The sequence below is a fragment of the Nostoc sp. 'Peltigera membranacea cyanobiont' 232 genome, from assembly GCF_002245985.1.
Taxonomy (GTDB): Bacteria; Cyanobacteriota; Cyanobacteriia; order Cyanobacteriales; family Nostocaceae; genus Nostoc.
In genome coordinates this window covers 1-48,893 of sequence record NZ_NOLK01000060.1, presented here as the reverse complement: position 1 = coordinate 48,893, position 48,893 = coordinate 1, and the positions used below count along the sequence as shown (strand labels likewise).

At 41.2% G+C, this 48,893-nt stretch carries 44 protein-coding genes, 1 tRNA gene and 2 pseudogenes; 30 read left to right on the top strand and 17 right to left on the bottom strand.

The features are described 5' to 3' along the window. Window positions 1-1,851: hybrid sensor histidine kinase/response regulator (locus tag CDG79_RS20230; RefSeq protein ID WP_223278224.1), on the top strand; the 1,851-nt coding region annotated here is incomplete at its 5' end. A gap of 331 nt (window positions 1,852-2,182) precedes the next feature. On the opposite strand, the gene ctpA is transcribed toward CDG79_RS20230, so the two are convergent. Further along, a complete protein-coding gene (ctpA, locus tag CDG79_RS20225) occupies window positions 2,183-3,427 on the bottom strand; it encodes a carboxyl-terminal processing protease CtpA (RefSeq protein WP_094343713.1) in 1,245 nt (414 codons plus the stop codon). Window positions 3,428-3,932: 505 nt separating this feature from the next. On the opposite strand from ctpA, the gene petB reads away from it, so the two are divergent. From petB to CDG79_RS20210, 3 genes are all read left to right on the top strand, one after another. After that, window positions 3,933-4,580 (top strand): cytochrome b6, encoded by a 648-nt coding sequence (gene petB / locus CDG79_RS20220; RefSeq protein ID WP_094332660.1) that lies wholly within the window; start codon window positions 3,933-3,935, stop codon window positions 4,578-4,580. Window positions 4,581-4,839: 259 nt separating this feature from the next. Further along, window positions 4,840-5,322, top strand: a complete 483-nt coding sequence (gene petD / locus CDG79_RS20215) for a cytochrome b6-f complex subunit IV (RefSeq protein ID WP_094343712.1) — start codon at window positions 4,840-4,842, stop codon at window positions 5,320-5,322. Between the two features lie 477 nt (window positions 5,323-5,799). Continuing rightward, window positions 5,800-6,243 carry an ATP-binding protein gene (locus CDG79_RS20210; RefSeq protein WP_094343718.1) on the top strand — a complete coding sequence of 148 codons (444 nt, stop codon included), beginning with the start codon at window positions 5,800-5,802 and terminating at the stop codon, window positions 6,241-6,243. Window positions 6,244-6,381: 138 nt separating this feature from the next. Here the strand turns inward: CDG79_RS20210 and CDG79_RS20205 are convergent. Further along, window positions 6,382-6,708, bottom strand: a pseudogene (locus tag CDG79_RS20205) (RNA-guided endonuclease TnpB family protein); the annotation flags it as partial. Between the two features lie 274 nt (window positions 6,709-6,982). Here CDG79_RS20205 and CDG79_RS20200 point away from each other — a divergent pair. The 3 genes from CDG79_RS20200 to CDG79_RS20190 all read left to right on the top strand — a co-directional run bounded on the left by CDG79_RS20200 (window position 6,983) and on the right by CDG79_RS20190 (window position 9,618). After that, window positions 6,983-7,972, top strand: coding sequence for a GDP-mannose 4,6-dehydratase (locus CDG79_RS20200; RefSeq protein WP_094332657.1), 990 nt, complete (start codon window positions 6,983-6,985; stop codon window positions 7,970-7,972). A gap of 13 nt (window positions 7,973-7,985) precedes the next feature. Continuing rightward, window positions 7,986-9,167: a glycosyltransferase gene (locus tag CDG79_RS20195; RefSeq protein ID WP_094343711.1), complete on the top strand. Its 1,182-nt coding sequence runs from the start codon at window positions 7,986-7,988 to the stop codon at window positions 9,165-9,167. 79 nt (window positions 9,168-9,246) lie between these two features. Next, complete coding sequence (locus CDG79_RS20190; protein WP_094343710.1) at window positions 9,247-9,618, top strand: hypothetical protein; 372 nt, start codon at window positions 9,247-9,249, stop codon at window positions 9,616-9,618. A 143-nt stretch (window positions 9,619-9,761) separates the two neighbouring features. On the opposite strand, the gene CDG79_RS20185 is transcribed toward CDG79_RS20190, so the two are convergent. Continuing rightward, window positions 9,762-10,193, bottom strand: a complete 432-nt coding sequence (locus CDG79_RS20185; RefSeq protein ID WP_094332654.1) for a hypothetical protein — start codon at window positions 10,191-10,193, stop codon at window positions 9,762-9,764. 465 nt (window positions 10,194-10,658) lie between these two features. Between CDG79_RS20185 and CDG79_RS20180 the strand changes: the two genes are divergently transcribed. From CDG79_RS20180 to CDG79_RS20150, 7 genes are all read left to right on the top strand, one after another. Continuing rightward, window positions 10,659-11,003, top strand: a complete 345-nt coding sequence (locus CDG79_RS20180; RefSeq protein WP_094343709.1) for a hypothetical protein — start codon at window positions 10,659-10,661, stop codon at window positions 11,001-11,003. 182 nt (window positions 11,004-11,185) lie between these two features. After that, window positions 11,186-13,345: a pentapeptide repeat-containing protein gene (locus tag CDG79_RS20175; protein ID WP_094343708.1), complete on the top strand. Its 2,160-nt coding sequence runs from the start codon at window positions 11,186-11,188 to the stop codon at window positions 13,343-13,345. A 128-nt stretch (window positions 13,346-13,473) separates the two neighbouring features. Beyond that, complete coding sequence (locus CDG79_RS20170; protein ID WP_094343707.1) at window positions 13,474-13,965, top strand: hypothetical protein; 492 nt, start codon at window positions 13,474-13,476, stop codon at window positions 13,963-13,965. A gap of 144 nt (window positions 13,966-14,109) precedes the next feature. Next, entirely contained in the window at window positions 14,110-14,316 is a 207-nt protein-coding gene (locus tag CDG79_RS20165) for a hypothetical protein (RefSeq protein WP_094333455.1), read from the top strand. A gap of 223 nt (window positions 14,317-14,539) precedes the next feature. Then, window positions 14,540-15,778, top strand: coding sequence for a GNAT family N-acetyltransferase (locus CDG79_RS20160; RefSeq protein WP_189525056.1), 1,239 nt, complete (start codon window positions 14,540-14,542; stop codon window positions 15,776-15,778). Next, entirely contained in the window at window positions 15,778-16,254 is a 477-nt protein-coding gene (gene ruvX, locus CDG79_RS20155; protein WP_094343705.1) for a Holliday junction resolvase RuvX, read from the top strand. The genes CDG79_RS20160 and ruvX overlap by 1 nt, the downstream gene beginning before the upstream one ends. Before the next feature lie 142 nt (window positions 16,255-16,396). Then, the gene (locus tag CDG79_RS20150) at window positions 16,397-16,969 is read left to right on the top strand and encodes a DUF3727 domain-containing protein (protein ID WP_094343704.1); all 573 of its coding nucleotides are present in this window, start codon (window positions 16,397-16,399) and stop codon (window positions 16,967-16,969) included. A 228-nt stretch (window positions 16,970-17,197) separates the two neighbouring features. On the opposite strand, the gene CDG79_RS20145 is transcribed toward CDG79_RS20150, so the two are convergent. Beyond that, window positions 17,198-17,998, bottom strand: coding sequence for an RMD1 family protein (locus CDG79_RS20145; protein WP_094343703.1), 801 nt, complete (start codon window positions 17,996-17,998; stop codon window positions 17,198-17,200). A 672-nt stretch (window positions 17,999-18,670) separates the two neighbouring features. On the opposite strand from CDG79_RS20145, the gene CDG79_RS20140 reads away from it, so the two are divergent. From CDG79_RS20140 to mazF, 6 genes are all read left to right on the top strand, one after another. After that, entirely contained in the window at window positions 18,671-19,210 is a 540-nt protein-coding gene (locus tag CDG79_RS20140) for a YqeG family HAD IIIA-type phosphatase (RefSeq protein ID WP_094343702.1), read from the top strand. A 464-nt stretch (window positions 19,211-19,674) separates the two neighbouring features. Continuing rightward, on the top strand, window positions 19,675-20,784 hold the full coding sequence (gene proB, locus CDG79_RS20135) for a glutamate 5-kinase (protein WP_094343701.1): 1,110 nt from the start codon (window positions 19,675-19,677) through the stop codon (window positions 20,782-20,784). Window positions 20,785-20,836: 52 nt separating this feature from the next. After that, on the top strand, window positions 20,837-21,073 hold the full coding sequence (locus tag CDG79_RS43855; protein ID WP_223278223.1) for a hypothetical protein: 237 nt from the start codon (window positions 20,837-20,839) through the stop codon (window positions 21,071-21,073). Beyond that, entirely contained in the window at window positions 21,054-21,425 is a 372-nt protein-coding gene (locus tag CDG79_RS43850; protein ID WP_223278222.1) for a Uma2 family endonuclease, read from the top strand. The genes CDG79_RS43855 and CDG79_RS43850 overlap by 20 nt, the downstream gene beginning before the upstream one ends. A gap of 102 nt (window positions 21,426-21,527) precedes the next feature. Beyond that, window positions 21,528-21,764 carry an AbrB/MazE/SpoVT family DNA-binding domain-containing protein gene (locus tag CDG79_RS20125; RefSeq protein WP_143855524.1) on the top strand — a complete coding sequence of 79 codons (237 nt, stop codon included), beginning with the start codon at window positions 21,528-21,530 and terminating at the stop codon, window positions 21,762-21,764. Then, entirely contained in the window at window positions 21,751-22,107 is a 357-nt protein-coding gene (gene mazF, locus CDG79_RS20120) for an endoribonuclease MazF (RefSeq protein ID WP_094343699.1), read from the top strand. Before CDG79_RS20125 ends, mazF begins: the two co-directional genes overlap by 14 nt. Window positions 22,108-22,151: 44 nt before the next feature. Here the strand turns inward: mazF and CDG79_RS20115 are convergent, their stop codons facing one another. Both CDG79_RS20115 and CDG79_RS20110 read right to left on the bottom strand, forming a co-directional pair. Continuing rightward, a complete protein-coding gene (locus tag CDG79_RS20115) occupies window positions 22,152-23,144 on the bottom strand; it encodes an ROK family protein (protein ID WP_094343698.1) in 993 nt (330 codons plus the stop codon). Further along, entirely contained in the window at window positions 23,145-23,894 is a 750-nt protein-coding gene (locus CDG79_RS20110) for a Mut7-C RNAse domain-containing protein (RefSeq protein ID WP_094343697.1), read from the bottom strand. It abuts the gene before it with no gap. 1,061 nt (window positions 23,895-24,955) lie between these two features. Here CDG79_RS20110 and CDG79_RS20100 point away from each other — a divergent pair. Then, a complete protein-coding gene (locus tag CDG79_RS20100; protein ID WP_094343695.1) occupies window positions 24,956-25,933 on the top strand; it encodes a sucrase ferredoxin in 978 nt (325 codons plus the stop codon). A gap of 244 nt (window positions 25,934-26,177) precedes the next feature. Here the strand turns inward: CDG79_RS20100 and CDG79_RS20095 are convergent, their stop codons facing one another. Continuing rightward, entirely contained in the window at window positions 26,178-27,446 is a 1,269-nt protein-coding gene (locus CDG79_RS20095; protein ID WP_094343717.1) for an aliphatic sulfonate ABC transporter substrate-binding protein, read from the bottom strand. A gap of 408 nt (window positions 27,447-27,854) precedes the next feature. Between CDG79_RS20095 and CDG79_RS20085 the strand changes: the two genes are divergently transcribed. Continuing rightward, window positions 27,855-28,523 (top strand): cadmium resistance transporter, encoded by a 669-nt coding sequence (locus CDG79_RS20085; RefSeq protein WP_094343716.1) that lies wholly within the window; start codon window positions 27,855-27,857, stop codon window positions 28,521-28,523. A 59-nt stretch (window positions 28,524-28,582) separates the two neighbouring features. Then, a pseudogene (locus CDG79_RS20080) lies at window positions 28,583-28,984 on the top strand (ADP-ribosylglycohydrolase family protein); the annotation flags it as partial. Window positions 28,985-29,058: 74 nt separating this feature from the next. Here CDG79_RS20080 and CDG79_RS42495 read toward each other — a convergent pair. The 3 genes from CDG79_RS42495 to CDG79_RS20065 form a co-directional block, all read right to left on the bottom strand. After that, on the bottom strand, window positions 29,059-30,060 hold the full coding sequence (locus CDG79_RS42495) for a transposase (RefSeq protein ID WP_094343693.1): 1,002 nt from the start codon (window positions 30,058-30,060) through the stop codon (window positions 29,059-29,061). A gap of 21 nt (window positions 30,061-30,081) precedes the next feature. Then, the gene (locus tag CDG79_RS20070) at window positions 30,082-30,933 is read right to left on the bottom strand and encodes a hypothetical protein (RefSeq protein ID WP_094343692.1); all 852 of its coding nucleotides are present in this window, start codon (window positions 30,931-30,933) and stop codon (window positions 30,082-30,084) included. 141 nt (window positions 30,934-31,074) lie between these two features. Further along, complete coding sequence (locus CDG79_RS20065) at window positions 31,075-31,734, bottom strand: Npun_F0813 family protein (RefSeq protein ID WP_094343691.1); 660 nt, start codon at window positions 31,732-31,734, stop codon at window positions 31,075-31,077. A 357-nt stretch (window positions 31,735-32,091) separates the two neighbouring features. On the opposite strand from CDG79_RS20065, the gene CDG79_RS20060 reads away from it, so the two are divergent. Next, a tRNA-Arg gene (locus tag CDG79_RS20060) sits at window positions 32,092-32,164 on the top strand. Window positions 32,165-32,299: 135 nt separating this feature from the next. Here the strand turns inward: CDG79_RS20060 and CDG79_RS20055 are convergent. After that, a complete protein-coding gene (locus CDG79_RS20055; RefSeq protein WP_094343690.1) occupies window positions 32,300-32,869 on the bottom strand; it encodes a DUF2854 domain-containing protein in 570 nt (189 codons plus the stop codon). A 493-nt stretch (window positions 32,870-33,362) separates the two neighbouring features. Between CDG79_RS20055 and CDG79_RS42490 the strand changes: the two genes are divergently transcribed. Further along, on the top strand, window positions 33,363-33,536 hold the full coding sequence (locus CDG79_RS42490) for a hypothetical protein (RefSeq protein ID WP_094329394.1): 174 nt from the start codon (window positions 33,363-33,365) through the stop codon (window positions 33,534-33,536). A gap of 134 nt (window positions 33,537-33,670) precedes the next feature. Here CDG79_RS42490 and CDG79_RS20045 read toward each other — a convergent pair whose 3' ends face one another. Beyond that, the gene (locus CDG79_RS20045) at window positions 33,671-34,087 is read right to left on the bottom strand and encodes a response regulator (RefSeq protein WP_094343689.1); all 417 of its coding nucleotides are present in this window, start codon (window positions 34,085-34,087) and stop codon (window positions 33,671-33,673) included. A 191-nt stretch (window positions 34,088-34,278) separates the two neighbouring features. After that, complete coding sequence (ppk1, locus tag CDG79_RS20040; RefSeq protein WP_094343688.1) at window positions 34,279-36,459, bottom strand: polyphosphate kinase 1; 2,181 nt, start codon at window positions 36,457-36,459, stop codon at window positions 34,279-34,281. Between the two features lie 705 nt (window positions 36,460-37,164). On the opposite strand from ppk1, the gene CDG79_RS20035 reads away from it, so the two are divergent. Continuing rightward, window positions 37,165-37,572 carry a hypothetical protein gene (locus tag CDG79_RS20035; protein WP_094343687.1) on the top strand — a complete coding sequence of 136 codons (408 nt, stop codon included), beginning with the start codon at window positions 37,165-37,167 and terminating at the stop codon, window positions 37,570-37,572. A 558-nt stretch (window positions 37,573-38,130) separates the two neighbouring features. Further along, on the top strand, window positions 38,131-38,562 hold the full coding sequence (locus tag CDG79_RS20030; RefSeq protein ID WP_094343686.1) for a hypothetical protein: 432 nt from the start codon (window positions 38,131-38,133) through the stop codon (window positions 38,560-38,562). 69 nt (window positions 38,563-38,631) lie between these two features. Here CDG79_RS20030 and CDG79_RS20025 read toward each other — a convergent pair whose 3' ends face one another. Beyond that, window positions 38,632-42,024 (bottom strand): hypothetical protein, encoded by a 3,393-nt coding sequence (locus CDG79_RS20025; RefSeq protein ID WP_189525055.1) that lies wholly within the window; start codon window positions 42,022-42,024, stop codon window positions 38,632-38,634. A gap of 548 nt (window positions 42,025-42,572) precedes the next feature. Between CDG79_RS20025 and CDG79_RS20020 the strand changes: the two genes are divergently transcribed. Together CDG79_RS20020 and CDG79_RS20015 are read left to right on the top strand one after the other, a co-directional pair. Then, entirely contained in the window at window positions 42,573-44,048 is a 1,476-nt protein-coding gene (locus CDG79_RS20020) for a sensor histidine kinase (RefSeq protein WP_094343685.1), read from the top strand. 321 nt (window positions 44,049-44,369) lie between these two features. Beyond that, entirely contained in the window at window positions 44,370-45,113 is a 744-nt protein-coding gene (locus CDG79_RS20015; protein ID WP_094343684.1) for a hypothetical protein, read from the top strand. A 44-nt stretch (window positions 45,114-45,157) separates the two neighbouring features. Here CDG79_RS20015 and CDG79_RS20010 read toward each other — a convergent pair whose 3' ends face one another. Further along, window positions 45,158-46,231: a tetratricopeptide repeat protein gene (locus CDG79_RS20010; protein ID WP_189525054.1), complete on the bottom strand. Its 1,074-nt coding sequence runs from the start codon at window positions 46,229-46,231 to the stop codon at window positions 45,158-45,160. Window positions 46,232-46,329: 98 nt separating this feature from the next. Beyond that, the gene (locus CDG79_RS20005; protein ID WP_094343683.1) at window positions 46,330-46,959 is read right to left on the bottom strand and encodes an RNA polymerase subunit sigma-70; all 630 of its coding nucleotides are present in this window, start codon (window positions 46,957-46,959) and stop codon (window positions 46,330-46,332) included. 197 nt (window positions 46,960-47,156) lie between these two features. On the opposite strand from CDG79_RS20005, the gene CDG79_RS20000 reads away from it, so the two are divergent. Continuing rightward, window positions 47,157-47,753, top strand: a complete 597-nt coding sequence (locus tag CDG79_RS20000; RefSeq protein ID WP_094343682.1) for a glyoxalase-like domain protein — start codon at window positions 47,157-47,159, stop codon at window positions 47,751-47,753. 87 nt (window positions 47,754-47,840) lie between these two features. Here CDG79_RS20000 and CDG79_RS19995 read toward each other — a convergent pair whose 3' ends face one another. Then, window positions 47,841-48,326: a CRR6 family NdhI maturation factor gene (locus CDG79_RS19995; RefSeq protein ID WP_094329402.1), complete on the bottom strand. Its 486-nt coding sequence runs from the start codon at window positions 48,324-48,326 to the stop codon at window positions 47,841-47,843. Window positions 48,327-48,893 lie beyond the last annotated feature (567 nt).

Genomic DNA, 48,893 nt, shown 5'->3' with positions numbered 1-48,893 from the left:
AATCCCCAATCCCCAATCCCCAATCCCCATTTTGCTATGACAGCATTCTCTACAAATTCCATTACATTGAACAATCCTGTTACAAACCCGTTTGACAATGGCATTATCCTGATTGTCGATGATGTGCCAAATAACTTGAAGGTGCTTTCAGACACCTTAGCAAATGCTGGTTTTGAAGTGGCGATCGCGACCAGTGGAGAAAGCGCTTTACAGCAACTAGAACATACTCCCGTGTCTTTGATTTTACTAGATGTGATGATGCCAGGGATGGATGGCTTTGAAACCTGCCAGCGCATCAAAGCCAATGCAAAAACCCGAAATATTCCGATTATTTTTATAACCGCCCTGTCGGAATCGGTAAATAAAGTCACTGGTTTTGAACTAGGAGCCATTGACTACATCACCAAACCCTTTCAACAGGGTGAAGTTTTAGCACGGGTGCGGACTCATTTAAAGCTTAATCAATTGAGCCAGTCTCTTGAAGCGAGAAATACAGAACTACAACAACTCACCCAGCAACTAGAGCAACGAGTCAGCGAACGAACCCAGGAATTATTTGCATCGATTGAAACCCTCAAACAAACTCAACAATTGATGCGTTTAGTGTTTGATACTATTCCATATTGGGTAGGGTGGAAAGATATCAATTCAGTTTATTTAGGTTGTAATCAAAGTTTGGCTGATATGCTGAAGTTGAGTTCTCCCGATGAGATTGTGGGTAAAACCGATTATGATTTAAACTTCAGCAAAGAAGAATGTGATTGGTTTTTGATGTGCGATCGCCGCGTCATCAAGTCTGAGCAAGCAGAATTTCATATCATAGATCGAGTTCTACGGGCGGATGGTCAGCAAGTTTGGTTGGATACGAGCAAGATGCCTCTACGCGATGTCAACGGTAATGTGTTCGGCATTTTATTCGTGACAAAAGACATTACAGAACGCCAGCAAGCTGAAGAAGAACTCAAACAACAAAAACAAAACCTAGAACAAGCACTCGCAGAACTTCAGCACACCCAAGTGCAATTGGTGCAAAGTGAAAAAATGTCGGCACTGGGAAACCTTGTTGCAGGGGTGGCACATGAAATTAACAACCCCGTTGGCTTTTTGGGTGGCAATATTCAACCCGCTTTGGATTACATCAAAGATATATTTGGGTTGGTGGATTTATATCAGCAGAAATATCCCAATCCTGATGCCGAAATTCAAGATGAGATCGAAGCAATTGACCTCGATTACATCCGTGAAGATTTACCTAAGTTAGTCGGTTCAATGCGAGAAGGTGTGAAGCGAATTCGAGATATTAGCACTTCTTTACGAACCTTCTCTCGTGCTGATAGCGATCGCCCGGTTGCTTGTAACATTCATGATGGCATTGAAAGCACTATTCTGATTCTCAAACATCGCCTGAAAGCTTCAGAATCTCGCCCAGAAATTCAAGTTATCAGAGAATATGGTCAGTTACCATTAGTAGAATGCTTTGCTGGTCAGTTAAATCAGGTATTTATAAACATCTTAGCAAATGCGATTGAGGCACTAGAAGAATCAAATATTGACCGCAGTTTTGAAGAGATCCAAACTAACCCTAATTGGATCGCAATTAGCACCCAAGTTAGTGACTCCAAACAGGTGATTATTAGTATTAAAGATAATGGTTTAGGGATGAGCGAAGAAATAAAACAAAAGGTTTTTGACCACTTATTTACTACGAAATCTGTCGGTAAAGGGACAGGATTAGGATTGGCAATCGCGCGACAAATCATCGTAGAAAAACATGGAGGTTCAATTACTGTAAATTCAACCCTGGGAAAAGGGACTGAGTTTGTATTAGAGTTCCCAATTATCAAAAATTAAACAAAAGTAATCTACTAATTCTACTTGAATATATACCAATCCTATTTGATTTTTGCCAGATAAAGAAAACCGAGTTTTTAATTTTGGATAAAGTTGAGCTAAGAGGTTTGACTACGCAAAACCTTCCCTCTCCGAATCGGAGAGGGATAGGCTTGAACTTTAGTTGAAGGCAGGCAGAGGTTTGTCGAAATTCCTAATATCATGTCCGGTTAATTAGTTATGATTCCCACATCTGTGCAAAAATCGGAAAATCCCCTTTTCCCCTGCCTCCCTGCAAGAACTGCGGTCTTCATAATAAGTCCTTAAACGGACATGATATAACTCCTAACTTTTAAACCTTTCCTGCCACAACCGAGTCTTTCTTCAAAAGTTCCACTGCTGCTTGATATTGCAGATCCGCTTCAGTACCAATCTGTTCGCGGTTAATTGGGTCTTGGGAAATCACTTTATCTGGCTTAATACCTAGTTTGTTAATATCCCGGTGTTGAGGAGTTTCATACTTAGCAATTGTGACTGCCAAGCCTGAACCATCTGATAATTCAAATAAAGATTGAATTAGACCCTTGCCAAAAGTGGTTTCACCTACCAACTGGGCACGACCGTTATCTTGGAGTGCGCCGGCCAGAATTTCACTAGCACTGGCAGTTCCTTGATTCACCAAAATCACCAGAGGATCGTTAGTCAAGGCTGGGCCCAAGGCTTCAAAACTACCTTGAATGCCTTGTCGATTTACTGTGTAGACGATAGTACCAGAGTCTAACCACAAACGAGCGATTTCAATTCCTGATTGCAATAACCCCCCAGGATTATTTCGTAAATCCAGAATGTAGGCAGCAGCACCTTTTTTTTCTAGACTAGAAATAGCGTGTGCCAATTCCGTTGAGGCGTTGGCATTGAATTGGGTGAGGCGTAGGTAGCCAATAGGCGTACCTTCAGTGGAAACACGCAATTTTGAAACCACAGGGTTAAGAGCAATGCGATCGCGTGTTAATCTAATTTCCGTTTCTGCCTCTCCGTCACGTTCAATGAGGAGAGTTACCAGGCTGCCACTAGGGCCCCGCATTTTAGTCGCAGCTTCATCTAGGGTAAGATTTTTTGTAGAAACGCCTTCAATTTTAAGAATGCGATCGCGTGGTCTAATTCCCGCTTTATCTGCTGGTGAACCCGCTATAGGAGCCACTACTTCCAACTTTCCAGTTTCAGGATTCAGGGCAATTTGCAATCCTACCCCAGTCAGTTCCCCAGAAGTATTGACCTGTAAACTGCGGTACTGTTCCGGGTCTAAAAAGCGGGTAAAAGGATCGTCAAGGCTCTTGAGCATCTTCCCAATTGCCGTATAACTGGCATTTGAGTCTGCCAGTGGCTTTTCTAGAACCTTTTGCCGCACATCCGCCCAGTTTTGATGATTAAACGTCTCATCTAGATAAGTGCGATTAACAATTCGCCAAACTTCCGAAACCAGCTTTTGTTGGCTAGTCATTGCCACCGCAGGCTGTGTGAGCGTACCAAACGCCAACCAAAACGCCATTAACAACGAAAATCCAACCCGAAAGACTTGTTTATTCATGAACCCCATTATCAATTCCACCTCAACCCAAATTGCCTAGAAATGCTCAGTTGCCCTGTTGTTGATGAAATCTATCTCTCGATTATGTTACTTTTTTTATAGAAGTGGTGCATTTCTCTCATCAAGTTGTTCAGTCAACTGATGGGTTGTATCCACTCACGAAAGGATAAAATCTACTTTGTGTCCACCATTTTCTATGCAGGGGCGTAAAGAGATCGCAATATATTCCTTCTTTACAGAGTGTAAAGTTTCTGAAGACTCTTAGCACGCCCAAAGCTGACAAGCAAACGAAAAAACTCGCCTTTACTAAAATCCCAAACTTGCTAATTGGGAGAGAAGTCATAAGAGGCGGCTGATGAAAAGTTCATAGACAATTCTGTTGCTACTCTAGTCTGCGGCAACCCCTTGGGTGAATCCGCAGGATGCCGAGGCTTGGAATCATCAGAATTTTAGCCGCCAATTTAGAACTTCGGGATTTATCAACCGCAACCGACTTTTAGGAACTTGAGATTGTATGGCCAACGTTTCCGACTGGTTTGAGGAACGCCTGGAGATTCAGGCACTCGCTGAAGACGTTACTAGCAAGTACGTCCCTCCCCACGTCAACATCTTCTACTGCCTGGGTGGTATTACCCTGGTTTGCTTTCTCATCCAGTTTGCCACTGGATTTGCCATGACGTTCTACTACAGGCCAACAGTCACTGAAGCTTTCTCTTCAGTGGAGTACATCATGAATGAAGTCAACTTCGGTTGGCTAATTCGCTCCATCCATCGCTGGTCTGCCAGCATGATGGTATTGATGATGATTTTGCACACCTTCCGGGTTTATCTGACTGGTGGTTTCAAAAAGCCCCGCGAACTGACCTGGATAAGTGGTGTGATCCTGGCTGTAATTACAGTTTCCTTTGGAGTCACCGGCTATTCCCTACCTTGGGATCAAGTTGGCTACTGGGCTGTGAAAATCGTTAGCGGCGTACCAGAAGCAATTCCCGTAGTTGGCGTTTTGATCTCCGACCTGCTGCGCGGCGGTTCCAGTGTTGGTCAAGCAACACTAACTCGTTACTACAGCGCCCACACCTTTGTGCTGCCTTGGTTGATTGCAGTCTTCATGCTGTTTCACTTCTTGATGATCCGCAAGCAAGGTATTTCCGGGCCTTTGTAATCTCAGTTATTAGTGAAAGGCAAGATTTGTCAGTTTTCAGATCGAGTTGTTTGTTCTAAACTTATGAAACACAATAAATTTAATTGCAGATAAGTTCCAACAAACAAACACTTGTATCTGAAGCCTAAAGCTGTAAACTCCCTCCAGGTGGCTGACGGTAAATCAACAAAATGCTCCTTCCCACCTGCTAGGGTTGCCTAGTAGCTGATAGCTTTCACAAATGCTTTAATTTAACTTAAGCAGGAGAGCATATTTCAAAATGGCAACACACAAAAAACCCGATCTGAGCGATCCTCAGTTAAGAGCAAAACTCGCTAAAGGCATGGGTCACAACTACTATGGTGAACCCGCTTGGCCTAATGACTTACTTTATGTCTTTCCAATCGTGATCATGGGTTCCTTTGCTGCAATTGTGGCTCTAGCTGTGCTAGATCCCGCCATGACCGGCGAACCAGCAAATCCTTTTGCTACACCATTGGAAATTTTGCCAGAGTGGTACTTGTATCCAGTCTTCCAAATTTTGCGATCGCTTCCTAACAAACTTTTAGGAGTGTTAGCAATGGGTTCGGTACCAGTAGGATTAATTCTCATTCCCTTTATTGAGAATGTCAACAAGTTCCAAAACCCTTTCCGCCGTCCAGTCGCAACCACAGTCTTCCTCTTTGGTACTCTTGTCACCCTGTGGCTAGGTATTGGTGCTGCCTTGCCATTGGATAAATCTTTGACCTTGGGACTATTCTAAATTAGTCACCACAAAGTGCTTTGACACCTGTGAGTTTCAAGAGTATATACAGATGTGCTTTTGAAAGAAATCTACAGGTGTCAATTTTAACGATATAGAATTCATTAATCCTAGCCTCTTCTCTACAAGAGGCTGAACCAACGAGTAATCAGCCAAAGGCCATTGGTGTAAACTTCAGGTAAAATGCTTGACTTAAACAAGCTTTTAGAGATTATCTTGTTCCCAGTCTTCGACTGAGAATGCCTAATAGGAAGGCTGCGCCTCAAGACTTGCGCTAAAGTCATCAAATATAAACATTTTTCACTTAATTAACGTAAGTTGCTAGTTACAATCCTCAAAATGCCAAAATCGTCGATATTTTGTATTTTGGTACACAAAATATCTGAATTTAAATTTTTCTATATCGGAGAAATTTGGCGAATAGTGCAAAATTTAATAACTAGCAACTTGGGTTTATTTGTATTTAAGTCACAGTTAATGTTTACTATAGTGCAGCAAGACCATCTGAAGGTTAAGAGCGAACTTAGTCTCCTAAACCAGGTGCAAGAATGGTTCGAGCAATTTTGTCTGCAACATTTGTCTCAACTTGGCTGGTCAAAAACCCAACTAGACCGGCTCAATTTAGCATTAGCAGAAGGCTTTACTAACGCTGTTCGTCACGCTCATCATGCCTTACCCCCAGAAACAACCATTGAGATTAACGTTTATCTATGGATTGACCGACTAGAGATTAGAATTTGGGATTATGGAAAACCTTTCGATCCTGATGCGATCGCAGAGCCAGCCCCAGGTACTCTACAAGTAGGTGGCTATGGATGGTTTCTCCTCCGGCGGTTGGCAGACCGGGTTGTATACGAACGTGGTGCAGATGGTAGAAATTGCCTGCTCATCGTCAAATACTCTGTAGAAACACAAAATTGACATCCTCCCGCCGCTAATCATGAGTCCCTGATATAGCAGGGGATTCCAAAGCTCCCTCTTTGGGCTTCCTCTTTCCACGAGTTGACTTGCTTGAAGGAGTTGCCTCACTCAAGTATTGGTCAGTCTCTCCAGAGGCGGGTCATTAGAAAGTCCCCACCCACTGGTTTTATATTCAACAGAACCATGTGTTTGTTCTTTTTTGAAACGTGGATATCCTTTCTTCCCTGGTTTAGATTTCTTGCAGTTATCAAAGAACCGAGCAATAGCAGACCACGCTCTTTCAGCGCTGGCTTGACGAGCCATCGAGTTGAGCTTTCTTGCCCATTCAAATTTTTGAGCAAGAGTCGCGCAGTAGGCAGAAAGCTCATATCTGCCAATACCTCTGTTATCCATCCAGTATCTGAGGCAAGCATTGCGAACAAAACGTGCAATATCAATCGCTTCATCAAGCAATTGCTCAAATATGTAGTTACTTGATTGATAAAAGTATACTTATTTTCAATGGTCTTTGACTTGGAGTAATATATTTTTTACGTAAAATTGCTTAGTGATGATGATTTTTTTGTAAAATCTCAAAAAATGTTTTTGTATAAAAATAATTAGTGAATACAGTAAACATAGCATTCGAGTTACACTAGATCCCTTGTTAAGATTTGTCAGCAGTGTTGAGAGCCTGAATTTTTGTTCTCCAACAAGTGCCATTAAGTGCTTAAAGAGATAGAGAGAATAGGGGACAAATATGACTAAGACAGCCCTAATTACAGGAATAACTGGTCAAGATGGCTACTATCTCAGCCATTTGCTCCTTAACCGTGGTTATCGAGTTGTAGGATTAGTACCTCCCCATCGACAACCTAATTTGACAAAGCTGGGAACACTGGCAAATCAGGTAGAAATTTTTACGGTTGACTTGAGGGATAATGCAGCGCTGTTGACCGCAGTTGAACAATTGCGTCCCCAAGAAATTTACAATTTGGCGGCTCCTAGTTTTGTCCCAGACTCCTGGAACGACCCATTGGGAACCCTAGATTTGATCACAGGTACGGCTACCAGACTTTTAGAAGCAGTGCGACAGGTAGGTTTATCTACCAGATTTTATCAAGCCAGCAGTTCAGAAATGTTTGGCGATGTATTTATTTCGCCACAAGACGAAGAAACGCCTTTTCGTCCCAAAAATCCCTATGCTGCGGCGAAGATGCACGCCCACTGGACAATGGTGCATCACAGACAGCGCTATGGACTATTTGCCTGTAGTGGGATTTTATATAACCATGAATCTCCTCTACGCGCACCCCAGTTTGTAACCCGAAAAGTTTCTTTGGCAGCCGCATCGATAAAATTGGGTTTAACTAACACCTTAGAAATGGGTAATTTAGATGCCAAACGCGATTGGGGCTTTGCTGGAGATTACGTAGAAGCAATGTGGCTGATGTTGCAAGTGGATGAACCTGAAGAATATGTGATTGGCACTGGAAAACTGCACAGTGTTAGAGATTTAGTTGCCACAGCCTTTGAGTCTGTCGGATTGGATTGGACGCACCATATAGTTTTAAATACCAGCTTATTGCGACAAGACGAGCATTTTCAATTAGTCGCCAACCCCACTAAAGCTAAAATAAACCTTGGCTGGGAACCCCAAGTCAGCTTTGAAGAACTTTTAGAAAAAATGGTAAAAACAGATTTAGAGCGGTTACAAAGCGGTGCGATCGCGCCCTTAACCCAAGTATAAATAACCTAATATTATGCACATCACTAAAGTGACAGAAAATCTAAAGGTAGGTGATAAAGTTAATCAAAGAACTAACCATGTCTTCGTGTTTTTAGAAATTTTTGCCCACGAGGGTGGTATCCAATCATATATAAAAGATATTTTCCGCGCCTATCTGGGATTGAGCCAAGTTTACAAGGCAGAAGTCTTTTTGCTGCGAGATAGCGCTGATAGATTAAATTTGTTTGAAGACGAGAACTTAAAATTTCATTACTTTAAAAATCAGTCTCCTCATTTGGGGAGACTGCAAATGGCAACAGCTTTACTTAAGTGTTTATTGCAAAATCGTCCGCAGCAAGTTTTCTGCGGTCACATTAACTTAGCAGTATTAATCCAAACCCTTTGTCAACCCTTGGGGATTCCTTACACCGTACTAACTTATGGCAAAGAAGTCTGGGAACCTCTGAAAAATCAAGAACGTCGCGCCCTGACATCAGCAGATAGAATTTGGACAATTAGTCGCTACAGCCGCCATCGCGCTTGTCTTGCCAATGGTCTAAACCCCAAAATGGTAGAAATGATGCCTTGTGCAATTGATGGGGATAAATTTACTCCTGGTTCCAAGCAGCCAGAATTAGTTCAGAAATATGGTTTCACTGGTTCTAAGGTGTTAATGACAGTAGCACGCTTATGGTCAGGGGATATTTACAAGGGTGTAGATGTCACGATTCGGGCCCTACCACAAATCGCTCAGGTTTTCCCAGAAGTGAAATATTTAGTAATCGGTCGCGGTGATGACCAACCGCGATTGGCACAGTTAGCTGCATATTTAGGTGTGAGCGATCGCGTCGTATTTGCTGGTTTCGTTGCCACAGAAGAATTAATGGAACATTACCGCCTTGCTGATGCCTATATCATGCCTTCACAAGAAGGCTTTGGCATTGTCTATCTAGAAGCAATGGCTTGTGGAGTGCCGGTGTTATCCGGTGATGACGATGGCTCGGCAGACCCCTTACAAGATGGTAAACTGGGATGGCGAGTACCACACCGCAGTCCTGATGCTGTAGCAGCAGCTTGTATAGAAATGCTTCAAGGGGATGACCAACGATGTAATGGAGAGTGGTTGCGAGAACAAGCGATCGCTCTGTTTGGCATAAATGCCTTCCAACAGCACTTGCAAAAAATGCTTCTATCCTCAGTCACCAAGTCAAAATGACAAATGACAAATGACAAGTGACCAATAACAAATGACTAAAATCGCTATCCTAGAAGGAGAGCAGGACTACATTTAAAAAATGAGCTTTAAGTCATTTCAATTGAATCTTTTAAATCTCCGGCCTTGGCTCACCTTCCTGGCAGTTGGTTGGTTGCTGGCATCACTGGGCTTGGGTTGGTTGGTTAATTCGTTGCTAATTATTGTCGGGTTGCTGTTTTTAGCACCCATTGTGGCTTTTTTTGGCTTTCGTTGGTGGCTGCAACGCAACTTGGTCGCTGACCAGTGTCCCGTCTGTGGATATGAATTTACGGGTTTAAATGACAGTCAGTTACAGTGTCCTAGCTGTGGGGAGTCGCTGTTAGTACAAAATAGTCATTTTCAGCGCTTCACACCAGAAGGCACAATTGATGTCACTGCTATTGAAGTTCCAGCCAAATCACTGGAAGATTAGTCATTTGTCATTTTTCTTTTACACAGTCGGGGCATGGACTGTTAAGTTAGCTCATGTCAGACAAGCTTTGCTTGCAATCACTAATTGAGCTTAGAATCCCCCGAATTTAACGAAGTGGATTCGGGGGAGGATGTCAAAAATGACTACTTATTTCTTTGTGAGATTGAGAGGGTGTAGTTAGACTGCTGCTGGGATAGTTCGCCCACATAGACCGAGTATTTTCCTGTTTTCCAGTAACCAGAAAGTTCTGGCTTGCCTCCAGAGTAGCTATCTGGCATTACACAAAAGCGCCCTCCGGGCCCGTCGATCAACAGCGTTGGCTTCCCTTGACTCTCTGCTGTTAATCGTAAATAAGGTAGTGACTCTGTAACCTGGATAACTTGACTAGGTTCAGTGGTAATATTGCCACAATTACTTTTGACAGTTCCCCCAGACTTTCCGTTTAAAACTAGTGGATCTGGTTGGGAATTCCGATTAATTTGGACTGTTGGTGTCTGTGCCAAATTAGCCTCAGTGAAAACCAAACTCATCGCCAAAGCTGTGGGAACAATTGCAAGTAGCCGAAGCGTTTTCATTTTAATTAATGCTCCAGATTTTTTTAGAGCAATATTGTTATACAGTCTAATTTTATAGACGACAGCAATCCGCCTTGGTTCCAAAAGCTACCGTATAACCTAATACCATTAACTTTAAGATTGTTTGGGAAGATGCAATCTGGAGATGCTGCAAAACAACATCTCCAGATCAGTCATGCAAATTACCTCATCTATAATGATTAGTGGCGATCGCTTGTCCACCAAAATATTTAACCACCAGTATAATAAGCATCATTTAAGAAACCTTTTTTTGACATTTTAAAGACGTAAAAATACTTAAAAAAGTAGATCGATTAGCAGACAACAACAAAAAAACATAATTTTTACCTTTCATAAAGGTATTGCACACACAGACATTAGCTAAAATCACTAAGACAACCACCAAAAATAGAATTTAGTTGGTCTGTTTTCCAATAAGTGTGCTAACTGAGGTAGAAAAGATTGATGAATCCTCAACCAGAAGAAGACTTACAGCGTCGTCTCGATAAGCTAGAGGCAGAGATTAATTCCCCACCTGGGGTTGTATCTCAACCACAAGGACAAAAACAGATGCCTCAGTCTATTTTTGCCAACTTGAACTTGCAACTGGAGCGATTTCAGATTTGGTTCAACGGCTTATCTGGGACAAAAAAGCTGGTAGTTTCGGGTGTGGCGGTGCTAGTAGGCTTGGCGATGCTGCAAGCAGTGTTTAAACTGGTTGCATCTGTAATCACTCTGGCACTTTTGGCAGCGTTAGTGTATGTTGGATACAAATTTTTTGTGTCTAGTAGCTTTCAACGTAAGCAATAAGTTGATATGCATTTACTTGGCAATCTGCCCGGAGTTATAAGAGTCAGGAGCCATAATACAAAAGGCTCCTGACTTATGACTCCTAAATTCTATTTCAATATGCTTTTCTTTTTGCCCATTAGCTGAGTCTATTTTAATTGTGCCGATCGCGGCGTAGAAATAATATCAAAGGGAATTATTCGATGACATCACCAATTGTTAGAAGAAGTAGTAATCAATCTGGTCAGTCCAAAGAACCGGAAAGAGCCAGTTCGCTGTTACTAGCAAGTAGGCGTTTTGCAGCTTGGGCGGCTGAAATCACACTAGTGGTTGCCAGTGGGTTGATTCCCTTCGGCATTGGTGTCTACGCCAATTCTAGAAGCGATCTGAACCGAGTGCCGCTTAACCCCGTGCTGGTAGTTACGGAAAGAGCGATCGCTCGTCCCTTGGCTCTGCCTGTGAGCTATGGCATCCGTAACGTAGCATGGCCAACTAATATTTTGTGGACAATCGCTCTGTTAGCGCCTGTAACTCTCTCATGGTGGCAATTGTATTTACTGGCTAAAACTGGTAATACAATTCCGAAACGTTGGTTCAAAGTGCGGGTTGTCAACGAGCAAGGAAAATCGCCCGGATTGGGGGCAGTTGTCATTAGAGAAGGAGTTGGACGTTGGACTGTACCTATCTCCATCGCCTATCTGCTGTGGCGCTACAGCTTTGCTTTTCCAAATTTAGGATTATTCACATTTTTGTCTTTATTAATGATTGTCGGTGAAGGGATAGGTTTACCGTCACGTCGGGGTCGTCGCGCCCTGCACGATCGACTTGCAGGCACTTATACAATAGATACAACTCGTCCCTTACCATCTTCACTCTTAGCTAGCAAAAGACAAGCCCAGTCTGCTGGCGGTAATGATGAAGCAGAAGAATGGCCAGAGGGAGAAGAATTAGCGGCAGATGAAATCAACCAATCACCTAACCTGTGGCGGCGGATACAGCAAAATCCCAATCTGACTTTGTTTGGGGTAGGGCTGACGAGTATGACTGCTGTGTTGGCAACTTTAATTGGCACTCAAGTTTATATCCAAATTCAACAATCTCAGCGAGCAACTAAGCAAATCAACAGCCAACAGTTCCTCGAACTCGTCAAACAATTGAGTCCCAACTCTGGGGCGACTAATGAGCAACGCCAAAGTGCAATTCTGGCTATGGGTGGTCTTAACGATCCACAATCCATCAAATTTCTCGCGGATTTATTGGTTAGCGAAACCAACCCCAGCCTCCTCGATACAATTCAACAAGCTTTGACAACTGTCGGGCCCCAAGCTATCCCCGAATTAAAAAATAAGAATCAGTTTTTAGTGGGTGAACTGGAATCTGTGGGTAGCACTGCAACCCAAGAACGGGATTTGCGGCAAGGGCGGCTACAAAGAAACCAGAGAACGATCAACAAAATTCTCTCTGTTTATAGCGGGAAAATGGAGGGCGTTGACCTTAGTAGCACCCAATTAGGTCAAAGCGGTACTCCAGGAAGTTCGTTCTTCAACTTGGTATTAGACAACCTTGATTTATCTGGAGTTAAATTTAAATCTGCAAATCTTAACCAAGCCAGCTTTAAGGGTAGCCGCTTTCGGGGTGCGGGTGAAGATGGACGCTGGGATACCTACGATGATGTGATGGCTGATTTAAGCCAAGCTCAGTTGCAGCAAGCCAATCTTACTGATGCTAACCTTAGTCGCGTCTTGATGAACCGGATCGATTTGAGCCGCGCCACTCTCAACAGAGCCAACTTATCCAACGCGCGTCTATATGACGCTAAACTTAACAGCACCCAACTAGTAGGAGCCGATCTGCGAAACGCAGTTTTAGAAAGAGCTAGCTTAACTGGGGCTGATTTAGGCGATGCTAAATTGAACGAAGCCAATCTGTACGCTGCCCGTTTAGGTCGCGTCACTGCTATCGGAACGCAATTATCCTTTGCCAACTTAACTAACACCGATTGGCAAGGGGCAGATTTATCAGGAGCCTATTTGGATCGTGCTAATCTCAGCAATGCTAACCTGAGCGCCACTCGTCTAGCTGGTGCTGTTTTGCGTTCTGCCCAGATGGAAAACGTTAACTTACAAAATGCTGACTTAAGTCTTGCAGATTTACGGGGAGCAAATGTGGCAGGAGCAGATTTTAAGGGGGCAATTCTCGCCCCTAGCAAAGAAGATCCAGCAGATCAATTTGTCAAAACCCCAGATTTAGGCTCAGTATCTGCCGTAGTCCAAGGGGTTGATTTTTCTCAAGCGAAAAATTTAGATGCCAAGCAATTAGCGTACATTTGTACTCAAGGAGGCATTCATCCTCGTTGCCCGTAGAATGGAGGGAAGCAGGGAGCAGGGGGCAGGGAGAGCAGGGGAAGCAGGGGGAGACAAGGGAAGAATAATACCAATGCCCAATGCCCAATGCCCAATGCCCAATAACAAAATGGTGTGAGGAGTCAGTTATGAAGTATATTCCATATTTGGTTTCAGTTTTGGGGGCTGGCTTGGTTTTGAGTCTGGCGACTACGAAACCAGCACAAGCTCAAGTAGCTTATGGCAGTTATATAGGTATAGGCCCCAGTGTTGGTTTTACTGATGGTATCCAATTTGGGGGAGTAATAGCTGGGCGCTACAAGCTTTTGGAAGCACCGCTTTCACTGCGTGCCCAAGTATTAATAGGTAATAATACAGCAGTTGTGCCAACGGTTTCTTACGATATTCCCCTTAACTGGCAAGCCGATGCCTACCTTGGTGCTGGGTTAGTGTTGGCTGGTGGTGGTGGTTCTTCTCCTGTGGGCGACAAAATCAGTTTTGCTTTACAACCGGGCATTGATTATATGATCCCAAATAGCAATACTGTCCTTTTTGGTAATGCCATCATCGCTTTTGATGCCTACCGTGATAGCGGTGGTACAGCTATCTCTGTACAAGGTGGTGTTGGTTTTAGATTTTAATGGGCAAATAAAAACCCTGCTGCGATCGCTATCTCTAAGAAGCGTTAAACTTCATTGCAAATTAAGAAGTTAGTCCAAACAACATGATAATTTTTTGTCATGAAGAGAAATAGCACAGGATTAACACAGGAGAACACAGTGGCAATGGAATCAAATTTATTAACAGATGCGGGCGCAGATGAAGTGAATCAAGATTTCAGTGAATATGTCGCCAATCTGCAACTTCACATGACTCTGCAAGCTCGCAATCTTGTTCCATCCCTGAAGCAAACACTGGTAGATAGTCGTCAGCAATTACTCCATCAAAGCCAAGCCAACTTTGAAAAGCTAGTTTCTCGACAAGGGCTGTAAATATATACAAATTTTAATCAAAATTCCAATAAAATAAAGGCAGATGTTGTTGGGTTAACGTCAATGGTGTTCTCACAAGGTCTGCTTTTTCTGCTTTTTTAAGTATCAAATTACTCAAAATCACACTTTTGACGCACTAGTAAATGGCAGAAAGCAGTTAATATTATTGCAGCAGTTCCTTTGAAGAGCAGTTAGTTAAGGCTAAATAGCGGCTCGAATAAAAATGACTTCATTACTTCCCAGAAACCTCAGCGTTGTTATCCGACCAGTCCAATACCGGGATCTGGACGGGATTGAGCGCATAACTCAAGAGTCATTCGCAGCCCTTACTCCCCAAGGAGCAAGTTTTGCCATCAGCCAGATGCTCATGCTGCGTCGCTGGTATGGATTACTCAAGTTTTTGAGTTGGTTTCCTAACCCGCTTCAGTATCGCCTCTGTGCTTATGTTGCAGAGCAAGGGCGGATGCTTTTAGGAATGATTCAAGTATCACCATTTAACCGGACACGCAGTACTTGGCGCATCGATCGAGTGCTGTTAGAGCGTGGTGTCGATAAACAAGGAATTGGCTCGCAACTTTTGCGTCATTGCTTTGAATCGATTTTGGAAGCTCGCACTTGGCTACTGGAAGTCAACATCAATGACATAGAGGCGCTGGCACTATATCGACAAAATGGATTTCAGCGTCTGGCAGAAATGACATATTGGGAAATTGGGCCAGAATTACTGGCTGAATTGGCACAAGCAGAGCCAGATTTACCCAATCTTTTGCCAGTGAGTAATGCTGATGCCCAGTTGCTATACCAACTAGATACGGCATCTATGCCACCTTTGGTACGCCAGGTTTTTGACCGCAATACCCGCGACTTTAAAACCAGTTTGTTTGGCGCTTTAACTGATGCTGTGAAGCAATGGCTGACCAAAACAGAAGTAGTGAGTGGTTACGTATTTGAACCCCAACGCAAAGCTGCGATCGGCTATTTTCAGGTGCAACTTGACCGGAAGGGGGAAGTTCCCCACTCTGCAACGCTGACAGTTCATCCTGCTTACACCTGGCTCTATCCAGAATTGCTATCTCAACTGGCTCGGATTGCCCAAGATTTTCCTCAGCAAGGGTTACAACTAGCCTCCTCAGACTATCAGGCGGAGCGAGAAGAGTATTTGGAAAGAATTGGCGCAAAGCGCATAAAACATACATTAGTTATGTCTCGCTCGGTGTGGCACAAGCTACGGGAGTCTAAATTCGTCTCCTTAGAAGGAATTCAGTGGACTGATATGCTGCAAGGGTTACAGCCGGCACGTAAACCCATACCCGGTGGGATGTCATGGATACAACCAGGAAAGCTACCATCCTCAGATAAACCACTGCCAATCAAGTCAGAACCAATTAACTTTTCGGTAAAAAACCCTAGTATAGAAGTATCGCCGATTCCTGAATCAGTAGATGCAGAACAGGAGGATTAATGAGATCCCAGGAGCAGCCAAAACCCTTTATTTCAGCTTTGGGACTAGATTTCGGTCGCAAGCGCATTGGTGTGGCTGGGTGCGATCGCACGGGTTTAATTGCGACTGGGATCACCACAATTGAGCGCACATCTTTTCAGCAAGATGTCGAGCAAATCCGGCAAATAGTTAATGAACGTGAGGTGCAAATCCTAGTAATGGGCTTACCTTATTCAATGGATGGCTCAATAGGATTTCAGGCGCGTCAAGTTCAGAAATTTACTACAAGACTTACTAAAGCACTAGAATTGCCTGTGGAATATGTGGATGAGCGATTAACTTCATTTCAAGCAGAGCAACTGCTGATCGCTGAGAACCGCTCCCCATCACGCCATAAAGGTTTGATTGACCGCAAGGCAGCCGCTTTAATATTGCAACAATGGCTGGATGTTAAGCGGGCTAGTTCCCACAGTTCGGTGGCAGCTATTGAATATTGATACCTTTTAACATGATATTCTGAAAACGATTAGCCAGCAGTTGTATCTACGTATAAAGCTATTTGCTTGACATAATATGTCATTAATGTAGTTAAGCGATTTCCAAAGTTGCTGGTATTTATTAAATTTTTACATTTCGGCTATGTTTTCCCCTCCATTTCCTGAAGAAAATGATAACGCTCATGCGGGTTCCATCACTTTAACCGATGACAAAGGGCGATCGCTCGAATGTTATATAGAGCATTCCCTTGAGGTAGATGGACAAGAATACGTTTTGCTTCTTCCTGTAGACTCACCTGTAGAGATTTTTTCTTGGGAAGGTGACGATGAGGAAGAAGAAGCGGTTCTGGTAGAAGACGACAACATCATTGAGCAAATTTTTGCCACTGCTCAAGCTGTACTATCTGAGCAGAATCTGATATTGAAGAACACAGCTTATGCTTTGACAGTTGCAGGTGATTTACCGCCTGTTGAAGAATCAGAACTCTTTACCTTAGAAATTGAAGACGAAGAGGCAGATTTAGATCCAGAGCAATTACAGCTACTCGCTAGCTTCTATGATGAAGATCAGGAGTATGCAATTTATACACCCCTCGATCCCCTGTTATTTTTTGCACGAATAGCAAAAACAGGTGAACCTGAATTACTCTCTCCAGAGGAATTTCGCCAAGTGCAGCCTCTGTTAGAGGAACATCTTTTTAATGAAGTAGAATAAAATTTAAAATTCAAAATGTTACATTTTCATTTTGAATTTTTATTTTAATCAAAATCTACTTAAACCCTTTACCATGTCCCATTAAATGTGGAAGCAATGAAACATTTGGGAGAATTTGTATTGTTTAATATTCTGAAAAAAGCATAGAATTTTGTAGTGTTGGCTGCGATTGCCCGACTCAAGGCTACTGCTAAAAAGCAGTAATTTTTACGATATCCAAATTGAGCGTTAGCCTTTGAAAACGATGTCGTACAGTGACAGCAGAATCTCCACCACAATCAGAATCACCACATACCACTCTACTCGCTGGCTACTGCTATGCTGCATAAACTCCAGGACTGTTTGTGCGGTTTGGGTAATTAGCTCTAGTTTGCGTTCCAAAGCATTATGACGCTCACGGATTTCGTATTCATCCTCTAAGCGGAGATATAAGTTTTCTAGCTGTGGGGACTCCCAGAGCAACTCCGGCTTATCAATAATCTCTACTCGACCTACAATCTTATGTTGAACTAACAGCGCAGTCCCAAGTTGACGCAGTAATTCCCTACTCTGCTTTCTTCCTCTGTTTTCGCGCTGGAGACTAGCTGCAAATGGTTTAATTTGACCGAATACACTCGCTAGGCTAGTTTCATAATGAGACAGTACAACACTCTTAGCAAGGATATCAGCCACTATCTGCAACCGTTCTACACTAAATTCATGCAGCAAAATTTTTCCTTCCCTAACTCTTTCACTCTCCGCAATGTTGAGATGAACTTCCACTTCTTCTGTTTCTGGGTCGGCAAAAGAGTCACTAACTTGAGAGGATAGTTTGGTCAAGAAGGCTGCCTTTTCTACAGGCTCAAGATTAAACAAGACAACTGCACCATAGTCCAGCAGCACCACACAGCCGTGTTCACCGACTGTAACCATTAGTGGCATAGTCGCCAAACAAACGTAATTCTCCAACGTCTGTAAGTGAATATCCTCACCAAGGAATAGGGCCTGCGCTCTAAATTTATCTCTGTCATTAAAAAGGAGTTTTTGCATTATCGCCCTATTTGCTTTTCTGTCTGCTGCTCTGCGAGGGTAGCGATAGTAACCAATGCCTGTTATCGGAGATCGCTACAATCTCAGCTTACCAATAAACTTATCTAGCACTGCCGAAAGTGCATTTGTATTTTGACCCTGTACTGGTAAAGAATGTTTTCCCAACAATTTGGATAAAGCAAATCCCTAATCAAACCATAAATGTTGAATTTTGACAATCTTGGGAAATGAATTTATAATCACCAGCCAATAAATATACTTTAATTTTTTGCCACAATATTAACATATATGTGTTTGCTCGATCGTGTTTTATTTAATATTCAAAACTTCTCTTTACCAGTTTATAATACAACTAATTTCAAGCGTTGACAGGGAAATTATAAATTTATATTTAACGGTAATGTTAGCAGCACAATTATTTAATTAACAGGAAGTAAATGAAATTAAGAAAAATTATGGTGAGGTAATAACCGACAATATTTGAATTTTTTTTTAAATTAGAAGCAAACGATATATTTATTGATTTGAATAGTTTTTACATCAAAGAAATATAAAATATTTTAGGGATTTTATCTCAAAATGTTCAGGGAGATATTCCAGTATGGAGTTAGACTAACTAAACTATATTGGGTTATGCTCATTTGTCTGAGCTATTAAATTTGACTGTTGACTATGGCCTGGAACAATCTTTTGCAACCTGATTTGATTTTAGAAGGTTCAGTATTGAACCTAACACCAGATATTATCCAAAAATACGGACTGAAGGGGCTGGTATTGGATGTAGATGAAACTTTAGTACCCTTTACAGTAGGGATGGCTTCGCCAGAACTCCGAGAGTGGGTAGAGCAAATTCGCGCCTGTACTGCATTGTGTTTGGTGAGTAACAACCTGAGTGAAGCAAGAATTGGGGGAATTGCGCGATCGCTCAATTTACCTTACTATTTGGGTGCTGCCAAGCCTTCTCGACGCAAAATTAGGGCAGCAGTCAGGACAATGGATCTACCAGTGCATCAAGTGGGGATGGTAGGCGATCGCTTATTTACCGATGTCATAGCTGGTAATCGTCTGGGGATGTTTACCATTTTAGTTGAACCCATTGTCCATGCCGACGCAGCTTTGCGTTCTCATCCCATCCGCAACTTTGAAGTTTGGGTATCCGAAATTTTGGGAGCCTCTATTACCCCTAAGAAAAGCAAGATTCACAAAACTTGAAAAATCGTCAGGAAAGTAAATCTAAAGAAATGGTTAAGGAATCTTACTGGAAGCCAAAAATCGGGGATCATAAGTATTAATAACATGGGGTCAGCCAAATAAAGACCCTAACTCATACTAAGTAAATATACACCCGTAAAGCGTCAACCTTCACTATAGAGGGATTGGCGCTTTACAATTTCTTTGGTCATTTGTCATTGGTCATTTGTCATTGGTCATTTGTCATTTGTCATTTGTCATTTGTCATTTGTCATTAGGAATAAGAATTAAATAACATACAATTTATGTCTGGGCCTTACCTCACCCTCAATCCCTCTCCTTATAAAGGAGAGGGAAGCTAGATACGGAATGAAGTTTTGCATTTTATTTAATCCACGTTCCTTAGTTATTAATACTTTGCCTTTTTTGCCTGCCAATGACTACTGACTACTGACCAATGACCAATGACTAATGACTAATGACCAATGACTAAAACAATTGTTGTCAAAATCGGTACTTCTAGCCTAACTCAACCAGAAACGGGACAATTAGCACTTTCGACGATCGCTACTTTGGCAGAAACACTCTGCCATTTGAGAAGCCAAGGACATCGGGTAATTTTGGTTTCTTCTGGGGCTGTGGGCGTGGGTTGTGCGCGGTTGGGCTTAACTGAACGTCCGAAAGCGATCGCACTCAAACAAGCTGTAGCAGCAGTTGGACAAGGTAGGTTAATCCGTATATATGATGATTTATTTACTACGCTGCAACAAGCGATCGCTCAAGTATTATTGACTCGCAGCGACTTGGTACAACGTAGCCGCTATCTCAACGCCTACAACACCTTTCAGGAATTACTAGGACTGGGAGTGATCCCCATAGTCAATGAAAATGATACTGTAGCAACAGACGAACTAAAATTTGGTGATAATGATACCCTTTCGGCATTGGTTGCTAGCTTAGTAGAAGCAGATTGGTTATTTTTGCTTACCGATGTCGATCGCCTCTACTCAGCCGATCCCCGTTCCGTGCCAGATGCTCGACCGATCGCTTTAGTTAGTAGCATTAAAGAATTAGCCGAATTACAAATACAAACAGGTTCCCAAGGTTCTCAGTGGGGGACTGGGGGGATGCTGACAAAAATTTCGGCGGCAAGAATTGCGATCGCTGCGGGAGTGCGGACTGTAATTACTCAAGGGCGATTTCCCCGGAATATCGAAAAAATTATTCAAGGTGAACTGATTGGGACGCATTTTGAACCGCAACCTGAACCAACTTCAGCGCGTAAACGTTGGATAGCTTACGGACTTTTACCTGCGGGTAAATTGTATTTAGATGAAGGTGCGATCGCGGCAATTTCTTTAGGGGGAAAATCGTTATTAGCTGCTGGGATTAAAGCAGTAGAAGGAGAGTTTGACACACAAGATGCGGTGCAATTGTGTGATAGCAACAGTAACGAAATTGCTAGAGGACTTGTGAATTACAACAGCAACGATCTGCAAAAAATTCGTGGCTGTCATTCACGAGAAATTCCCACAATTTTAGGCTATGCCGGTGTGGAAACAGTAATTCACCGAGATAATTTAGTTTTGACTTAAAATGTAAATAAGATAAATTTCATAAGTACTAACTGGGAGAGTAAGAAATATTATGACTCAAACGTTAGAAAATGCTATTAACTTACCAGAAGAACAACGCTTTTTCCGGCATGGATTAACTTGGGAACAGTTTAAAACGATTCAAGCCAGCTTTGAAAATGTACCAGGTGTGCGGCTGTTTTATTGTGATGGAGTCTTAGAAATAGTGACAATTGGTAAGCCTCATGAGGTAATTAAGTGTTTACTTGCTGCACTACTAATTACTTACTTTGAAGTCAAAGCGTATTGAATTTTTCCCTAGTGGGAGTTTTAGCCAGATTATTCCCAATATACTAGAATATCAAGCAGATTTATCTTATTGCTTTGGAATCGACAAACCTGTACCAGACCTGTGTATTGAAGTAGTTATTACTAGCGGTAGTCCCATAAAGTTACAGAAGTACAAATTAATGGGAGTCCCAGAAGTTTGGTTTTGGGAAGATGGCACAATTGAAGTTTACTGCTTACGAGAACAAGAATATGAGAAAGTTGTTAAAAGTGAGTTATTTCCAGAATTAGATTTATCTCTACTCAATCGTTGTCTTTTATTATCTTCTCCTTTAGAAGCCGTTAGAGAATTTCGCCAAGCTATTCAGAAATAATATTAGGTGGAAACAAAAGAAAACATTTGAATATCGATCGTGATGTTAATTTTGACCGTGAAACTTATAATTAAAGAAAACAACAATCAAATCTGTCCAAAGATGGCTAACCAAAAGCTAACGTTAGAAATTCCAGAATCCCTGTTTGAGCAATTGCATCATCTTGCTAAGTTAACTGGTCAATCTATAGAATCTTTAGCGTTGCAAAGCATTACGAGCAACTTACCTTGCTTAAGCGAAAAAATACATGATCTGGATGAACTACTGTCACAAGTAACACCCGATAATTTACATAGTGAAATTGACAGTGGAAAGCCTGTAGGTCATGAAATATTCTGATTCTGAATTGTACATACCAAAACAGGGTGATATTATTTGGATAAATTTTACGCCTCAAATCGGACGTGAGCAAGCAGGTAGGCGTCCTGCTCTTGTCATCTCATCACTTCAATATAATCGTCGAGTTCGACTGGTCTTAGTATGTCCGATTACTACGAAAGTCAAGGGATATCCCTTTGAAGTAACTGTTTCAGAAGGTTTACCAGTATCAGGAGTAGTGCTGGCAGATCAGGTGAAGTCTTTCGATTGGCAAGAAAGAAAAGCTGAGTTTGTTTGCAAAGCACCAGATGAAGTCACAGTTGAGGTAATTACTCTACTAAAAACTTTAATGCCTCTACCATAATTAGATGTTGGTAGAGTTGATCGGCTTCGACCTCAAAGCAAATATCAAATTAACATAGAAGCGATCGCCACACCACCCCACAAAGGCGCATCATCACCCAGCACCGCCGGCACAATTTCAAAATCAACCTCCGGTAAAGCCGTCTCCCGCGCCACCCGACGCACCACCCGCCAAAAATCCTCACCCGCCTTCGTCACACCACCTCCCAACACAAAGCGCTGCGGATTCATCAAATTCGCCACATTGCCAATACCCACACCCAGCGCCCAAGCAGCCTTATGCAAAACTTCCTTAGCCAAATCATCCCCAGCAGCCGCCGCTTCACCTACCAACTGTCCCGTCAGTAACCTTAAATCATTCCCCACCAAACCTCTCAACACCTCTCCTCCTTGGCGTACTTGGCGACTTGGCGGTACCCTCCGGGAAGCCGCTAGTGCGTCTACGTTCTCCAAAATTTCCCTAACACTTTGCGCCATATAAGGCCCCGAAGCCAAACGTTCCACACATCCCCGCTTCCCACACAAACAAACTGGCCCAGCTGGATCTACAACAATATGCCCGATTTCCCCAGCCATTCCACCAGCCCCCCGCCAAGGCTGCCCATTGAGTATCCAACCACCACCCACGCCAGTGCTGACAGTTATATAAAACAGGCTATCGTATCCCTGTCCCGCCCCAAAGCGATGTTCACCCAAAGCAGCAACATTGGCATCATTATCTACACCAACACTCACACCAAACTCATCCTCCAACAACCCTTTGAGAGGAATATTTTCCCATCCAGCCACATGATGAGATAGTCGCACCGTCCCCGTGGAAGCATCAACCGGGCCGCCAAAGCTGACACCGATCGCAGCAGGTTTTGCATCTTCTAACAGCGAGTAAATGAGCGATCGCATAATTTCCAAATCAGTGCTAGCATTTCCATTCGCTGGCGAGAGACGACGTTCATAACGCAACCACTTTCTCGAACCGATATTTACCAATGCTGCTGCTAGCTTAGTTCCGCCAAAATCGAGAGCTAAAATTAATGTCATTCACTCACCTTTTCTTGAGTTCAACACTTCGTCAATAAACTGTTGCAATCGTTCATAATGTGAGCCTTTCCAATAAATGCGATCGCAGTCTTGACAAAGCTGGAATTGATCGTGCGATCGCACGTTTTCTGGCACTTGCTCAATAATCGATTGCTTATCTACAGATTCTAATAATCCATTGCAACGCAAACACCGTTTAAATGGTGCAATTAATTTAAATAAGTCGAAGCGTTGGAGTACTTCGATGATTTGTTGTTGAGGGTTAGTATTTCTAACATAATACCCGTGCGTTACCAAACTACGCATCAATAGACCTTTATCACGAGTCAAGATAATCCGCCCTTGAGTGTGGGATATTTGGGCTAACTCCTCATCTTCATAGTCATTGCGGTACAAAGTATCAAAACCTAAAAGTCGTAGAGATGTCGCAAGCTTCCCCAAATGAATATCTACAACAAAGCGAATAGTAGTGAGCGGTTCTGGTAAAACAGAAATGCTTGGTAGAATAACATTCCTAGCTGAAATTGGATAAACATTAATAGTATCTCCATCGGAAACAATGTAAGAAAAATTTACATATTCACCATTAACATTTATAAAATCAACTTCTGGATGAGGCACACCCAACGACTCAATCATGTCCTTAATTGAGGCTTTCTCTTCAAAAAAATGGCAGATTTTCACCTGCTTGTGATGCCGTGGTAAAAAATGATTCAATTCTGCATGAAAGTAGAAATATGCGATCGCCATAGCCACAGATATTTTGATTACCCTACTGGCAAGAATTTGTCACTATTGCAAAATTTTATCTATTGTATTGAAAGAATCAATGGTTCTTCAAGTGACCTATCTCCACTAGATAATGGCTATCTACCTTGATTTAAGCAACCTGATAGAGATAAAAAATTATAAAGATTCTCAAATACTTGCATTTATTTTTGAGTTCAGTTACAGTCAAGGCAGATACCTATCATCAAACCCTGACATGAGCTTCAGGAAGTTAGATTATATAAAGGGTAAATAACAAGTTTGTTAATGTTAATACCAGTTACGCTCTTAATAATTAGTCACTAGCTTTTAACATTAACTTATTGTGCATTAACTACGGGGCATTAAAGCATTTACCCCTAATTTTGTTGTTTTTATTTTTCCATAATAATTGAGAATTATTCGCAATATGTATAAATTGATAGATATTATATTAAAAGTAGATAGTGGAGAAAGATTTTTAAACTCATATTGGCTGATTTCGCATCGCCCTTTAGGAATATATTTTTCAGAAGAAAAACAAAAAATTATATTTTTAGATGTAAAAACAGGATTTGTAACTAGCTATATAAATAACTTCAGGAAAACTTTAAATAAGTATCTTACTACGAATAATGTTTCTGATTGTAGTATCAGCTACATTGATATTATCGGCAAATTAATCCTTAGTAACTCTCCAAGTAGCTTTGTATGTACAAGGTACAAGGTTTCATTTATTTGATTTTGCTAAAAAAGCAAGTTCATAAAAGTCAAGTTTCAGCAAGGGAAAATTTATAAAATACCAAATAACAATAAAACTAGATACAAAATTAACGCCGCTCATACGGAAAAATCTATCTTGACACTGTTTATCTTTATTGTGGAGAATTTATTAACCGGAAAGACCTCGATCAATAATGATGTTATAAAGTGGCTACCTAGTTTTTACAGGGAAATGAATATTGTTCTTTTTTATCTCCTTTAGCCAAGGATATTGTAGCTAAGAACACAATTGTATTTTGTAATACCTTTTGTCCATAAAATACGCTAATGAGTACAGCGAGATGAATACTTTTTTTTGTTCCGACGATTCACTACAAGTAGGAGAAGATGTTATTGGTAGTGCCACCAATTATCAAACTTATATTTTAGTTGAGTGTCCTTTACCGTGGACATCAGAAGCATTTAATTCTAAATGGGTGCCTCAGAATTTGAGGATTTTGGTAGAGGAAGTAAAGCGTGCTAAATTACCGATTAGATTTCTTTTAATTGCTAATGATGTCTCACATAAAGTAAATCACACTACGCTTTTAATTTATCAAAAAGAAGATGGGCTAAGTAATGGATACCATAAGCAAGAATTTAAGCTAGCAAATATTGAGCAAGTAGCAGCAGTTGTCCAAAAATGGCTATGGGCTATCAGTTCTAATTCTGAGGTAGAAACTAGTACAACTAGAGATATTTTAATTTGTACTCACGGTAGCCATGATAAGTGTTGTGCTAGATATGGCGCTCCTTTTTACTTTAATGTTACAGCTAGTAATGCTGATTTGTGCTTAGATAATGTGCGAATTTGGAAATCATCGCACTTTGGGGGACATCGGTTTGCACCAACAATCATAGATTTGCCAGAAGGAAGATACTATGGTCGTCTCGATAGAGATTCATTCAGATCGATTTTGACTCGGAATGGCGATATTCAATGCTTACAGAAAGTCTATCGAGGTTGGGGAATTCTACCTGCTGCACTTCAGGTTTTGGAAAGAGAACTAATCCTTTGTAACGGATGGGATTGGTTTAACTACAAAGTTGCAGGTAAAATTTTAGAGCAAAGTTTAGATAATAATACTATTCTGGGTGAGTTAAGTTTTGAACAACCTTCTGGCTCTCTCTACACTTACCAAGCTAAACTTGTGAAAGATGAAACAAGAACTCAACAATTGAAGAGTTCATGTAATGCTACAAAAGAATTGGTAGTTACTAAATATGCTGTAGGTAGTCTTTGGCTTACCTCTAATAAGGTGATGAGTTATAGTACATAAAAGACTGGGGTATGCATCTATCTAATTCGTAATTTGCGTAATGAGGCTCTCTACGAGATGCTGTGCGTAGCAAGATTCTCGAAGGAGTATATGACATTTTTTTTAGCGTAGGCGTAGCCCGCCGCAGGAATCGCACTTTTGAAAAAAACTTTTCTATTTACTGAAATTAAATTACTCAATCCCTGCATCCACGATAACTATCAACTTTCTTCTTCCCCAGGCTTGTTTTTCCCTCAGTGTCGAATTAATAAGTCCAATTTTGCTTAGTCTGCAAGCTATAAGTTCCATCTTGCACATTCACTCGCTCAGGAATCAGATTTAGATCCCTAAACACATTTGCTTGATGCTGTAGAGCAGTGAGTGATTGATCGTCAATAGGGATGATGGCACGTTCGGCACTACGTTGCTGTAAAGTTTCTAGAATGGATGGATCGATTTCATGGTTTTGTGCCATTCGTTGAACCGCTTCCAATTCCTGTCTCTTAGCCCAAGCTCCAGCTTCGTTTACCTCTTCTAAAATCACCTTGAGCAGGTCGGGATAGTCGCGTACTATCTCTGGAATCGCGTAGTAATAAGTCGGAACTTCTATGGAAGCTTTGTCACCAAATATGCTCTCTAGATCGGCAATCGATCGCCCTGGGTAAGAGCTTCGGGTCTGAGTTGCTGTGTAGGGAACCCAAATCACCCAAGCATCAATCTCACCACGGCGGAATCGGGGCAGCGCCTCCGGCTGTGTCAGATAAACTGGCTCAATGTCACTAAAATCTAGACCTACTTTCGCCAGCGATCGCACAAGTACATAATGGGCGCTTGAGCCTTTGTCAAAAGCTATCTTTTTACCCTTCAAGTCTGCTAGTGTCTGAATCGGCGAATCTTCCGGTACTAAAATTGCTTGACCTTTGGGAGCAGTATATTTTTCTTTTGCTACGCGCACAAATACATGATCTGCGGCTTGAGAGAAGATGCTGGCCGTGCCACCACCACCGCAGAAATCAATTGTCCCGTTACTGAGTGCTTCTATTAAAGAAGAGGCTGATAAAAAGCTTGTCCAGGTGACACTCAGCCCATAAGGTTGCAAACGCGTTTCGAGCAAGCCTTGAGTCCGAAGAACTTCCAGATTTGTCATCCCCTCTGGATACCCAATTTTGAGTTGCTTGAGCCGCCGCGCTTGTTCAGCTAAGGGCGTGTTGCTAGACCCAACAGAACGGCTAGAAAACCAGCGATCCAAAGCTATACAAAAAATTATGCCTCCCACAAATAGCCCTACGGTTTCTAGTAACCGAGTTGTCGAATTTTTGGGTATTTGGAACTGATTTAGTAGAGAGGAGAGTGTATTAGTAGATTCAGAAGCGACAGCAGCATGATCGTCAAAAGCCAGAGTCAAGACCAAACTGGCAGCAAGACCGATGCAAAATAAGACTGCAAACCTGTATCTCCGAATGACTGCTCTGAGCGACTGTAAGATGTTTTGACCTGTGCTTCTAGGCAGAAGGTTAATGAAACGGCTAATCATTATGAGTCCTTGGCTGAAATAACCATCTATTTGGTTAGGCGGCTGATTGTGAATGAAGGGTTTGGGCTGAAACCCCTCCACTAATTGATGCTGGGAATGAATGGCGCATTACATACGAGAATGCAGCCAGAGTGTTATACTTCTTTGGGCTGTTTATATATTATTACTGAGGCTTACCCCATTTTTTTTGAAGTTAGAGAAATTGGTAAATAACTTAGGTTTTTGGATGATGGCAGTGGAACCAAACATCCAAGATCAATTCCCTCTGTTGGCGATCGCCTCCGGCGGAGTGTGATTTATAGAAATCTGGGACAAACAAACCCTATTTCTCGATATTGCGGGGCTGATTGCTCAAGTTGAGCGATTGGTAATTTCGGTCATCAAACAGGTGTTGAGCGAGTGATGGTGATGGATTGGTTAATTGCAACAATTAAGATTGGGCTAGCTGCTGCTGTAGCAACAACCTTTGACGACAATATTTATCTGACTGCTTTTTTTAGCTCAGTTAATCGGACTTTTCGGCCTCAGCACGTTGTGGTTGGTGAGCTTCTAGGGTTCACAGCATTAGTGATAGTAAGTTTGCTTGGTTTCTTAGTGGGCCTAGTAATTCCGTCAACTTGGATTGGTCTACTAGGGATTCTGCCGATACTCATTGGTTTGAACAATTTACGCAAACTTAATCAGGATGACTCAAATGAAGATAAGTCAGCCAATCTGAAAATAAACTCTAAATATCGAGGATTTGATTCCAGAAAGCGATCGCTCTGGGAGGTAATCCGCGATCCACAAACCTATCGTGTCTCTGCCGTCACGCTTGCCAACGGTGGTAACAATTTGGGGATCTATATTCCCCTATTTGCCACTAGCTCAATCCAAAATTTGTCCGTAATCATACCAGTCTGCTATGTCATTGTTTTATGCTGGCTATTGATGTCCTATAACCTAACTCGCCTACCTGGTATTGCTTTAGTCCTCAGCCGCTATGCTAGTAAGATATTTCCCTTTGTACTAATGTGGCTGGGCTATAGAATTTTGATGGACAGCGAATCCTATCGTCTTTTTATACCGAAGAGTTGACAGTAAAGGGGATTGGGGATTGGGGACTGGGCATTGCAAAAAAATGGATAAAGTCGAGCTTGGAAGGGGCTGACCTTCAAACAGCTTATTTACAAGCACTGCAAGATATCCAAACAATATATTCTGTTCGAGAATTTTTGTTAGAGAAGCCGCATTTTGGCAGAATTTTTAGTGGTGAGATTGGCAAGTTACCAGTTGAAGAGATTAATTCTGGTGGCTATGTGATTGATACCTTGGAATCGTCCCTGTGGTGCTTATTAAATAGCTCGTCTTATTCCGAAGCAGTGCTGAAAGCTGTCAACTTAGGCGGAGATACCGATACTACTGCTGCTGTCACTGGTGGGTTAGCGGGAATTTATTATGGGGTGGAAAATATTCCCCAAAAATGGGTGAACAAAATTGCCCGTAGACAAGACATTATCTACTTGGCAGAGCGTTTTGCAAGGGCTGTCTATAGTTGAAGGGACTAGAGACTGGGGACTGGGGACTGGGAACACAAGGGGAATAACCAATGCCCAATGCCCCATACCCAATCTTAAACCGTAGACAAGGAATAGACCTGACCATCAATCAACAGTCGTGTAATGCCTTTAGCTTGGAGATGAGTCCGAGCCTTATGAAGCATTTTACTATCAGGAACTTTAATCACGCGATCGCGCTTGGTAGAAAAGCGCTTTGCAACGCGATGATTATCAAACACCGGCAGAGTTCTCTGCTGGGTTTCCAGACTGGGAATTTGCCCTAAATCACCAAAGTCCTTGAGGGGTCGGGTAATTAATTCCGAAGAACGGTCAATTACCAAATAGCACGTTTTCGGCAAATTGGCTATCGACAGAGGTAAAACTTGAACCGATGCTTCACCTGGTCTTCTTTTTGTGACTAACGGCCTTTCATCATCCAGGTCATCATCATCGAAGTCTTCTTCCTCAAAGTCGTCATCTTCTAAATCATCATCTTCTAAATCGTCCAAATCTTCTGATTCGTCTAGCAAATCTTCGCCCAGCATGTGCGCGATGATAGCCGCTCCTGGATGTTCATTCTTTAGCGGTGGGATAGAGATGCTGACTATTTCCGGCGGCTTTTGCTCTGGAGTTTCTAATTTCTCTGTGACTCTGAGCTTCGGTTTTTCCGCCGCCGAGGGGCGACGGCGCACCCGTCTAGCAGCGAGAGACTCTGCCGTTTCCTCTGAGAAAAGTTCCTGCTCTACATGAATTATGCGACGTGGTAATGGCTCAACCTTTGGTACTTCTAAGGGTTGGATTTCGATGGGTGGAACTTCTATCTCCGGCTCCGGCTCCGGTTGAGTCAGTAGAGGTAACTGCTCGTAGCTTACCTGCGCCCTGCCTTCAGGAGTTCTCGCAGCCCGCTTTAATGAGACTAAGTATTCATACTCATCCTCTGGCAAAGTGCTTTTGAGCAGGCGACTAATTGTCGAGTTACTCACACCATAGCGTTCTGCCAAAGTTGAGGTTGTTTCGGCAGTCTCTCGATATAACTTAAGAATTTCTTGCTTGTCAGAGTCTGTTAGTTTTCTCACGGTAGATACCAAAAATCTTTACTAAGCTCGTTTACGTCCACTGGTACGGCGCGTTCGTCTTAGTGATGCGTCATATTCTAAGACAGCGCCCATACCAAATAACACTCCACTAAATACCCAAAACACTTCTAATATCTCCCCACTTTGATAGTTGGGGCCTTGGGCGTATTTAAACCACATATCTGCAATGTAAAGCGAAAAGGCCGCGGCTGCAATCATTCGCCAAGACTGGGAAACTCTTCCCCCCCAAAAGGCTAACAGCAGAGTGGTAGCAATAATTAACAGAAAGACATCGCTAACTATGTAAAACCAATTCAAAATAGCGACTAGCAGTTCTGAGGGTCTTTCTTGCTGCATAGAAATCCACCATGCCAACAAACTACCGAATACTGCAATTGCTAACACAATTAGCCACTGCCATTTTTCCAGATTGATTCGCCTGGAAGCCACAGCTAAAATCATGCCTGCGCCAAGGAATAGATAATTCAGTACAAAAAATATATCGCCTACAGACACGTCTGGTTCATCTTTTAAAATTATTTCGGTATATCCGAAAATTATCCCCCCAACGAAATAGGAAAGCATACCTAAGCCAATCAAGAGCCAAACATTTCGCCCACTGACGATTTGTGGACTCAGCCAGTTCCTCAAGCATAAGATACTGGCACCCAAATAAGCTAAAGCTTCAAAAATATTTGTGCCAATCACATACCATTCGGCCCGGGTTTCTATGCCATCAGCTCCGGGAACTTTGGCACTAAACAACAAAAAGTATAGCAGTGCCAGTACGGCCCAGCCAATATTAGCTAAAACAATGTTCTGAGTATTGAAAATGGATTTAGAAAGGGAAGAATTCTCGTAAGAGTTATTCATAGGACAAGACTTATGTAGATGCACTCTGGCAGTATTTTGATTTAAAGGACTGTATATCTAGCAGTGTATCTGCCAGGTAACACACAATCGGACACCAAAAGCAAGTGCTAGTAGCCGGAATTTTGTTAAAAAATTTCCATGCTACTGCCACAGTTTACCCAGTGGCGATTGATTTAGCCAAGTGATAAACAGCGATCGCTCGGCTTCTGGCATATCTTCTAGCTTATAAATCACTTGTTTGGTAAAATTAGCATTGCCAAAATACGCCTTTCCTAATCGATGCAGTTCTTGTAACAAGATAACTACATGATTTTCTTGCCAATCAGGTATTTTGGCTGTCGGCAAAGGATTAGTAGATACCAAATATTTAACTGTTTCTAGAGAAGATACTTGAGGAAATTGCTTCTGCTTTAAGACCTCCGCAATATCTTTTTCAAATAAAGCAGCTTGCCTAGCACCTAAAAACTCTTCAATGTCGATAGAAACACCCTGCAACAGCAAAATACTGGCTTGGATTAAAATCGCCGTTTTGCCATGACCACCTGTGTCACCATCCAGCTGCTCTAAACGGATTTTACCCCAGACGCTAAAACGTTCCGGTTCCTCCAGCAAAACACAGGCTTTACCCCGGTTATCCGTTAATTCTCTCCATAAGGCTCTAGCTTCTTCTTCTTGACTAGCTTTGAAAACACTAATCAAGCGAAAAGTTTGCCCTTGATAATTAAGGATCGGCACCTGCTGATCCTTTTTTGGGTGCTGAATGCTTGATATTTCAACATCCTGCCGTTTGAGAATAAACATGGCACTAGCAAATAACTCCTCACAGGGGCACTCTTAATATGGAATATATAATGGCATTTGGCAGTATCGCCAAGGCTGAAATTACCTAGCATACTGTGGGAATCGGCCTAGCGATCGCCAGATCCTTCCCGAAGGTAGTCGCCCAGAGGAGGTTGGCGTTAACAGGCAAAGAACCCCTTGACAACTCAATATATCTAAACCAATACTCCATCTGTTTCGTTTTTAGTGTAAATTGACTAGCTAGCGACTAGCATCTTAGCCTTGCTAGCAGGAAATCTGCAATTTTCGATTGCTTCTTGGTAGGTGAAGAGGATATAATATTTTGGATGACTCTTTTGGGAGCCATTATTTTATGTTGGGCGCGTAGCTCAGTGGATAGAGCCACGGATTTCTAATCCGTTGGTCGCAGGTTCGAACCCTGCCGCGCTCGTTTTAACTTAATACGAACCCTCAAGCACCGTGAAGTGATATGATAATTTCCACGTTTGAGGGTTTGTTATTGCTGCATCATACCAAGAACAAAGGCGATATTGCTGCTACCAAAGCGATCGCACTTTGTCTTTGACTATTGACTACTTACTAGCGACTCTTTTGGAGTATTAATCAGCGCTAGCTCAATAGTATTTTCTGATGGCTGCGTTATTTGAATTTCCAATCCAGGGCCAAAATATTTGGTCATTTTTTCCTGCTTTTTTTGCCACTCATCAATTGGTATTAGCGGTGAATCAAATTCTAAAATTAGGGCATAGTTACCATTGATTTCTTTTTCTTGTAACCCTGTGACTGTTGGTCGTTCCTGGTCTGTGGGACTTAAACCTAGAAAAGAAAGTGTTGTATCTAAATGAGCATCTTGACCGTAACAATATCGGGTGATATCTTTGCGAATTTTATTTTGAGTATCAGTTGCTTGCTGTTGGCGCAATATCAATGCTGACGGTGATGTAGTTTGGGTAAAAGGAACTGGCTTGAGTTCATTAGCTTTCAGTGCCAGCCCTCCCAACAATAGAGGAATCCCGTAAAAAAATCCGACAAGATTGAGTGTGGCATTATTACCAGCATAGGCGACAAAGCCAATGATGGTTAATATACCGCCGATAGTTAAACCGAGTGTTCCCAAAGAGATTTTGCGTAGCATGAGCTTAAATTAATATAAATTCTGAATACCCTCAATACAATTTCCAAAAATCTTGGTAACAAATAAATCGGCTGTAGGGGCGTATATATGTCATTATTGTCGACTTAAGGTAAAAGCCAGTCTCTAATAAACTTTTAAAGATTGTCTCCCCAAGAGTCTCTGACTAGGGAATGCCTAGCCTCCGTCTTAAACAAGGTTTTAGAGGAGTTCTAGTTTAAGTTGACAAATAGACAGCAGTACGATCCTACCAACGTACTTATAGCAGGAATTTTGTGAAAAGGTATCAGTTTTATTATCATCGGCTATGAGTAACAAATTAGGGAAGAGTATTAGCTAAAGCCACCAAGTGGGTGGTATAAATAAAAAGCCATATCCTCGGATCTATCTCTTGAGCGTTTAATATTTAATTAGGTTGACCTACTTAAACACCCCAGAATGCTTGGTTTTAAGTTAACTTAAAACTTAAAGGTAGTTTAAAGATCGGGAAAAAATAATGGATTTACAGACTATAAAAGAACGGATTGTCGCAGTTCAAAGTAAACGCGATTACCTGTTAAGCCTACTGGAGCAACCAAATCTGGGAACTTTGAGGGTTGACGTAAATCAGGCTTTAGAAGAACTGGATGAATTAATTGATGAATTTAGACGCACCATTTCGGTAGAGTAGAAATTATCAAAAAGAGCGTCGATTTAACCCTAAACTTCAGGTTATATTATACCGACGCTCTTCAGTACTATTGTGTCCTTAAATCCCCAGAATTGAACTAAGCCTGAGTTGGCGAAGCAACATAGCTGTATCATTTATCCTGCGACCGAACCATCTGCTGCACGCTGACCTAACTGCCTAACTAAGGCAATGAGTTCGCTTGTTGGTACATCTTTCTTGCAAACATCATCAAAGCTAGACATTGCCTTCTTCCCCTGAAAATTTACATCTTCCACTGAGGAATAAGCAAGGATTTGGGTGTTCGGAGATATAGCTTTAATGTGACTAGACGCACTCCAGCCATCCATGACTGGCATCTGTAAATCTAGAACAATCACGTCAGGATGGCAGCGTTTAACCATTTCTATAGCTTCTTCACCATTACTGGCTAAACCTACTACTTGAATATTTTCCTGGCAAGAAAAAACTAATTGTAAGGTTAAACGAGTCAGCTCGTGGTCATCAACTACTAGAACACGCAAGGTAGAAAGCTCACAGGATAACATTAACATCGAGGGGAAAGACAAATTTATTCAGAATAACCTCTCTACTTTATCCGAACAAGTGCCAGCACTGAATCTATCGAATGGTTGAATAATTTGCTTAAACCTATGACAAACAACTTAGATAACTTTTGAAAAAATTAAAGTTTTCTAAAAGCAACTAAGTTGAGCTAGTTGTCACGGTAGAACGTACTAGTTCTTTAATCAATCAGGTTTGAGGCTAGGCCAGTTGACCGTAATACCATATTCATGAGAATTTTTTGTGAATTAGCTTCTGGAGAATCATCATAGGGACGGCGTTGAATGTAGCTGCCATCGGCTTGTAATTCCCAAGCTTGGCGATTATCTGCAAGCATAATTCCCATAATTTCTTGTAAATCCTTCGCAATGTCAGGGTCTTTCACTGGGGCGATTACTTCTACTCGGCGATCTAGGTTGCGGCGCATCCAGTCGGCACTACCGATAAAGATTTCCTCTTGTGTATTGTTATGGAAATAATAAATCCGAGAGTGTTCTAAAAAGCGACCGATGATGCTAATGATGCGAATATTTTCACTAATATCTTTGAGTCCTGGACGCAAACAACAAACGCCCCTAATAATTAAGTCGATTTGCACTCCGGCGCGGGAAGCTTCATATAAAGTGGCGATAATTTCTGGATCGACTAGGGAATTCATTTTGGCAACAATGCGTCCAGAAAACCCGTTTTGGACATTTTCAATTTCTCGGTGAATTAGTGCTAAAAAGCGATCGCGCATATTCACCGGTGCAACCAGCAACTCTCGATAAGACTTTTGTAGTGAGTATCCTGTCAAGAAATTAAATAGATCCGTGATGTCAGCACCTAATTCTTCACGGCAACTAAATAATCCCAAATCTGTATACAGTCGTGCTGTTTTGGGGTTATAGTTACCAGTGCCAATATGCACATAGCGACGTATCCGGTCTTTTTCGCGCCGTACCACCATGACGGTTTTACTGTGGGTTTTCAGTCCCACTAAACCATAGACTACATGAACTCCAACTCTTTCTAGCCGTTTTGCCCAGTAAATATTATTTTCCTCATCAAATCGCGCCTTTAATTCCACCAACACGGATACCTGCTTGCCATTTTCGGCGGCAGCAATTAAGGCGTTGACTATGGGTGAGTCGCCAGAAGTCCGATAAAGTGTCATCTTGATAGCTAACACATCCGAGTCGTAGGCCGCATGGGTAATAAAGCGCACTACTGTCGCCGAAAAAGATTGATATGGATGGTGTACTAGTAAATCCTTTTCTCGAATCACAGCAAAAAAGTCTTTTCCTTCGTCTGTCTCCAGTGCATCTGGATCTAAACTTGGTTCCCTCAGCCTTTGCAGGCGTAATGGTACAACAGATTGGCGTGGAGGATCTTTGAGTTCCGGCAATGGCAAGGCCATAAAAGACATCAAATCCCGCAATCCCAAAAGACCGTCTACTTCGTAGAGATCGCTTTCTGTTAATTCCAAATCGTGCAATAATCGCGATCGCACTATTTCAGGAGTCTGGGATTGAATTTCTAGCCTGACTGGACTTCCACCCAATCGCCGTTTTCGCAATTCCTGTTCAATCGCTAATAGCAAATCATCTGCTTCATCTTCTTCTAATACCAAATCGTTATCACGGGTAATGCGGAACGGATGATATTCTTGAATGTTCATCCCTGGAAATAGAGATTCCAAGTTATGAGCGATCGCTTGTTCTAAAGATACTCCAGTCCAGTGGGTAGGTTTGTCATTATTTTGATCTCCCAATTCAGGCGGAATCGGTAAAAATCGTGGTAATACGCTAGGGACTTTAACTCTGGCAAAGAATTCTTCTTCAGTGTCTGGGTTTTTAACTACCACAGCAAGATTCAGACTGAGATTAGAAATAAAAGGAAACGGATGACTAGGATCAACAGCCAAAGGGGTCAAAACTGGAAATATATGTTCCTCAAAATAGTTATTTAGATGAGTGCGCTGTTTTTGATTCAAATCTATGTAATCCAGAATATGGATGCCATGATTTGCTAATAATGGACGAAGTATTTCCTCAAAATGTTGATGCTCTTTCTTTACATGAGGAATCAGGGTAGACCTAATATCGTCTAGCTGTTGTTGTGGTGTCCGACCATCGGGAGTTAATAGGCTGACTTTCGCCTCTACTTGTTGTTTTAAACCAGCAACCCGCACCATGAAAAATTCATCTAAATTAGAGTTGAAGATTGCTAAAAACTTGAGGCGTTCGAGAAGCGGCGTGCGATCGTCACAGGCTTCATGTAACACCCTGCCATTAAATTCTAACCAGCTTAACTCTCGGTTAAGATAATATTGTGGATCGCTGAGATTGATGGGGGTAGCGCTTTTCTTAGATTTTGCCATAATGACCTAAGGGCAGGCAGATATAGCCGATTGAATTGGGGGACAATAAACATATTAAGTTAAAGGGTGCTTGAGCAGAACGCTGAAGCAATTTTTGGTCATATTGATTCTTTACCTCCTACTGATCAGGAATCAATATCATACTTAATCAAAAATCTATTTGTATTTAAATAACTTCAGTCAAAGACTCAAAAATAAACCTTCTCCCAAAGGGAGAGGCTAACGCCAAGGGGTCTCCCCAAATGGAGCAACTGGTGTGGGTTAAGGGGGGATCTAAAAGTGCCTAAAATCACAGCAAAACACTTGTTCATTCAACCTCTAAGATTTAGCAAAGATATGACATAGGCGTTTATGACAATTGCTGACGAATTCTCAAGCGGTGTTTACATAGGATTATGGTGTTAGAAGCAGTCTAAAGCCTTACCTGTAGTGCTTTCTGAATTAGAATTTAAAAATTCCAATCTTTAGTAATTATTAAAACAACTTATATACAGACATTAAGTAGATACAAGCTTTTTTTTAACTCTATTTTTATGAGATTTTCCTTACTATTACTCAAATCAAGGCTAAGATATCAATGTATTCGTCTTTTTTATTTAGGACTCTGAAATTTTTAAAAATTTCAGTATTATTGCTGGGATATTTCTGGTAAGCAATGGTTATATTGAAAACGCAAAGATAAACAACACGAGGAGTTTGTTAATCATGAAAATTTCTGCGATCGTTAAAGGCGGCATCTGCTTATTAGGTTTGGTTGGCGTTGGTAATATCCTGGCTGCACCAGCAAGTGCAGATCAAGCTTCTGCACGGGGTGCGGTTACAATAGTTAGACCATCAGGTTCCTCTCTCAGCGTCAGTGCTGAGTTGGTTGCAGCTCCGGGTACAGACTTTACCGCACTAGATGTTGTCGTTAATGGTAATACTGGCCCAGGTACAAACCAAGAAGTTGTTACAGGACTCACATTAACCCCAACAACTGGAACATCTTCAACCACACCTCCCACCACAATTTCAGCAGCTATTGCAGCACAGATTGCTGCTGGTAGTTTTACAAATGTTGAAGACTTAGCAGCCCTTGTCAGAGCAGCTGGTGCTGGTGGCGGTCTAGAGTAGATTTAATTTTTGCATCGTAAGTACTTACAAAATTTTTAACAACTCACAGAACAGTTGAATAAATTAATAGATCGTAGGGAGGAGAAATAGCAATGCTATATCTGTTCCCTATATTTATTTTGTGGCTCAGATTCCCGACTTCTTAAAAAAAGTCGGGAATCTTGTTGTACGGGTGCTTTCGTAGGGGCACATAGTTCCTCCTACCTTCTGTTACAAACTCCGATACAAAGATTACATTTTTCCTTTGTGCTTTGCGTAAGTTCTAGAATTATCATGCGACTCCTCATCAATCCTTTACATAGCTTTAGTGATATCAATATAAACCCTGAAACTCCTAGAAAATAATGAATCGAGCGCTTACGTAACAATACCAACCCTCAAAATGTTCATCGTTAACAAAACGCTCATATCAGGGATTCTATATTTTTATCTGACGAGAGTAATAAAAAAAGATAAAGACAGATTCCGCCTCTACTTTTGCTAGTAGAGGTTAATTTTGCATTTTCAAGCAAAATCTGGAAACAAGCTAAGGCGAAGAACATGAGGAGTTTATAAAACATGAATAGGTTATCAAAAAAATTATCTATAATTTTTCAGGGAAGTATCTGTCTATTAGGTTTAATAAATGTAGGAAACTTTTTAGGCAAACCAGCAAATGCACAACAAGCTACTGCTCGTGGCGCTGTTACTCTTATTAGACCTTCTGGTAGTTTTCTCAGTGTCAGTGGCGAGGTAACTTTACCTTCTGGCTCTTCCTTTAACGGAGGTTTAACAATTTCTCCTACCTATGGAGGTATCGCAGGTGGAAATGACGAAACCATAACTAGTCTGACTATAACTCCAGGATTAGTTCAAACTACTACACTTTCTAATCCAAGCTCATTTATTGATACAACAGCGAATTTATTAAAAAATACCACTTCTGTTGAAGATTTAACAACTATAATCCGAGCGGGCGCTGGTAATAATGGCTTAGGTGGTTTAGATTAAACAGAATTGACAAACTAAAAACCTTAGATTCCCAAATTTTTTAAAGTTGGGAGATATTTTGTGATGCTATCAAAATCGATAACCACCTTGAAGCTCTATGTCAAATCCATTCTCACCTGTACCAATTTGTGTTTCTATAAACACACTATTATCTGGAAAACTATGCCTCAGAATAACTCCATAGTTGAAGCCAGAAACTCGGCTACTCAAACCCAGATTATTAATACTATAATTTTTCAAATAAATACCAGCAGAAATATTTTTGCTGACTCGGTGTAAGCCTTGAAATTGAAAGAAATACTCTTTACCCATTTCTAAACTTGTCTTGATGTTCAAACCATGACTAGTACTAAATTCTCCATTGAAAAGACCTAAAAAATCCCCATTGCTATTATTCTCAATAAAAGCGATACCAGGAGCTAAAGAAAAACCGAAATTTCTTTCTTGATGCTGATATAAATAACTTAAATAAGTGGAAAAAGGATTATTTCTATTAGAGGCACTATTCCAATCAACTCTCAAGTATGGTACATGCGTATTAACAGCGACAGGTTTTTTGGCCGAATTTAACCGCACATCAGTTTTAATATAATTAAGAAGTATATTAGTGTAGAAACCTAAAGTTGGTTCTTCTATGCCTAAATTATTATTAGAAACGCCTGGTGCTGAGTTAGCATCTATATTAAACCACGTTCCGACATTGGCACTATAGTTAAAATTTCCAGAAGAACCGGCTGCTAATAATTCAACTGTTGGCAAAGATAGATAACCGTTAAAGCTATTAAAACTAACACCTATTTTGTCAACTCTAGTGAGTTCCATATAATCGAATGCTAAATCGGCTGCTCGCACCTGTATCGGTACTATCGTCGAATCTGCTGAATTAAATTTTTCTACAAATTGTTGTCCTTGGGCATTTGTCAAAATTACTTCGGCAGCAGAGGATTCATTAACAGGATCAATGGAAGTATCATTTAAAGGAATTGGAAGACCAATATAAGTCAAAGGGCCAAATTTTTCATTAGAGAGCCTGAGATCGGAAAAGAATGTATTACCTTCATTTAAAATAGAAATATCTCTTTCAAGAAACTGAACTGCTCGTTTGTGGTTTCCCGTTCTTATTTGCAAGATACTAGAGTTCTTAGGAGTTACTTGACTAGGAAATGTGTAAGTTCCAGATACCTGCTCTAGTCCACTAGATGCATTGGCATAAGATAAAGTGCGATTCAACCTGTTATTGATTTGTCTTCTTTGTTCAGATGTAGCAGTTGTATTTAAAGAAGTAAAATCTTCTCCATTCTTCAGCTTTTCTCTAGCTTCCTGTAAACCTTGTTGAATATTATCAATTTTAATAGCTTCAAAAACTTCACCTAATAGTAAACCTAATGTAGAATTTACTGATTGAATAGCATCAAGGCTAGTATCGCTGAATTTAGCTGTGAGAGATAACCCTGGGGCAGAAAAAATATTAGAATAAGTAGCTTTAATGGCAACTGGATCGTATTGAATTAAGCTGCGATTATGAGGACGACTAACATACAATCTATGCCAATCTGAACTTTCTTGGGTTTGGGATAGTGTCTCAAATACAGGTTGTCTTCTCCCTAAAGATACCCATTGTAAAGAGTTAAGATAATGGTAGTCTTTCTGAGATTGAGAGAGAAAAGGATTGACTGCTACATTTAACAAGTCAAAGTTATCAAATTTGCCAAGTTGAGCAACCTTAATACCTGGTAAGGAAGAAACAGGAGCAGTAAAACCAAAACCTTCTCCCGTCAATATATTTCCCCAGGAGATACCAGCAGCTTCTAAGGCACTATTAGGAATAACTTCACCTATTTTGAGTTTGACATTTCCACCATCTAATAAAGGCTGTATGTTCGTCGTTGGAAAGCCTTGCAAAATTTTGGGAGCATTGACAGCATCTAAAGCTTGAAATAAAGCTTGTCCACCATCAACGCTCAAAGTAGAGCCGCTACCAATAGCTAGAATAGGATTTCTTAGAACTGTGACATTAGGATTGTTTTCATTAATTCCACTATTAATAGTAACTCTGCCGGCAGGTACGCCTTCAGGATTTACCAATTGTCCGGCTATTGAGGTTATAGAAAAATTCTGAGCATCAACGGTTCCAAATAAATTCTGAAAATCTGTAGGTATAGCGAATAGAGTTTGCAATCCCCAAAATGCCTGTTGTGAGGTTACATTTTGGGTAATATAAGTATTAGTTTCTCTTCCCTGAGACAGAATGCCAATTTGGGAGCCTTTAGTTTCAACTACTATTCTATTATTATCAAGAACCCAGTAAAACTGGTCAGCTTTGGGAAATTTAGCATAAGTAAACTTATTAATAATCTGATTGTCTCCAGAAAATTTTAAACTTATATCCGTATCTATATAATTTTCATTCTCATTTGGCTTAAATAATTCTGTAGAAAAAGTAAGATTATCGGTAGGATTAACAATCCAAGGATACTTATTAGCACTAAATGTCAGAGCATCAATAATTATTTTTTGTTGTTGTGTTTGTTGTTGCTTTTTTGAACGACGTAGCTTTTGTATTAGTATTTGTTGTGCTGGTACATTCGGTTTAGTTGTATTAGGCTTAGTCTGTTCTTCACCTTCATCAGGTGGCTTGGGAGGTTCTACTTTATACTCTTCAATTGGGATAACATCAGCTATAGTGAATTCGGATAACTGTTTAATTTTCTGCAAGTTAGAGTTAGCATCTTTTAAGGTTTCTTTTAACAGGGCTTTGCTTTCAGGACTATCTACTTTATCTGAATTTAGCAAACTCCGATCGCTAAGATTTGCATTATTTGCCGCGATTACCTCAATTGGGATAACATTAGCTCTAGTAAATTCGGATAACCGTTTAGTTTTCTGCAAGTCAGAGTTAGCATCTTTTAAAGTTTCTTTTAACTGGGCTTTGCTTTCAGGACTATCTCCTTTATCTGAATTTAGCAAACTCCGATCGCTAAGATTTGCATTATTTTCCGCAATTACGTCAATTGGGATAACATTAGCTCTAGTAAATTCTGATAACCGTTTAGTTTTCTGTAAGTCAGAGTTAGTATCTTTTAAAGTTTCTTTGAACTGGGCTTTGCTTTCAGGACTATCTCCTTTATCTGAATTTAGCAAACTCCGATCGCTAAGATTTGCATCATTTTCCGCGATTAGCTCAATGGGAATTAATTTTGAAAGTTGTTTATTTTTCTGTAAGTTAGAGTCCGCCTTTTTTAAACTTTGTATTAATATAATTTTATTTTTTGAAGCATCTAGGTTCTCCGATTTTGATAACCTGTCATCACTAGCAATCTTATTTTCTGCATTCAAAGTTATATTGTTACGATCGTTAAACTCTAAGGCGATCGCAGAAAATTGAACTAGGATAACTTTGAACAGAATTGTTGAAGATAAAAAGCACGTTACAATTAATTGTAAATTTTTTTTGAATCTCATTAGTGAGATTCTTACAATTTGGTGATCCGAGATTTTACAGGTTTCCACAATAGAAATATACTGTTTGGTAGAGTGGATTCAAGAATAAAAAGCATAATCAATTCAAAATAGCGATCGCCGACTACTATTTTTACTGCAAAAATAAACTGTTGAAGCTCAAAAACGATTCATTAGTTTGTTTAAGAAAATGATTTTTTGTTGCTTACTTCAGACAAAATCAAAAATTATTTTCGTTAAAACCATATAAGCTTGAAATAAGTATTTTTGGTATTGATTCTAAGTATGTATAGACTTTGTATTGCAACCTCTCTATAAAATATTTTGAGCTTAACTCAAAGGAATTGCGATATAGATAGCCAAAGAAAATTGATTTTTATCCGGGTTGTAAAGAATTAAATAGGATTAAGCAGATTTACTGCAACAAGAGTGTAATTCTTGAGCAAAAATTAAACCTCAGCAAAACCACGAGAGCTAAAAAAGTGAGCTGCTTTTTAGCCGTATAAACACGTAATGTAAAGATATTCAATCAAAAAAGTGGGTGAAAAAATATGTTTCAGGCTACTCGCCGCCGTCTTGCAATTTGGTACACTGCTGTCACTGCGGTATTACTATTAATATTTGCTAGTGGTGTTTATTTATATGTCCGCAGTACGTTGATTGAGCGAATTGATGATACCCTCAACCATGTAGTAGAAATAGTGGAGCGTTGTCTCACAACAAGTCGTTGTGCATCTACACTCATATTTGAGCCAATTAATGCTGATGTAGATAAATTTCGCATTAATTTAGAAGCCAGTTTTCGTGAAAATGCTGACACCGTAGAAGATGACCACATCGACCTAGAATGGTTTAGTCCGTCTGGTGAATTACTGTGGTCAACACTATCCGAACCGCTAAATATTCCCATTCGTGCCAACCGCACTGGTGAAACTGTGCGCGTAGTTAAGGGAGAGAGTGAAAATTCCAAATTCTTAACTCCTCACTCCTCACTCCTCACTCAAAATTCACCACTCTTATTACGACAAATCACCCAACGCGTAGAAGTGGGGCGGCAGGTAGTAGGATATCTGCGTGTTAGTCATCCCTGGTTTGAAGTCACTAAACCCAGTCGTGAGTTAATTTTTGATTTGGCACTAGGTATTGGGTTAATGGTGATTTCCGTAGGTGCAAGTGGCTGGTTTCTTTCGGGTAAAGCAATGGAACCGGTAGGTGAATCTTATCAACGCCTCAAACAATTCACTGCTGATGCTTCTCACGAACTTAGAAGTCCCATTACTTTGATTCAAACAAATGTGCAAGTCGCCCTTGCTGACTTGGATTTAGCAGAGGTAGAAGCGACTACTTCTATGCAGTATCGGCAACAATTAAAGGTGGTGGAACGGTTAACGCAGCGTTTGGGTAAGTTAGTCAATGACTTACTATTCTTAGCACGACAGGATAGTGGGATTAGCAAAGATATCTTTTCACCTTGTCCTCTGGATGCTTTGCTGATGGAGGTAGTTGAAGAACAACAATTGTTAGTCCCCGAAAAACAAATCACTCTTTCTCTAGACTTAATCGATCCTCCTGCCTCCGAAACTAGCCCCAAATTACTAGAAAATTGGTTTACCCTTGTGGGCAATTGGGATCAACTGGTGCGGCTGTTCACAAATTTAATTGCTAATGCCTTATATTACACTCCAGTCGGTGGATGGGTAAAAGTGGAATTGGTGCGGATGGAAGGAATAAATCGCGTTTCTGGACTGCGTTATAGCAGTGCCCAGTTGCAAGTTAAAGTGAGTGATAGCGGAGTTGGAATCCCCACAGAAGCCCTACCACGGTTGTTTGACCGCTTTTATCGGGTAGATCCGGCACGGACTCATACAACTGGGAATACAGCTACAACTAATGCTACTAGTTCAGGATTGGGATTAGCGATCGCTCAAGCTATTGTCGAACATCATCAGGGTCATATTCAAGTTGAAAGTACCCAAGGCATTGGCACCACGTTTACTGTCACTTTACCAATAACTCTTGAGTCTTAATTTGGCAATAAGTTTTGGTTTCCTGCGATCCATGTAGAAAAGCAAATAAATTTCATCCTTTCTGAATTGTTTTAAATTCAAGAACTCATTAGACTTTTTGCTTGTTTTTATGACCGATCGCTAATAATTTAGCTTTTTCAGCCTTGTGGATGGAATAGTTATGTCTAATTTGAGATTATTATCTAGTCTCTAGTTAGATACAAAAAATGCCCGCCATTGATATTATCTTGGATGTACAGTGACAGATTAAATCTAATTAAATCTGCTGTTTTAAGTTTTTAAAAGAAGATTATTAGTTGGATATTTTTTCAGGAGTCAAGAATGAATACTGAGTCTCAAAATTTTCGTAAGTCTGCTGAGTTACTTGGCGCTATTTGTGGGGGATTACTGATTAGTCTGCCAGCAATTCCTCACGCATTAGCACAACAATCTACCCCTAACCTTAATCCAAGTCCCAGTATCTTTAGCGAACCACCCTATAACCGCTCCCAGTCTCCCGTACCACCAGGGCCAAGTGCTATGCCACCACGCCCAGTTCCCAGGGGTGAAGGGCAAATGTCTCCCGTACCACCAGGGCCAAGTGCTATGCCACCACGCCCAGTTCCCAGGGGTGAAGGGCAAATGTCTCCCGTACCACCAGGGCCAAGTGTTAGACCACCACGCCCAATTCCTGGCGATCGAACTCAACAGCCCTCACCAGGAGGAGTTTCCAGTGACCAACCACAACTACTACAACCACGGCAAACCCCCAGCGCAACGATCGCACTGACTAATGGTACAGTTAATATCAAGTTGGAAAATGACACTGCGGCTAATGTAACTTTCCAAGTGATTGGCGATACGGCACCGCGATCGCTACGAGGTAAGTCAAATGTAATATTGCAAGGTCTAAAAGCACCAGTAACGGTGACATTTGAACGAGAAGATCGCGGACAATTGCTAGTGACTCCACAAGCTTCTTCAGAGCCAGGAAGTTTGGAAGTTAGATTTAACGAAGCCACAAATGCAGCCCAGGGCAGAAGTGCTATGAGAATTGAACGGAACGGTTCAGTTTTCTTAAATTAATCAAACAAATTAGTACGAAAGTAGGAGAAATTTATGAATTTTCCCTACTTTCGTTGAAGCATTTGAGTTAACTGATCCCGCAATTGCACTTCTTGTTCGCTGTCTTCTAATGTCCGCGCCAGTATAATCGCCCTTTCGTAAAAATTACGAGCAGTGAGGTAATTACCTTGTTGCTTATATACCTGAGCGTAAGACTCAAAAGATTTTAATTCTTCTCGCAAATTTTGCAATTCTTTAGCGAGTGCTAAACGTTGCTCTAGTAAATCAAAGGCTCTTTCGTAGCGTCCGACAGCAGTGTGAGCTTTAACTAAACCGTCAATTGCTCGTAATTCATTAGTGCGATCGCGGCTAGTTTTAGCTGTTCGCATTGCTTCGCCATAGGTAGCAATGGTATCCTGATAATTTCCTGATGCTAGGTAAGCATCACCTAAATTATTCAGGGTATTTGCTTCACCGATGGCATCGCCCGTTTGACGGCGGAAAAGTAAAGCATTTTCATACAATTTAATCGCCTTGTTATAATCTCCCAACCTGGCAGTTACTAAACCCAAATTACTCAGAGATAGTCCTTCCCCTTCAATGTTTTTGACACCACGAGCAATTGCGAGTGCATCTTCGACTATTTTACCAGCAGCAGCAGATTCTCCTTGTTGCAGGAGAAATGTGCCGATATTATTTAGGACAAAAATCTGAGATTGGAAGTCTTTAGTATCACGAGCGATCGCTAATCCTCGTCGTAAAGCATCTTCTGCCTCTTTTGAACTACCAAGCTGAATATAAGCCTTGGCAAGCAAATTGTAAGTCAAACCTTGTGCTTTCAGGTCGCCAATTGAGTGATATAGTTCTAGTGCTTGCAAGCAAGACGCAATTGTTTTATCGGCATACCCTGAAGCATATTGTTGTTTGCCGATATTCAGCAAGCTGTCTGCTTCATCTCTGGATTGTCGCCCAACGGAACTATTTAAAGGACGGTGGAGTTGTTGCGTAATATCAGCCGCACCCGCAGTTATGGGACTCAGCAAAAAAGTAAACAGTAAAAAGCTGTATAAAAGTACCTGGGGACGAGAAATCACACCTACGCAAACTAATTGCCTGGGAAATACAAGCCGTTGTTTCATAAAAATTACCCCTAAAGTTGCGGGTTTAAGTAGAATGTCTAAGAAGAAGTTTTAAGTTTTTAAATTGAAGACAAAGAATATACGCATTTACACTTAAGTTAAGATTGAGTAAAATCTTCCCCAAAGTATATGGCGCGGATATCTGTGGGTAATTTGTCCTCTAGCATACGATAGCCTTCCTGGAGAGAATTGGCTACTTCATTGGGAGCGATCGCTTCTCCTTCAGCTTGCAGATAGGCAGCGATTCTCGTTTCACTCCAATGGAAAGTTTGAGCCATTAACACGATTAATCGTAAAACACCTGGTAGTTGGTCTAATGCTTGTTGTACATAGCACCATAGCGGCGGCGAAGTCGCTTGCAGAGAATAATGAATTGCTTCTGTGGGTGGTAGCTTAATCTCGTTAATACAGAAAGCTGTCATATTAATTAACCAATTTTGCATGGTTAAGGCTTGCTCTCCTGATTCAGGGGTGGTTAAATTTAGTCCACCGAGTTCGTAATAGATATGCCGCCAGGTGAGGGCAAACAGATAATCTGCCTGCACAGGCGATCGCGCCGAATGCCGAATTAAGGTATACACTATGGGGCTATAGCGGCAAAAAATCACCGTAAAATACTTTCCGGCATCTGGATGGCGCTGAAACAGAGTCAGTAGTTCATGGTCAGTGTGATGAAATAGCGACTTTACCAGAGGATGATTAGCTTCAGGAAAATGAGGAATTTGCACAATTCTTTGAGTTGATAGTTGTTAAAATAGTTATGGGAATTGCACTCCCGTAGTTAATCGCATAATATCTTGGTGTTGCCCAGTTTGTAGCCCAGACTCAGACTACTTGAGTTATTGATAAACTAGAAACAAGGACTTAATTTTAGTCTTAATCCACAATAATAAAATCGATTCCCCTATAGAATCCTTATTTGTTCATGGTTATAGCAGTTAGTGTGATGTCGTTCCTGCTCAGTCCCCTTACCTTTGGTTCCTTTCTCCCTTCCCTGCCCTTAGATAGCCTGTTTTCTACCCAAGGCATTATGGTAATGCTGCTAGCAGCTTACGCTGGTGCAATGTGGATGTTCCTCACCAGTGCCCCAAAAGTACACACTGTAATGGTGTCAGATTTGGAGATTGCCCGACAGTTGTATGAAGGGCTGCTAGATTTGCCAGCAGCTGAGGTGCCTTTGCACTATTACTACAACTACGAACAAACTATAGGCGCAACTGGGATCGATCCGCTATACATGTCTACTGGGCCGAGTTTGTCAAGCAAAATGATGAGTAATGCCACTGAAGGGTTGTGGTATCAATTAAAGAAAAACACCCAGTTACACGTTATTACTGGTGCGAGTTTAGGTAGCAAGAATCAACAACGCCACGTTTGTTTTGACCACGACTGTCTAGAAATGATTTTAATGCGAGTCGAAACGCGCGGTTTGAAATTCAAGATTCGTAACCAAAAGCCCCTAAACTTTTTAGTCAAAGACTATGAAGGGCGAGTGATTGAGGTGGCTGAGGTAGCGAATTAGTCATTAAATTTTAGATGATTTTATATTGTGTGGTGCGTAGGCTGTCATAGGCATCGCGCCACACAATATTTTTTTAAGTAGCTAGTGTTAAAATATCTCAAAAAAAGCATCATCTAATTCATAACCCAGCATTTGGGCCATGGACTTCAGCCTGGAGAGGCTGGGGATATCTTGCTGTTTGAGCCAATCACCTAAAATAAAGATTTTGTGCATCAAAAATATTTCTAAGGCTTCAGGATTGTACTGGATGCCATCTTGAGAACTGAACTGATGTGGTACTAGCATGGCGGCATAACGAGCAAATTCTCCAGCTTTCCAATCTAGTAAAAATGCTAACCAGGGGTATTTGGCATCTAGGCGCACAAACCACAGCCGCACCTCTGGAATTTCTGAGAGTTCCCGTGGATCGCCAGGTTCGAGATCGTAATTGATGTCAAAGCGTAGCTGTTGTTCGTGGGATGCAACCCCATCTTGCAGCCATTGTTCAATCACCGGTGAGGCAGGCGATAGATCGAGATTGTTAATGAAGTCATTATTGAGTGCGATCGCAATTGTCTTTGACTCAGCAGCCACTTTCTTTTTGCTCAACTGTAGGATCGAGAATCTACAGTAGCAGCTTTCAGGGATTGACGCTACATTGACCTTGAGAAATTAATTGGTATTTACTAATACTTTTTGCTGATAATTTGGTCAACCTATCCAAGCTTTTGAAACAAATTTTACCTTCTCAAATTTATTTGATACTTTTACTTAGTTTTTGCTGGTTATCATAAATATGTATATAGCTGCTAGCTTTGAGATGAGCCGCTAGCGATGCCTGTGGCGGGCTACGCCTACGCCACTCACGGACATCAAATTTTTATTCAGTTAAATGTTACTTTCGTAATTGCGATAAATACTCACATTTAACTAAGCAATTACTACACAATTTACATAGTATTCCATTAGCATCAGCCTACTTGGCCCGGATTTCTCACCACACCTCTCAAAGCCCGTGCTTGTGCAGGGGAGCAGGGTTATGGCATCCTTAGCCAGGAAATTGAAGAACTGGCGATCGCAATTTTGCGTCGGGAGCAAAAGCACAAGTTTTCTTTTGAAGTTTTGTTCCAACGGCTTTTGTCTTTCTGGCGTGCTTACTGT

Excerpts from the sequence above, each read along its gene's own strand:
- ctpA (WP_094343713.1), bottom strand. The coding sequence starts at position 3,427 with ATGGGGTTCATGAATAAACAAGTCTTTCGGGTTGGATTTTCGTTGTTA.
- petB (WP_094332660.1), top strand. The coding sequence starts at position 3,933 with ATGGCCAACGTTTCCGACTGGTTTGAGGAACGCCTGGAGATTCAGGCA.
- petD (WP_094343712.1), top strand. The coding sequence starts at position 4,840 with ATGGCAACACACAAAAAACCCGATCTGAGCGATCCTCAGTTAAGAGCA.
- CDG79_RS20210 (WP_094343718.1), top strand. The coding sequence starts at position 5,800 with ATGTTTACTATAGTGCAGCAAGACCATCTGAAGGTTAAGAGCGAACTT.
- CDG79_RS20200 (WP_094332657.1), top strand. The coding sequence starts at position 6,983 with ATGACTAAGACAGCCCTAATTACAGGAATAACTGGTCAAGATGGCTAC.
- CDG79_RS20195 (WP_094343711.1), top strand. The coding sequence starts at position 7,986 with ATGCACATCACTAAAGTGACAGAAAATCTAAAGGTAGGTGATAAAGTT.
- CDG79_RS20190 (WP_094343710.1), top strand. The coding sequence starts at position 9,247 with ATGAGCTTTAAGTCATTTCAATTGAATCTTTTAAATCTCCGGCCTTGG.
- CDG79_RS20185 (WP_094332654.1), bottom strand. The coding sequence starts at position 10,193 with ATGAAAACGCTTCGGCTACTTGCAATTGTTCCCACAGCTTTGGCGATG.
- CDG79_RS20180 (WP_094343709.1), top strand. The coding sequence starts at position 10,659 with ATGAATCCTCAACCAGAAGAAGACTTACAGCGTCGTCTCGATAAGCTA.
- CDG79_RS20175 (WP_094343708.1), top strand. The coding sequence starts at position 11,186 with ATGACATCACCAATTGTTAGAAGAAGTAGTAATCAATCTGGTCAGTCC.
- CDG79_RS20170 (WP_094343707.1), top strand. The coding sequence starts at position 13,474 with ATGAAGTATATTCCATATTTGGTTTCAGTTTTGGGGGCTGGCTTGGTT.
- CDG79_RS20165 (WP_094333455.1), top strand. The coding sequence starts at position 14,110 with ATGGAATCAAATTTATTAACAGATGCGGGCGCAGATGAAGTGAATCAA.
- CDG79_RS20160 (WP_189525056.1), top strand. The coding sequence starts at position 14,540 with ATGACTTCATTACTTCCCAGAAACCTCAGCGTTGTTATCCGACCAGTC.
- ruvX (WP_094343705.1), top strand. The coding sequence starts at position 15,778 with ATGAGATCCCAGGAGCAGCCAAAACCCTTTATTTCAGCTTTGGGACTA.
- CDG79_RS20150 (WP_094343704.1), top strand. The coding sequence starts at position 16,397 with ATGTTTTCCCCTCCATTTCCTGAAGAAAATGATAACGCTCATGCGGGT.
- CDG79_RS20145 (WP_094343703.1), bottom strand. The coding sequence starts at position 17,998 with ATGCAAAAACTCCTTTTTAATGACAGAGATAAATTTAGAGCGCAGGCC.
- CDG79_RS20140 (WP_094343702.1), top strand. The coding sequence starts at position 18,671 with ATGGCCTGGAACAATCTTTTGCAACCTGATTTGATTTTAGAAGGTTCA.
- proB (WP_094343701.1), top strand. The coding sequence starts at position 19,675 with ATGACTAAAACAATTGTTGTCAAAATCGGTACTTCTAGCCTAACTCAA.
- CDG79_RS43855 (WP_223278223.1), top strand. The coding sequence starts at position 20,837 with ATGACTCAAACGTTAGAAAATGCTATTAACTTACCAGAAGAACAACGC.
- CDG79_RS20125 (WP_143855524.1), top strand. The coding sequence starts at position 21,528 with ATGGCTAACCAAAAGCTAACGTTAGAAATTCCAGAATCCCTGTTTGAG.
- mazF (WP_094343699.1), top strand. The coding sequence starts at position 21,751 with ATGAAATATTCTGATTCTGAATTGTACATACCAAAACAGGGTGATATT.
- CDG79_RS20115 (WP_094343698.1), bottom strand. The coding sequence starts at position 23,144 with ATGACATTAATTTTAGCTCTCGATTTTGGCGGAACTAAGCTAGCAGCA.
- CDG79_RS20110 (WP_094343697.1), bottom strand. The coding sequence starts at position 23,894 with ATGGCGATCGCATATTTCTACTTTCATGCAGAATTGAATCATTTTTTA.
- CDG79_RS20100 (WP_094343695.1), top strand. The coding sequence starts at position 24,956 with ATGAATACTTTTTTTTGTTCCGACGATTCACTACAAGTAGGAGAAGAT.
- CDG79_RS20095 (WP_094343717.1), bottom strand. The coding sequence starts at position 27,446 with ATGATTAGCCGTTTCATTAACCTTCTGCCTAGAAGCACAGGTCAAAAC.
- CDG79_RS20085 (WP_094343716.1), top strand. The coding sequence starts at position 27,855 with ATGGATTGGTTAATTGCAACAATTAAGATTGGGCTAGCTGCTGCTGTA.
- CDG79_RS20070 (WP_094343692.1), bottom strand. The coding sequence starts at position 30,933 with ATGAATAACTCTTACGAGAATTCTTCCCTTTCTAAATCCATTTTCAAT.
- CDG79_RS20065 (WP_094343691.1), bottom strand. The coding sequence starts at position 31,734 with ATGTTTATTCTCAAACGGCAGGATGTTGAAATATCAAGCATTCAGCAC.
- CDG79_RS20055 (WP_094343690.1), bottom strand. The coding sequence starts at position 32,869 with ATGCTACGCAAAATCTCTTTGGGAACACTCGGTTTAACTATCGGCGGT.
- CDG79_RS42490 (WP_094329394.1), top strand. The coding sequence starts at position 33,363 with ATGGATTTACAGACTATAAAAGAACGGATTGTCGCAGTTCAAAGTAAA.
- CDG79_RS20045 (WP_094343689.1), bottom strand. The coding sequence starts at position 34,087 with ATGTTAATGTTATCCTGTGAGCTTTCTACCTTGCGTGTTCTAGTAGTT.
- ppk1 (WP_094343688.1), bottom strand. The coding sequence starts at position 36,459 with ATGGCAAAATCTAAGAAAAGCGCTACCCCCATCAATCTCAGCGATCCA.
- CDG79_RS20035 (WP_094343687.1), top strand. The coding sequence starts at position 37,165 with ATGAAAATTTCTGCGATCGTTAAAGGCGGCATCTGCTTATTAGGTTTG.
- CDG79_RS20030 (WP_094343686.1), top strand. The coding sequence starts at position 38,131 with ATGAATAGGTTATCAAAAAAATTATCTATAATTTTTCAGGGAAGTATC.
- CDG79_RS20025 (WP_189525055.1), bottom strand. The coding sequence starts at position 42,024 with ATGAGATTCAAAAAAAATTTACAATTAATTGTAACGTGCTTTTTATCT.
- CDG79_RS20020 (WP_094343685.1), top strand. The coding sequence starts at position 42,573 with ATGTTTCAGGCTACTCGCCGCCGTCTTGCAATTTGGTACACTGCTGTC.
- CDG79_RS20015 (WP_094343684.1), top strand. The coding sequence starts at position 44,370 with ATGAATACTGAGTCTCAAAATTTTCGTAAGTCTGCTGAGTTACTTGGC.
- CDG79_RS20010 (WP_189525054.1), bottom strand. The coding sequence starts at position 46,231 with ATGAAACAACGGCTTGTATTTCCCAGGCAATTAGTTTGCGTAGGTGTG.
- CDG79_RS20000 (WP_094343682.1), top strand. The coding sequence starts at position 47,157 with ATGGTTATAGCAGTTAGTGTGATGTCGTTCCTGCTCAGTCCCCTTACC.